Raw genomic sequence first — 57479 nt, 5'->3', positions numbered from 1 at the left:
CGCGGGCGTTGATCATCCGGGCGCCGCCCTCGGGGGTCTTGGACCAGGACGGCACGAGTCCCCACCGGAGCTTGCGCAGCTGGCGAACCGGGCGCGGGGAGTCCGCGTCTTTCAGGGGGCGGTCGAGCACGGCGAGGACCTCTTTGGTGGGGGCCACGTTGTAGTCCGGCCCCAGGGTCTCCTCGGGCTCCCATTTCTCGATCCCGAACGTTCCGGCGAGGTCCTCGGGCCTACGACTGGCTGCATACCGTCCGCACATACGTGCCACACTGCCAGACTCCGCATCCACCCAGGGAGCCACTCGGACATATGAAGGACCTCGCCGCCACCGCGTTCCCCGACCTCTGGGACCGGCTCACCGGCACCCAGCCCGACCCCGATCTGTGGGTGGTGCTCGCCACCCTGGCCGCCGCGCTGGTGGTGGTCGTGCCGCATCCGCCGTGGCGGGTGGCGCGCAACGCGATCACCATCGCGCACGAGGGCGGCCACGGGCTGATCGCCCTGCTCACCGGCCGGCAGCTCACCGGCATCCGGCTGCACTCCGACACCAGCGGGCTCACCGTGAGCCGGGGCAAACCGCACGGGCTCGGCATGATCCTCACCGCGGCCGCGGGCTACACCGCCCCCTCGCTGCTCGGCCTCGGCGGCGCCGCGCTGCTCGCCGCGGGCCGCATCACGCTGCTGCTGTGGGCGGCCACGGCCCTGCTGTCGGTGATGCTGGTGATGATCCGCAACGCGTACGGCGTGCTGACCGTGGTGCTCGCGGGCGGGGCGTTCGTGCTGGTGTCGTGGCTCACGGGACCGCAGGTGCAGGCGGCGTTCGCGTACGCGGTGGTGTGGTTCCTGCTGTTCGGGGGCGTACGGCCGCCGTTCGAGCTCCAGCGCAAGCGGCGGCGGGGAGAGGCCGGGGACTCGGACGCGGACCAGCTTTCGCGGCTGACGCACGTCCCGGCGGCCCTGTGGCTGTTCCTGTTCCACGCCGTGTCGCTGTGCTCGCTGATCGGCGGCGGGCGCTGGCTGCTGGAGGTCTGAGGCCGCTCGCCGCGGGGATCCGGGGCCGCGCGGTCCGGCCGGGGCGGCGGCTGCGGGCAGGTTGCGGCCCCGCCCTCCTTATAAAGTGGGCCCATGGCCCCGAACACCGCCTCCTCCGCCCTCTGGCCCGCCCCGCACGCGAGCGGCGCCGTCGACGCCACCGTCCATGTGCCGGGGTCCAAGTCGGTCACCAACCGCGCCCTGGTGCTGGCCGCCCTCGCCTCCGAGCCCGGCTGGCTGCGCCGCCCGCTGCGCTCCCGGGACACCCTGCTGATGGCGGGCGCGCTGCGCGCGATGGGCGTGGAGATCGAGGAAGGCGTCGGGCCCGACGGCACCGGCGAGGCGTGGCGGGTGCTGCCGACCGGGCTGCACGGCCCGACCACGGTGGACGTCGGCAACGCGGGCACCGTGATGCGGTTCCTGCCGCCGGTCGCCGCGCTGGCCGACGGTCCCGTCCGGTTCGACGGTGACCCGCGGTCGTACGAACGTCCCCTGGGCGGTGTGATCGACGCGCTGCGCCGGCTCGGCGCGCGGATCGACGACGACGGCCGGGGCGCGCTGCCGCTGACCGTGCACGGCGGCGGGGCGCTGGACGGCGGACCGGTGTCGATCGACGCGTCGTCCTCCTCGCAGTTCGTCTCCGCGCTGCTCCTGTCGGGCCCCCGCTTCAACCAGGGCGTCGAGGTCCGGCACACCGGCGCCACCCTGCCCTCCCTGCCGCACATCCGGATGACGGTGGACATGCTGCGCGCGGTCGGCGCCCAGGTGGACACCCCGGAGTCGGGCGGCGAGCCGAACGTGTGGCGGGTGACGCCGGGCGCGCTGCTCGGCCGGGACCTGACGATCGAGCCGGACCTGTCCAACGCGCAGCCGTTCCTGGCGGCGGCCCTGGTGACCGGCGGCAAGGTGCTGGTCCCGGACTGGCCGGAGCGCACCACGCAGCCGGGCGACCGGCTGCGGGAGATCTTCACCGAGATGGGCGGCTCCTGCGAACTCACCGAGTTCGGGCTGGTGTTCACCGGTTCCGGCGCCATCCACGGCGTCGACGTGGACCTCGGTGACGTCGGCGAGCTGACCCCCGGCATCGCGGCCGTCGCCGCGCTCGCCGACTCCCCCTCGACGCTGCGGGGCGTGGCCCATCTGCGGCTGCACGAGACGGACCGGCTGGCCGCGCTCACCAAGGAGATCAACGAACTCGGCGGTGACGTCACGGAGACGGCCGACGGTCTGCACATCCGCCCGCGCGCACTGCGCGGCGGCACCTTCCACACCTACGAGGACCACCGCATGGCCACCGCCGGCGCGATCATCGGCCTGGCGGTCGAGGGCGTACGCATCGAGAACATCGCGACGACGGCGAAGACCCTGCCGGACTTCCCCGAGCTGTGGACCGGGATGCTCGGGCAGTAGGGACACGCCATGCGCCGCTACGGCAAGCACACCGACGAGGACGACATCCGCAGCCGCCCCAACCGCAAGGGCAACCGGCCGCGGACGAACATCCGGCCCAAGCACGAGGACGCGGCCGAGGGGCTGGTCCTCACCGTGGACCGGGGGCGGCTGACCTGTCTGGTCGAGGACCGGATCGTGATGGCCATGAAGGCGCGGGAGCTGGGCCGCAAGGCCGCGGTGGTCGGGGACCGGGTGGCGCTGGTCGGCGACCTGTCCGGCATGAAGGACACGCTCGCGCGGATCGTGCGGATCGAGAAGCGGACATCGGTACTGCGGCGCACGGCGGACGACGACGATCCGTACGAGCGCGTGGTGGTCGCCAACGCCGACCAACTGGCGATCGTCACGGCCCTCGCCGACCCCGAACCCCGACCCCGGCTGATCGACCGCTGCCTGGTCGCGGCCTACGACGGCGGACTCGAACCCCTGCTGGTGATGACCAAGTCGGACCTGGCCCCGCCGGACAAACTCCTGGAGCTGTACGGCCACCTGGACATCCCCTACGTGGTCACCAGCCGCGAGGAACTGGCGCGCGGGGACGCGGCGGACCGGGTGCGGGAGCTGCTGGGCGGGCGGATCACCGCGTTCGTGGGCCACTCCGGCGTGGGCAAGACGACGCTGGTGAACGCGCTGGTCCCGGAGGAACGGCGGCGTACGACGGGACACGTCAACGCGGTGACGGGGCGCGGCCGGCACACCACCACGTCGGCGCTGGCGCTGCCGCTCGCGGACGCCGACGGCTGGGTGGTCGACACGCCGGGCGTCCGGTCCTTCGGGCTGGCCCACATCGATCCGTCCCGCGTCATCAACGCCTTCCCGGACCTGGAGCCGGGCACGGCGGACTGCCCGCGCGCGTGCAGCCACGACGAGCCGGACTGCGCGCTGGACGCGTGGGTGGCGGCGGGGCACGCGGACCCGGCCCGGCTGTACTCGCTGCGGCGGCTGCTGGCGACGCGGGAGCGCACGGAAGGCGACTGACCTTCGCGTTGTCCGCCCGGCCGCGGTGTGGCGCGTGCATAATCACACCGGGCCGGAGATCCGGATCAACGGGAGGACAGCGCATGGCGTGGCTGCTGGTCATCGTGGCCGGAATGCTGGAGACCGGCTTCGCCGTGTGCCTCAAGCTGTCCCACGGCTTCACCCGGCTGTGGCCGACCATCGCCTTCGCCGCGTTCGCCCTCGGCAGCTTCGGCCTGCTGACCCTCTCCCTGCGCAAACTCGACGTCGGCCCCGCCTACGCCGTCTGGACCGGCATCGGCGCGACCGGCACGGCGATCTACGGCATGATCTTCCTGGGTGACGTGGTCTCCATCCTGAAGCTCGTCTCCATCAGCTTCGTGATCGTCGGGATCATCGGGTTGCAGCTGTCGGGCTCGGCGCGGTAGGCCCGTCACAGCACCGGCCGCGGTCTCGGGAAGTGGCAGGCCGCGCCGTCTCCCTCGAACTCCGGGACCTCGTGGGCGCAGCGTTCCTGGTCGGCCGGCGGCAGGTCGGCGTACAGGGGGCAGCGAGGGCGGAAGCGGCAGCCGTCGTGGCGTCGCGTCGGGCTCGGTGGGTCGCCGAGGAGGAGGATCCGGGTGCGCCGGCGGTCCTGTTCGAGGGCGGGGTCCGGTATCGGGACGGCCGACAGCAGGGCCTGGGTGTAGGGGTGGCGGGGGTGGGTGAGGACCTGGGAGACCGGGCCGGCCTCGACCGTGCGGCCCAGGTACATCACGCTCACCCGGTCCGCGATGTTCCGGACGACCGCGAGGTCGTGGGAGACGAAGAGGTAGGCCAGGCCCAGCTGCCGCTTGAGTTCCCCGAGGAGGTCGAGGATGTCCGCCTGGACGGAGACGTCGAGGGCGGAGACGGGCTCGTCGAGGACCAGGAGTTCCGGCGCGACGGACAGCGCCCGGGCGATGGCGATCCGCTGGCGCTGGCCGCCGGAGAACTCGTGGGGGAAGCGGTCGGCGTGGGCGGGTTCGAGACCGACGCGGCTCAGCAGCTCCGGGACCCGGCGGGACACCGCCTCCCGGTCGGCGCCCTGCGTCCGCAGCGGTTCCGCGATGATGTCGCCGACCGGCATCCGGGGGTCGAGCGACGCCATCGGGTCCTGGAAGACGATCTGGATCCGCCGCCGCAGCCCCTTGGTCTCCGCCTTGGTGAGCGCGCCCAGCCGCTGCCCGAACAGCTCCACCGAGCCCCCCTCCGGCGGCGCCAGTTCGAGCAGTTCGAAGAGGGTGGTCGACTTTCCCGACCCCGACTCGCCGACCAGCGCGAGCGTCTCGCCGCGCCGGATGTCGAGGTCCACCCCGTCCACGGCGTACACGGTGCCGACGCGGCGCCTGACGAGCGCGCCGGCCTGGACGGGAAAGGTGCGCGTGAGGCCGCGCACCGTCAACACCGGTTCACCGCCGACCGGTCGGGGCTCAAGCGGCGTGTCGATGCGCGGCACCGCCGCGAGCAGTTGCCGCGTGTACGGCTCCTGGGGTGCCCCGAACACCTCCCGCACCCCGCCCTGTTCGACCAGCCTCCCGTCCCGCATGACCGCGACCCGGTCCGCCATCCCCGCGATCACCCCGAGGTCGTGGCTGACCAGCAGCACCGCCGCCCCGGTCTCCCGCTGCGCCGTGCGCAGGACGTCGAGGATCTGGGCCTGGATGGTCACGTCGAGCGCGGTGGTGGGCTCGTCGGCGAGGATCACGTCGGGGTCGTTCGCCATCGCCATGGCGATCATCGCGCGCTGGCGCATCCCGCCGGAGAACTCGTGCGGGAAGGCCCGCGCGCGCAGGGCGGGTTCGGGGATGCCGACGAGCCCGAGCAGTTCCACCGCCCGCTCCCGTGCCCGCTCCCGCGAGACGTCCCGGTGGGCCCGTACCGCCTCCGCGATCTGGTCGCCGATCCGGTACACGGGCGTGAACGCGGACAGCGGATCCTGGAACACCATCGCGACGCGCCCGCCCCGGATCCGCGTCAGCTCACGCTCGCCCGCGCCGAGGAGTTCGGCACCGTCGAGTCGTACCGAACCCCGCACGGTCGCGTTGCCGGGCAGCAGTCCCAGCACCGCGAGCGCGGTCGCCGACTTCCCGGAGCCCGACTCGCCGACCAGGCCGAGGACTTCACCCCGCTCCAGCGTCAGGCTCACGTCCCGCACGGCCGCGCTGCCGTCGAATTCGACGTCCAGACCGCGCACTTCGAGCAGCGGACTCACCGCCGACCCCCTTTCGACGTCGGGTCGAGCGCGTCCCGCAGCCCGTCGCCGACGAGGTTGACCGCGAGCACGAACACGACGAGCAGCCCGGCGGCGAAGAAGAACATCCAGGGATAGGTGATCGCCGCCCCCGTGCCGTCCGCGATCAGCGTCCCCAGCGACACGTCCGGCGGCTGCACCCCGAAGCCGAAGTACGACAGTGCGGTCTCGCTCATCACCGCGCCGCCGACCTGGATGGTCGCGTCGATGATGAGGAAGGAGGCGACGTTGGGCAGCACATGCCGCCAGATGATCCGGAAGGGGCCGACGCCCGCGTACCGGGCGGCACGCACGAAGGCCTGTTCCTTCAGGGAGAGGGTCATGGACCGCACGACCCGTGCCGTGATCATCCAGCCGAAGACCGCGAGCAGTCCGACGAACGCCACCCAGCCGCCGGACCGCAGCCGGGGCGAGACGATCGCGATGACCAGGAAGGACGGGAAGACGAGGAGCAGGTCGACCAGGAACATCAGCACCCGGTCCAGCCAGCCGCCGAAGTATCCCGCGCAGGCCCCCACGAGCGAGGCGAGCCCGGTGGCCAGCACGGCCACCAGCGTCCCGATGACCAGGGACTTCTGGAGTCCGCGGACGGTCTGCGCGAAGACGTCCTGGCCGATGCGGTTGGTGCCCCACCAGTGGTCGGGACCGGGTGCGGCACGCAGCGCGCCGTAGTCGATGTGGTCGTAGGACCAGGGCGTCAGGTACGGCCCGGCGAACGCGAGCAGGAAGAGCAGCAGCAGGGCGACGGCTCCGGCGAGCGCCGACCGGTCGCGCAGGAAGCGGCGCAGGACGAGCGCGGCGCGCCCGCTCGGCGCGGCGGCGACCGCCGCGGGGGATCCCGGGAACTCGGGAGTCCCAGAGGGCTCGGGGGTCTCAGGAGTCTCGGTGACGGCCGTCATGACGCCTGCCGGATGCGCGGGTCGAGGGCCGCGTGCAGCAGGTCCGCGAGGAAGCCGGACAGCAGCACCGCGACGGCGGCGAAGACGTTGACGGCGACCACCGAGTTCACGTCGTTCTTGCCGATGGAGTCGATGAACCACTCGCCCATGCCGTGCCAGCCGAAGATCGTCTCGGTGAAGGTGGCGCCGGTGAACAGGGCGAGGAAGCCGTAGGAGAAGTACGTCGACATGGGGATGAGCGCGGTGCGCAGCCCGTGCCGCAGCAGTACGGCCCGGCGGCCGAGCCCCTTGGCGCGGGCGGTGCGCAGATAGTCGGAGCCGAGCACGTCGAGCATGGTGCTGCGCTGATAGCGGCTGTAGCTCGCGATGGCGAACAGGGCGACGGAGACGGTCGGCAGCAGCAGGTGCACCGAGCGGTCCTTCAGGACGGTCCAGAACCCGCCCCCGAGCCCCGCGCTCCTCTCGCCGGTGAACTGGATGAGATCGGTCCCCGTGCTCTGGTTGAACCAGATCGCCCCGGTCTTCAGCAGGATCGCCAGCAGGAACACCGGCGTGGACAGCAGCGCGAAGGAGACGACGGTGGCCGCGCGGTCGCTGAGCCGGTACTGCCGCACGGCCGTATACGCACCGACGAGGACACCGCTCACCGTGCCGAAGACGGTGCCCGCGAGCAGCAGCCGCAGACTGACCCCGATCCGCCGCCCGAACTCGGCGTCGACCGGGGTGCCGTCGATGGTCTCGCCGAGGTCGCCGTGCAGGAAGGCCCGATCGGCCCAGTGCAGGAAGCGTCGCGGCAGCGGCTGGTGGTCGTTGACGCCCAGCGCGGTGAGGTGATGGTCCACGGCGGCCGGGGACAGCGGTGGCTGCCGGCCCGCGTAGTAGGCGCGGGGGTCGAGCGCCAGGGAGGCCAGCAGGTACGACAGGCAGACGGCGACCAGCAGCAGGACGGCGTGGTAGCCGAGCCGTTTGGCCAGGTAGAGGGGCACGCCCTCATGGTCCAGTCCTCTTGTTGCAGAATTATGAAGAGAACATGTCAGCAATCCCGGAGGTCTCCCCTGCCCCACCAGCGGCGTTCTACGTTCGGCGCGTCTCCTGTCGACCTCACAAAGGACACCGACATGCGCCCCACCCCCGCCGCAGCCTGGATCGCCGCCGCTGCGGCCACCGCGCTCCTGATCACCGGCTGCGGCTCCTCGGACCGAGACGGTACGTCCAAGAAGGCGGCGGCGCCCAAGGTCGACGGCCAGGACATCGGCGCGCGCCCGCTCGCCGACCTGCGCCAGGGCGGCACGCTGCGGGTGGCGATCGACCAGTGGATCACGCAGTACAACATCAACGACGTCGACGGCCAGCAGGGCGACGCCCAGGACATCATCAAAGCCGTCATGCCCGACCTGTTCGACGCCGACGCCCAGGGCACGCCCCACCTCAACCCGGACTTCCTGATCTCCGCGAAGGTGGTCTCCACCAGCCCGCAGGTGATCGAGTACGACCTGAACCCCAAGGCCAGATGGTCCGACGGCAAGCCGCTGAGCTGGCGCGACTTCCGCACCCAGTGGCAGGCGCTGAACGGCGCGGACCAGGCGTACGAGGCCGCCGACCCCAGTGGCTACGACCAGATCGCCGACGTCGGACAGGCCGGCGCGCACGGGGTGAAGGTGACCTTCAAGTCGCCGTACGCCGACTGGCAGCGGCTGTTCGACCCGCTGTACCCGGCGGAGTACTACGACAGCCCGGCGAAGTTCACCAAGAGCTGGGCGGAGAAGGTGCCGGTCTCCGGTAACGCCTTCAAGGTCGGGAGCTACGACAAGACGGCGCAGACCATCACGCTCGTGCCGGACCCCAAGTGGTGGGGCCGCAAGCCCAAGCTGGACTCGGTCATCTACCGCGTCCTGGACACCTCCGCGCGTCCCGACGCGTATCTCAACAAGGAGATCGACTACACCGCCGCGCTGCTGCCGGAGGTCTACAAGCGGCTGGTCAAGGCGCCGGACACGGACATCCGGCGGGGCGCGCGCTGGGACGAGGTGCACATCACGCTCAACGGCGGCCGCGGCCCGCTGAAGGATCTGCGGGTCCGGCAGGCGGTCCAGCACGCCGTGGACCGCCAGGGCATCGACCAGGCGTTCGCCAAGGACCTCTCCTTCCAGCTGCGGCCGCTCGACAACCACTTCTTCATGCCCAACCAGCAGGGCTACAAGGACACGTCGGGCGGGTACGCCGACTACGACACGGCCGCGGCGAAGAAACTGCTGGACGCGGCGGGCTGGAAGGACGGCGGCGCGGGCAAGCCGCGCACCAAGGGCGGCAGGCAGCTCACCCTCGACTACATCCTCAGCGCCGGCAGCAGCTCCGCCCAGGTCGACCAGGCGGAACTGGTGCAGCAGCAGCTCGCGCAGGTCGGGATCAAGGTCGAGCTGAAGAAGGTCCCGGCCAACGACTACTTCAACCAGTTCGTGAACCGCGGCAACTTCGACCTCACCAGCTTCCGGAACGTCGACGCCGTCTACGCGTCCATGCTCACCCCCGTGTTCGTCCAGCCCAAGGGCGCAAACCTCTTCCAGAACTTCGGCTCCGTCGGCTCGCCGAAGATCGACGCTCTGCTGAAGCAGGCCGGCGAAACCACCGACCACGCCAAGGCGGCGGAGCTCTACAACCAGGCCGACACCGAGATCTGGCGCCTGGCCCACTCCATCGAGCTGTACCAGCGCCCGGAGATCGTCGCCGTCCGCTCGGGGCTGGCGAACTTCGGGGCGGAGGGACTCGCGGACGTCGACTACACCAAGGTGGGCTGGCTGAAGAAGTGACGACGACCGGGGGCGCGGGGGCGGACGCGTAGGTCAGACCGTCGGGCGCGGGGCCAGTGCCCGGACCAGTTCGGCGACCCCGCCCCGCCCCGGTGGTGCCGCGACGCAGGAGAGGGCGAGGCGGACGACCAGCTCGCAGGAGCGGGCGAGTTCGACCGTGGCGGCGGGGCCGGTGCCGGGTCCGGACAGCGCGGTGACGGCACGGTCGCGGACCATCCGCACGAGGTCCGGGGGCGAGGGGAGCGGCTTCTCCGCGCGGCGCTGTGCCGGTACCGGGGAGGCGGAGGCACGCGGTGGTGCGGGCAGCCGCTCGCTCCAGCAGCCGGTGAGCAACGCCCGTACCAGCGCGTTGTCCCGGGCCGCGGTCGCGGTCCACTCGGCGATGGCGGTGAGCCGCTCCCAGGTGCCGCCGCCCGCGGCGAGGGCGCGCTCCACGCCGGCGAGGTAGCCGTCGGCCTCCCGCCGCACCAGGGCCCGCGCGAGGCCGTCCTTGCCGCCGAACTCGTTGTACAGGGTCTGCCGGGACACGCCCGCCGCGGCGGCCACTTCCACCATCCGCACCGCCGACCACGGCCGGCGCGCCAGCGCCGCGAACGCGGCGTCCAGCAAGGATTCCCGGGCCGCAGCCATCGTCGCCTCCCTGGGGTGAACGGCGTTCCGCCCAGGTTTGACGGACTTTCGGATGACGTCAAGGGGGCGTTCGCGGAAGAGCGGAAGGCCGCGTGCCGCGTGCGGGCGCGCGGTGGCCGCGCGCGGTTCCCCGCGCCCCTCGCGGATCACCGCGGACGCCGCGCCCGGCACCCGCCCCCGGTGGCTCCCGTGACCGCCCAGCCGATAGCGTGACGTACATGCCGGACTACCTCGACGACCTCCGCCTCGCCCACGTCCTCGCGGACGCGGCCGACGCCGCCACCATGGAGCGCTTCAAGGCGCTGGACCTGAAGGTGGAGACGAAGCCGGACATGACCCCGGTGAGCGAAGCGGACAAGGCGGCCGAGGAACTCATCCGCGGCCAGCTCCAGCGCGCCCGCCCGAGAGACGCGGTCCTCGGCGAGGAGTACGGCATCGAGGGCACCGGCCCCCGCCGCTGGGTGATCGACCCGATCGACGGCACCAAGAACTACGTGCGCGGCGTCCCCGTCTGGGCCACCCTGATCTCCCTGATGGAGGCGGGCGAGGGCGGCTACCACCCCGTCGTGGGCGTCGTCTCCGCCCCCGCCCTCGGCCGCCGCTGGTGGGCCGCGCGGGGGCACGGCGCCTTCACCGGGCGCAACCTGACCTCCGCGAGCCGTGTCCACGTCTCCGGCGTCAACACCCTCGCGGACGCCTCCTTCGCCTACTCGTCCCTCTCCGGCTGGGAGGAGCAGGACCGCCTCGACGGCTTCCTCGACCTCACCCGCCAGGTGTGGCGCACCCGCGCGTACGGCGACTTCTGGCCGTACATGATGGTCGCCGAGGGCTCCGTGGACATCTGCGCGGAGCCGGAGCTGTCGCTGTGGGACATGGCCGCCACCGCCATCGTCGTCACCGAGGCCGGCGGCACCTTCACCGGCCTCGACGGCCGCCCGGGACCGCACAGCGGCAACGCGGCGGCCTCCAACGGCCTGCTGCACGACGAGTTGCTGGGGTATCTCAACCGGCGCCAGTGAGACACGGGGGGCGTGTGCCCGCCCCCCGGCGGACCGCGTGCGCCCTCTTGTTGACCCGGCCTTGACCTGAGACGCTGAAGTCACCCCCACTTGTGAATTTGTGAATCCGGGGACAAGGTTCCCGGATCCCCAGGAGGTGGCCCCATCCATGCTGGTCCGCGACGCCATGAGCACGGTGATCCTCACCCTCGGCCCCACGCACACGCTCCGTGAAGCAGCCACTCTGATGTCGGCCCGGCGCGTCGGCGCCGCCGTGATCCTCGATCCGGACGCCGGCGGCATCGGCATCCTCACGGAGCGCGACATCCTGAACTCCGTCGGCCTCGGCCAGAACCCGGACACCGAGCGCGCCCATGCCCACACCACCACCGCGGTCGTCTTCGCCGCGCCGACCTGGACGCTGGAGGAGGCCGCCCGCGCCATGACGCACGGCGGCTTCCGGCATCTGATCGTCCTCGACCGGGGCGAGGTCGCCGGGATCGTCTCGGTCCGCGACCTCATCCGCTGCTGGTCCCCCGCCCGCGAGCCCGCCGCGCTGGCCCGAGCGGGCTCCTGAACGCGACGGGCGGGCCGGACCCCGCACATCCGGGGATCCGGCCCGCCCGGCCGCACGGGTGCGGGCGCCGCCTCAGCCGCGCAGGGCGCGCACCGCCGCCTCCAGCCGCTTGCCGAAGTCGGCGTCTGCGGCCGCGAAGTTGCCGATCGCGCGTTCGACGATGTCGTCGCGCGAGACCTGGGAGATCGATCCGGCCAGGTTGGCGATCAGCCGCTCCCTCTCCTGCTCCGACATCAGCCGGTAGAGGTTGCCGGCCTGCACGAAGTCGTCGTCCTCGGCGTGCCGCGGGGTCGGGTGGTCGCCGGTGCCGGCGGTGAAGCCGGCGTACGGCTCCCACAGCGCCCGGCCGGTCTGCGCGGGGCCGCCGAAGCTGTTGGGCTCGTAGTTCCTGGCGCCGTCGTGCCGGCCGTCGTAGAGGAAGCCGTCACGGGAGTTGGTGCGCGCCTCGGTGGCGTGCGGGCGGTTGACCGGGAGCTGGGCGGCGTTGATGCCGACCCGGTAGCGGTGCGCGTCGCCGTACGCGAAGAGCCGGCCCTGGAGCATCTTGTCCGGCGAGGGGCCGATGCCCGGCACGAAGTGCGCGGGGCTGAAGATCGACTGCTCGACCTCGGCGAAGACGTTGCGCGGGTTGCGGTTCAGCTCCAGCCTGCCGATCTCGATGACCGGATAGTCCGCGTGCGGCCACACCTTGGTCAGGTCGAACGGGTTGAAGCGGTACGTCGCCGCGTCCTGCGCCGGCATGATCTGCACGCCCACGGTCCAGCTCGGGAAGTCGCCCCGCTCGATCGCCTCGCGCAGGTCGCGCTGGTGGGAGTCGGGGTCCCGGCCCGCGAGGACGGCCGCGTCCGCGGCGGTGAGGTTCTCGATCCCCTGGTCGGTCTTGAAGTGGTACTTGACCCAGAAGACCTCGCCGGCCTCGTTGGCCCACTGATAGGTGTGCGAGCCGAAGCCGTCCATGTGCCGGTACGACGCCGGGATGCCGCGGTCGCCGAACAGCCAGGTCACCTGGTGGGTCGCCTCCGGCGACAGCCCCCAGAAGTCCCACACGTTGTCGGCCTCCTGGCTGCCCGTGTAGGGATCGCGCTTCTGGGTGTGGATGAAGTCGGGGAACTTGATCGCGTCCCGGATGAAGAAGACCGGGGTGTTGTTGCCGACGAGGTCGTAGTTGCCCTCCTCGGTGTAGAACTTCACCGCGAAACCGCGCGGGTCACGGACCGCGTCCGCCGCGCCGAGGTTCCCGGCCACCGTCGAGAACCGCAGGAAGACCTCGGTCTCCTTGCCGGCCTCGGAGAGGAAGGCGGCCCTGGTGTACGGCGTGACGTCCGCGGTGACCGTGAAGGTGCCGTAGGCGCCGGCGCCGCGCGCGTGCACGACCCGCTCCGGGATGCGCTCGCGGTTGAAGTGGGCCAGCTTCTCCAGCAGCAGCTGGTCCTGGACCAGCACCGGGCCGCCGACGCCCGCCGTCTCGCTGTTCTGGTTGTCGGCGACCGGAGCACCGGCCTCCGTAGTGAGCGGTCCCTGCGTCACGTGCGCCTCCTGCGTCTACGCCGGCCAATCCTGTCTCTTGGCCAAAGCCGTTCCCGATCCTACATTGGACTAAGTCCAAGTCAAGCAAGGCTCCAATCTCACACTTATTCCCGTCCTGGTCCCCCTTGCTGTTAGGCTGGTGGCCATGAGCGACCTTCTGGAACGGCTGCGTGGACGCGGATGGCGGATGACCGCGCAGCGACGCGTGGTGGCCGAGGTCCTCGACGGCGAGCACGTCCATCTGACAGCCGACGAGGTCCACGCACGGGCTGTCGTGAAGCTGCCGGAGATCTCCCGGGCGACCGTCTACAACACGCTGGGCGAGCTGGTCACACTCGGCGAGGTGCTGGAAGTCTCGACGGACAAGCGCGCCAAGCGGTACGACCCGAACGCACACCGGCCGCACCACCACCTGGTCTGCGCCCGCTGCGGCGCGATCCGCGACGTGCATCCCACGGGCAACCCGCTGGCCGACCTCCCCGACACCGAGCGCTTCGGCTTCACCGTGTCGGACGTCGAGGTGACCTACCGGGGCCTGTGCCCGGAGTGCGCGGGCGCGTGACACCAGCGGTCACGGAGTGAACGAGGGGGCGCATGCCCCCTCTTTCGTTTTCCGCGCCCCGCGCGGCTGCTCGCACACGACGACACATGACGACACATGACGGCATACGACTGAGGGCCGGAACCCATTTCTGGATTCCGGCCCTCGGCCTTCAGTAGCGGGGACAGGATTTGAACCTGCGACCTCTGGGTTATGAGCCCAGCGAGCTACCGAGCTGCTCCACCCCGCGTCGGTGAATATGACACTACGCGAGGGGAGCCGACGGAAGCAAATCCATTCGGGGCCGAGTGACCAGGGCCACTCACGCGGACAGTTCCTCCCGCAACGCGTCGCGCAGCCGGCCCGCCCGCTCGGTGACCTCCGCGGGCCCCAGCTCCGCCGCACGCGTCGCCCAGCGCTGGCCCTCGGCCAGCTCGCCGCGCCGGGCGCAGACGAGGGCCAGGCGAAGGGCCGCACGGCCGTGACCGTCGTCCGCCGCCCGCGTCCACCACACCACGGCCTCCGGCTCGCTCCCCTCGCGGGCCAGCAGCAGCCCCAGGTTGAACGCCCCGTTGCGCGACCCCGCCTCCGCCGCCGCCCGGTACCACCGCGCCGCCTCGACCACGTCGCCCCGCGCGGAGGCGAGCATGCCGACCCGCACCTGTGCCCGGCGGTGCCCCTGCTGCGCCGCCCGCTCGTACCACTCCTCGCACTCGGCCTTCTCGTGCGGGCACTCCCCCAGCTCGTGCGCGGGCCGGGGCGGCCGGCGGGCGTCCAGCAGGGCGGCCAGCCGGTATGCCGCCTCCGCACTGCCGCCCCCCGCCGCGCACCGCAGATGCCGCTCCGCCGCCTGCTCGTCACGCTCGCGCAGCCGCGCGATGCCGACCTGGAGCGCGGCCTCGGTGTGCCCGGCGGAGGCCGCCCGCTCGTACCAGCGCAGCGCCATCGCCTCCTCGCCGCGCCCGGCGTACAGGATGCCGAGGTTGAACGCCGCGTCCACGCTCCCCGCCTCGGCCGCCTTGGAGAACCACGGCTCCGCGCCGGAGGTGTCGCCGACCTGGAGCAACAGGATGGCCAGCGCGTTCGCGGCCTCCCGGTGACCGGCGTACGCGGCGCGCCGGTACCACTGCTCGGCCTGCGCGGTGCGCCCCTGCTCGGCGCAGAGCAGCCCGAGGTTGTACGCGCCGTTGTCGTCCCCCGCCTCCAGCGCCGCGCGGTACCACCGCTCGGCGGTCTGCGTCTCGCCCCGCTCGGCGTGCAGCGCGCCGAGCGCGTTGGCCGCGTTGCCGTCGCCCTCCTGGGCGGCGCGCAGCCACCACACGGCCGCGCTCTCGGTGTCCCCGGCGTCGCGCAGCAGGAAGCCGAGGGCGCAGGCGGCACGCGGTTCGCCGTCCTTGGCGGAGGTCAGATACCAGCGCCCGGCCTCCTTCAGCTCGCCGCGCTGCTCCAGGATCGCCCCGAGGTGCAGCGCGGCCCGCCGGTGCCCGCGCGCGGCGGCCTGCCGGTACCACTGCTCGGCCTCCGCGACAGCGTTGTCACCCCCGCTCTCGCCCCTGTCCTCGGCGTCGCGGTCGAGCGCACGCGCTATCCGGTAGGCGGCCTCCCGGTGCCCGCGCTCGGCGGCGAGCCGCATCCAGTGGCCGGCCGTCGCGTCCCCGCGGTGCTCCAGCAGGTCGGCGAGGGCGTAGGCGCCGAGGACATGGCCCTGCTCGGCGGACTGGCGCAGCCAGTACTCGGCGGCGGGTTCGTCGCCGCGTTCGCGGTGGTGGCGGCCGAGCGCGTGCGCGGCGGCGGCGGAACCCGCGACGGCGGCGATCCGCCACCACCCGGCGGCCTCGTCGGCGTACCCCCGCTGGTGCAGCAGCACGCCCAGGTTGTTGGCGGCGGCCCGGTCACCGGCCGCGGTGGCGGCCCGCAGATGGGTCTCGGCCCCGTCAAGGTCGCCGCGGCGCAGCAGCATGGCGCCGAGGACGCTGGCGGCCTCCGCATCGCCGGCGCGTGCGGCGAGCGCGAGGCGCACCTCGTCGGCGGCGTCCGCCATGTCGCCCACCTCGTCGCGGGCCGGCCCCTCACCGAAAGTCTGTACAAATCGCCCTGACTCGAACAGAGTTGCCTTGTCCCCCATAACGTCCATCGTCGCACCACCCGCAACCTGGGTACACCCGGTATACCCCACCCCGTGAGGTCACTTCAGCGTTTTGTCGACATGCCCACAGGACGACAAGTCAAACACACGGTGCCCGACTCCTCACGGCGGCGCGACGGCGACTCCTCCCCCAACTTCAGTTCGCACACCACGAGTTCGCACACCACGAAGGCCCGGATCCTTTAAGGATCCGGGCCTTCGACTTCAGTAGCGGGGACAGGATTTGAACCTGCGACCTCTGGGTTATGAGCCCAGCGAGCTACCGAGCTGCTCCACCCCGCGCCGTTGTGAGCCAACCGTATCACGACGCGGGGCGGGCGTGATCAGCCTTTGTCCTTCGGCTGCTTCCCGGCCCTCTGGGCCCGCTCCAGCGCCGCCTTGAGATCCTTCTGCGCCTTCGCGTACGCGCCCCAGTCGGGGCCGTCGGGCTGCTTCAGCGCCCGCTGCCCCGCGTCGAAGGCCTTCTGGGCGTCGGCCAGGTCCTGCTGGACGGTCGGGTCGCTCGCCGCGGGCGGGGCCTTGGCGCCGCCGGCCGGCGGGGCGGCCGCGGCGGAGTCGGTGCCGAAGATCTTGTCCAGCGCCTCGCCGAGGGTGTTCTCGAACGCCGGCGGCCGGTCCCCGTAGGTGACCAGCACCTTGCGCTGCAACGGGTACTTCAGTCCCCCGCCGCGTACGTAGACCGGCTCCACGTAGAGCAGTCCGCCGTCCAGCGGCACGGTCAGCAGATTGCCGTACTCCACCGCCGAGTCGCCGCCCTTGAGGAGCTTGATCGCGGCGGCGATGTCCTGTTCGGAGTTGAACTGGCTCTGGACCTGCTTGGGCCCGTCGACCGTCGTGCTGGTCGGCAGTTTCAGGATCCTGATCTTGCCGTAATCGCTGCTGTCCGCCTCGGAGTCGACCGACATGAAGGCGCTGAGGTTGTCCCGGCCGGTCGGCGTGAACGTCGTCGACAGCGAGAACGCCTGCCGGGTCTGGTCGGGCATCTTCATGCTCAGGTAGTACGGCGGCACCGCGTCACCCGACTTGTTGGTCGGGTCGTCGGGCACCTGCCACACCTCGCTGCCGGTGAGGAAGGTCTGCGGGTCCGTCACGTGGTAGCGGGTGAGCAGCTCGCGCTGGACCTTGAACAGGTCCTGGGGATAGCGGAGATGGGACAGCAGCTGCGGGGAGATCGCGCTCTTGGGCAGCACCGTGCCGGGAAACGCCTTCATCCAGGTCTTCAGCACCGGGTCCTGGGCGTCCCACTGGTACAGCTTGACCTCGCCGGTGTACGCGTCGACGGTCGCCTTCACCGAGTTGCGGATGTAGTTGACCTGGTTCTGCGGGGCCACCACGCTGCGGTTGTCACTGCCGGCGGTCAGCGAGTCGGCCGTGGTGTCGCCGAGGGTCGTACGGGAGGAGTACGGGTAGCCGTTCGACGTCGTGTAGCCGTCGACGATCCACTGTATGCGGCCCTTGACGACGGCCGGGTAGGCGTCGCCGTCGATGGTCAGCCAGGGGGCGACCGCCTCGACGCGCTCCTTGGGCGTGCGGTTGTACAGGATCCGCGAGCCCTTGCCGATCGCGCCCGAGTACAGGATCTGCGGCTCGTTGAACGCCATCGCGTACGCGGCCCGGTTGAGCGGGTTGTCGAGGTTCACCCCGCTCTTGCCGGCGTAGCTGGTGGTCACCTCGCCGTTGTTGTCGGTGGGGTGGTCGATCTCCCGCTGGGGGCCGCCGACGATGGAGTAGGTGGTGGTCTTCTCGCCGTAGTACACCCGCTGCTCGTAGGTGCCCAGGTCGCCCTTGGAGGGCAGGTCGTACTCGCTGAAGACGGGCTGGCCGTCGTCGGCCTCGGTGCCCTTGGCGGCGACCACGCCGTAGCCGTGCGTGTAGCGGAAGTGGTCGTTGATCCAGTTGTGCTTGGGGACGCCCTTCAGGTTCAGCTCGCGCAGGCCTATGACGGTGTCCTGGGTGCCGCCGTCCGCGGTGGGGTAGCGGTCGACGTCCAGGTTGGCCGGGAAGCCGTAGTAGTCCTTCATCTCCTGCGCCTGCTCGAACGTGGGCGAGACGATGTTGGGATCCATGATCCGGATGCTCGCCGCGTCGTTCGCGTCCGCGCGCAGCCTGGCCTGGTCCGAGGCGCCGGCCTTGCTGCCGTACTTGGCCTTGCCGTCGTACTTGGTGACCTCGGTGTCGTCGATGCCGTACGCCTCGCGGGTCGCCGTGAGGTTCTTCTGGACGTACGGGGCTTCCTTGGCCTGCTCGTTGGGCTCGACCTGGAACTTCTGCACGATCGCCGGGTAGAGCCCGCCGATCAGGATCGCCGACAGGACCATCAGGCCGAAGCCGATGACGGGCAGCTGCCAGGTGCGCCGCCACAGGGTGGCGAAGAACAGCAGCGCGCAGATGACGGCGATGCAGAACAGGATCGTCTTGGCCGGCAGATAGGCGTTGGCGTCGACATAGCGCAGGCCGGTCCAGTTGCCGGTCGCCTTGAAGTCGCTGGACTTCACCGCCAGGCCGTACCGGTCGAGCCAGTAGGCGACCGCCTTGAGGGCGACGAACAGGCCGAGCAGCACCGACAGGTGCCCGGTCGCGGCGGCGGTCGCGCGCGCTCCGGGGCTGGTCAGGCGCAGCCCGCCGTACAGGTAGTGCGTGAAGGCGGCGGCGATCAGGCTCAGGATCACGGTGGCGAAGCCGAAGGCCAGCAGGAACCGGAACCAGGGCAGGTCGAAGGCGTAGAAGGAGATGTCGAGGTGGAACTGGGGGTCCTTCTGGTGGAAGGAGACTCCGTCGACCCACATCAGCCAGGTACGCCACTGGCCGGCCGCGGCGGCGCCCGCGATCAGCCCGGTCAGGGCGCTGACACCGAGCAGCAGCCAGGTCTTGTACGGCGCGAGGCCCATCCGGTAGCGGTCCAGGCTCTGCTGCTCCATGGACATGGCGCTCAGCGGGGGCCGCAGCCGGTGCGCGAGCCAGATGTTGAGGCCGACCACGAACGCCGCCAGCAGACCGAAGACGAGGAACAGCCCGATCTTGGTCAACAGTGTGGTGGTGAACACGGACGAGTAGTGCACCGACCGGTACCACAGCCAGTTCGTCCAGAAGCCGGCGAACATGCTGAACGTCATGCCGAGGACGGCGAGCACGCCCAGCGTCAGGAGCAGGACCCTCACCCGCCGCGACGGGCGGCCCGCCCCCGTCCGTGGCCCCGCAGGGCCTTGGCCGCGGTCCGGCATCTGGAAAGCCAAGTTGCGCCCCTCGAAGTTCGCTCTCGATCCCTCGGGCCCCCGTGCTCCGCGGGCCCCGGTGGCCCCCCGTGATCGCGGGCCGACACATATGCAACTTACTCAGCCCCTGCTCGGTTCCCGATTCCGGCGGGGAACGAGGCAGGATTGTGACCATGTCCAACACTCCCATGGCAGCGAGCCCGCTCACCCGGGCCGTACTCGAGATCGACGAGTACGCCTCCGGCCTCGGCTGGGACCAGCCCGCTCGCCTCTTCGCCCTCGTCGACACCGCCCGGCTGCGCAGCCAGGAACCCGCGCTCGCGGCCCAGCTCGGCCTTGAGGACGAGTCCGAGACCACCGGTCTCACCCCGATCGAGCAGGACGAGATCCCGTCCGGCAACCCGCTCGACGAGTTCCTCGCCACCATCGCCTGGCCGGACGCGGTGGCCGGCTGCGCGCTCACCGTGGAGCGGCTGATGCTGCCGCCGTCCGCCGAGGCCCAGGTCCCGAAGAACCTCAGCGAGGCCAAGCTGGCCAAGTGGGTGGCGGACCACCCCGAGCGCCAGGAGGTCCGGATGACGGTGGCGGTGCTGCGCGACGGCGCCCGTGAGTCGGCGCTGCGGCTGCGCGAGAAGGACTCCCCGACGGAGGTCCTGACCGGCCCCGACCTGGTCCCGGGCCTCGCGGAGGCCCTGACGGCGACGTTCGCCGACTGATCTTCGTCACGGGGCGGGGCGCCCGCTGCCGGGGGCGCCCCTCGGCCGAGCGGGCGCCCCCGGCCCTGTCACGTGGGCGTCAGCCCTTGGCGGCGCACTTCGGCAGTGCCGCGGTGTTCCCGCTCCGGATGTCCTGGAGCGCGTTCAGCGCGTCCTTGATCGTCTTCACCTTGACCAGGGTGAGCCCGCCCGGCTTGTCCGCGGCGGCCTCCGCGCAGTTGTCGGCGGGCGTCAGGAAGTACTGGGCGCCCTTGCCGCGCGCGCCGACGGTCTTCATGTCGACCCCGCCGATCGGCCCGACCGTGCCGTCGTCGTCGATGGTGCCGGTGCCGGCCACGAACTTGCCGCCGGTCAGGCTGCCCGGGGTGAGCTTGTCGTAGATGCCGAGCGCGAACATCAGGCCGGCGCTGGGCCCGCCGACGTCCGCGAGCTTGATGTCGATGGTGAACGGAAACGTGTGATCGGTCCCGGGCGATATCCCGACGATGGCCCGCTTGGGCCCGCTGTCGTCGGAGGCGACCGTGGTGATCGTGACGTCTCGCGTCTTCGTGGCCGTCTTGTGCGCCTTCTCGGCGGCGGCCTGGTCCTTGGCGGGCACGACGGTGAAGACCGTCTTCTGGCCCGCCTTGTGCTTGGTGACGAAGGTGGCGACGTCGGAGGGCTGCTTGACGGCGTGGCCGTCGACCGCCTTGATCACGTCGCCCGCGTGCAGCCTGCCCTCGGCCGGGGAGTCCTTGACCACGGCGGACACGATCACCCGGGAGCTCACCGGGATGCCCAGCTGCTTCAGGGCGGCGACCTTGGCGCTCTCCTGGGACTGGCTGAACTCCTCGGCGTTCTGCTGGGAGGACTCCTGCTCCGTCGTCCCCTTCGGGTAGAGCGTGTCGTGCGGCACGACCTTGCCGTCGCGCGACAGCCACCCGTAGACGGCCTCCACGAGGTTCATCCGGAAGTCGACGCCGGTCACCCGGACCGTGGTCATGTTCAGGTGGCCGTCGGTCGGATACGTCCTGCGCCCGGAGATCTGCAGCACCGGCTCGCCCTGGTGGTCCCCGAGCGTGTTCACGGTCGGGCCGGGGGACATCTCCGCGTACGGCACGGGGATGAGCACTCCGGCGCACAGGAGCGCGATCAGCATCAGGGTGGAGGCGAGCATCGTCGCGGTGCGGCGTGGCATTCCTCGACAGTACGTGACGCCCCTGTCAGCGCACCGTCAGGGGCACCCTCGTCAGGCCCCGTCCGCGCCCGTGTGGGACCGCTCCATCGCCTCGCGGAACCGGGCGTATCCGTCCAGCTCGGGCCCGTCGCTGCGCGCTTTGCGCGTCCGGTTGGCCCAACTGCCCCACAGCCCGCCGCCGACCGCACCCATAAGCGGAATCAGCAGCCAGACAAGCGCGCCCATGCCGACCTCCCAACTCCGTGAGCGTCCGCAACTGACTGATCAGCAGATTAACCATCCGCACTGACAACGCTCACGTGCGGGGGGCGGTTACGCAACCGGACGGCCCAGTGGGCCGGGAGTGACCGCTTCGGCGCAGCGGGCGCGGGGCACCGGACGGATCAGCAGGCGCCGACCCATTCCTCGGTGCCGTCCGAGAACTTCTGGTGCTTCCAGATCGGCACCTCGTGCTTGAGGTCGTCGATCAGCTTGCGGCAGGCGTCGAAGGCCTCCGCACGGTGCGGGCACGCCACGGCGACGACCACGGCGATGTCCCCCACGCCCAGGTCGCCGACCCGGTGCACGGCCGCCAGGGCCCGCACCGGATAGTCCGCGACGACCTTGTCGGCGATCCGCCGCATCTCGGCCTCGGCGCTGGGATGGCAGGAGTACCCGAGCGCGTCCACGTCGGCACCCCCGTCGTGATTGCGCACGGTCCCCACGAACAGCGCGATCCCCCCGGCCGCCGCGTCCCCGACCGCCTGGAACACCTCGTCCACCGACAGCGCGCTCTCCCGCACCGCGATCAGCTTCACGGGGTCCTGCGCGGCCCGTTCCCCTGGGTGCTCGCTCATCTCAGCCATGAGCCCATCGTGCCGCACACGCGGGACTGCGTGGAACACGAGGCCCGTCCGGCACGGACGTGTCCTGGAGACCTGTACCGGCGAGTCCTACCGCCGGCGCGCCTTCCGGGCCCGCCGTACCACCGCCGCCGCGCCCAGCAACGCCACCGTCGCCCCCGCCGCGCCCGCCGCCGTCGCGTCCTTGCGGCCGAGCCGCCGGCCCGCCACCGTGTGCCGCCCGGCGACCTCCTCCAGCAGTTCCGCGAGGACCTCCTCGTTCGTCCACCGCGCCCGCCAGCCCGCGTCGTGCAGCCGGCTCCCGCTGACCACCCACGGGTACATCGTGTAGGCCAGGTCCCCCGCCGGGGACGGCGTGAGCCCGATCCGGTGCAGCCGTGCCGCCGCGCCCAGCGCGACCGCCGACGGCAGCTCCATCCGCCGGATCCCGCTGAGCTGCTCGACCTCCTCCTGCTCCAGCCACCCGTCACAGCCGACGGCCAGCTCCCCTTCGACCTTCTCCAGGACGGCGTACTCCAGGGCCCCGCACAGGTCCTCGACGTGGCAGAACTGCCACGCGGGCCGCGACCCGGCCACGACAAGCAGCCGCGGCGACTCGAAGTACCTGGTCAGCGCGGTGTCCGTGCCGCCGACGAGCAGGGCGGGCCGGACGACGGTGACGTTCAGACCGGGGTGTGCGCGGGGGGCGCGCCGCGCGAGGCGCTCGATCTCCAGGAGGTCCCCGACACCGGTCGCCTCGGCCGTCGCCCGCAGCTCGGCGTCCTCCGACAGCGGCAGCTCGTTGTCCGGCAGGGCGCCGTAGACCATCGCGGAGGTGCACAGCACCACCCGGTGCACGCCGGCCGCCGCCGCGGCGGTCAGCACGGTCTGCGTCCCCCGGACGTTGTAAGCGGTCCGCGCGGCCGCGTCGCTGCCGAGATCCAGGTCGAGCGCGAGGTGGACGACCACGTCGGCGCCGCGCAGTTTGTCCGCGATAGCCGGATCGCGGACGTCCAGAATGTGCCACTGTGCGTCTTCGCACTCCCCGCGCCGCTCGTCGATCGCGACGACCCGCCGGATCTCCTCCGACGCGGCGAGCCGCGCCGTGAGCAGGGCTCCGACCCCGGTCGCGGCGCCGGTGACCGCGACGACGGGCCCGCGCACGGCGGGTTCGCGCCCGGCGGACGGGGCTGAGTGGTTTCGCGCTGCGCGAACCTGCGGATCTGGGGAACTCACCCGGCATCTCCAGCGGTTGTCTTCTGTACGGGCGTGAGTGACGCGCACGTACGAGGTGCATCCATCCTGCCGCAGGGCTTCCGCGGGCGGAGCATCGAGGCCCGATCGGGGTCCGGGTGTCTACGCTGGGTGGTGTTGTCGGGCAGCCGCGCCGCCGGAGAAGACCGGTGGCCTTACCAGCCGAGGAATCCCGTGAGTGACACCCCATTCGGTTTCGGCCTTCCGCCGGAGGAGCCGGAAGACGGCGACGAGGGCAAGAAGAAGGACCAGCAGAGCGGTGGTGGGCAGGGACCGGCCAATCCGTTCGGTTTCGGCGGTATGCCCGGGGCCGGGGGCTTTGGCGGCCCCGGCGCCGACAATCCGCTCGCTGCCATGTTCGGTTCGCTGAACCCCACCGACCTTGGTGCCGCGTTCCAGCAGCTCGGCCAGATGCTCTCCTACGAGGGCGGCCCGGTGAACTGGGACATGGCCAAGCAGATCGCCCGCCAGACGGTCGCCCAGGGCACCGCGGACGGCTCCAAGGACGCCAGCGTCGGCCCGGCCGAGCGCCGGGCCGTGGAGGAGGCCGTGCGCCTGGCCGATCTGTGGCTGGACGACGCGACGTCCCTGCCGTCGGGCTCCGCCTCGGCGGTCGCCTGGTCGCGCGCGGAGTGGGTCGAGGCGACCCTGCCCGCCTGGCAGGAACTGGTCGACCCGGTCGCCGAGCGGGTCGGCGCGGCCATGGGCGATGTGCTGCCGGAGGAGATGCAGGCCATGGCGGGCCCGCTGATCGGCATGATGCGCTCCATGGGCGGCGCCATGTTCGGCACCCAGATCGGGCAGGCCGTCGGCGTGCTCGCGGGCGAGGTCGTCGGCTCCACGGACATCGGCCTGCCGCTCGGCCCGGCCCGCAAGGCCGCGCTGCTGCCGGCCAACGTGGAGGCGTTCGGCAAGGACCTGGGCGTGCCGCTGGAGGAGGTCCGGCTCTACCTGGCCCTGCGCGAGGCCGCCCACCAGCGCCTGTTCGCGCACGTGCCGTGGCTGCGCTCGCACCTGTTCGGCGCGGTCGACGGCTATGCGCGCGGCATCAAGGTCGACACCGCCAAGCTGGAGGACGTGGTCGGCCAGTTCGACCCGCAGAATCCCGAGCAGTTGCAGGACGCGCTCCAGCAGGGCATGTTCCAGCCCGAGGACACCCCCGAGCAGAAGGCCGCCCTGGCGCGCCTGGAGACCGCTCTGGCGCTCGTGGAGGGCTGGGTGGACGCGGTGGTCCACGCGGCCGCCAAGCCCCGTCTGTCGTCCGCCGACGCCCTGCGCGAGACCCTGCGCCGGCGCCGCGCCACCGGCGGCCCGGCGGAGCAGACGTTCGCCACGCTGATCGGCCTGGAGCTGCGTCCCCGCCGGCTGCGCGACGCCTCCCGGCTGTGGGCCTCGCTCGCCGACGCGCGCGGTGTCGACGGCCGGGACGCCCTGTGGCACCACCCGGACATGCTGCCGACCGCGACCGACCTGGACGACCCGGACGGCTTCGTGCACCGCGAGCAGCTGGACTTCTCCGAGCTGGACAAGATGCTCGGCGAGGCCGCGAACGGCTCCGCCGAGGAAGACGACGACAAGGAGTGAGCCTGCACAACGACGCGGTCCGGGTGCTGGAGGGGTACGGCAGCCAGGGTGATCTGCGCCAGACCTATCTGGATCACCTGGCCGGGCATCCCGACGGTATGTGGCGGGACTGCGCCGACGGGCACATCACGGCCAGCGCTCTGGTGATCGAGCCGGAGACCGGGCGGGTGCTGCTCACGCTCCACCGGAAGCTGCGCATGTGGCTCCAGATGGGCGGCCACTGTGAGCAGGGCGACACCACGCTCGCGGGAGCGGCCCTGCGCGAGGCCACGGAGGAGTCGGGCATCACCACGCTGCGGCTGCTCGAAACCGGTCCGGTGCGCCTGGACCGCCATCACACGCCCTGTGCCTGGCATCTGGACGTGCAGTACGCCGCCGTGGCCCCGCCCGGTGCCGTCGAGGCGATCAGCGACGAGTCCCTGGAGCTGCGCTGGTTCGCCTACGACGAGGTGGCGGGCGTGGCCGACGGGTCGGTCGTACGGCTGCTGGACGCGGCCCGCGCGAGGCTGTGAGGCGGTGCGGGGCGGCCGCCATGGCCGTCGCCCCGCGCCGCTGCCGCAGACGGTCAGCTCCAGACGTTGCCCTGGTTCGCGCCGCGCGCTCCCTGCTGGCCCATGCCGAACTGAGCGGCGAGGCCCTGGCCGATCACCGCGTTCTGCGGCGGCAGCAGCTCGCTGGGCTGGACCAGCGCGAACCCGGAGCCCATGAAGCTCAGCTCCCAGCCCTCGCCGGTGTTGCCGCGCCGGCGCCACACCCCGGAGGAGTGCGTCTGGGCCTGCATCTGCACCCGCAGCCCGGTCGACCAGGCCACGATCGCGTCGGCGTCGCAGTTGACGTACCGGTCCGGGGTGACCTGCATGAGCAGCGGCGACCCGGAGGTCATCAGGGCGACCCGGCCGCGCCCGGTGATGTTCAGCTGGTACTTCCCGGAGCCGGAGATGCCGTAGAGGCTGTCGACGGCGATGACCTCGTGGTGCAGCGAGGAGTCCATGGCGAGGACGTAGGAGCTGTCGACGGTCAGCCCCTCCTGTTCCACGTCCATGATGTGCACGTGCTGGGAGAGGTTGGCGAAGTAGACCGTGCCCTGGCCGTGGCAGCGCATCAGGTCCAGGCCCTCGCCGGTGTGGGCACGCGCGCGCCGCTGGTTGCTGCCGCGGTGCTCGGCGTCGAACTCGACCAGGCCCTGGTAGGCGACCATGGTGCCCTTGCGGGCGAGGACGTCGTCGTGGCCCTCCAGGACGACGCGCAGCAGCTGCGGGTTCTGCAGGCTCCAGCGTTCCTGTGTCTGGTTGTCGTTGTACGCGAAAATCGGGCTCTGCATGGCGTGTTGACTCCCCCTCAGCCCCGGAACCGCAGGCGGTCGGTGCTGTCCTCGCTGGGCTGGACGACGACGATGCCCTGTCCGGAGAAGGCCATCTGGTAGGCCTCGCCGCTGCCCCGGCCGATCAGCGACTGCGCCTTGAAGCTGCGCTTGCCCTTGACCTTGAGGTTCGGCGACCAGGCGACGAGCGCGTCCGGGTCGACGTACGTCTCGTCCTCGCCGCCGCCGCAGTCCACGACGATCGGCGTGCCCCGGGAGGTCAGCGCGACCCAGCCCTGCCCGGAGATGCGCGTGTTCCACAGGCCCTGCCCGGCGAACTTCGCGAGCCCCTTGACCCGTTCCACGCCCCAGTTCAGGTGGGCGTCGAAGGCGAGCAGGTTGGTGGCGTTGACGGAGATGCCGTCGCCGCCGAGGTTGATCACGACGACGTTCGCGCCGTAGTCGGCGAGATAGAGCAGCCCGTCCCCGGAGCACTTCATCAGCGGGGCACCCTCGCCGGTGATCCAGTCGCGGGCGACCTGGCGGACGGCCGGCGGGTTGGGCTCGTACTGGACGAAGCCCTCGTAGGCGACCATCGAGCCCACGCGCGCGAAGAGGTCGTTGCCGGTCTGCATGGCGACCTTCAGCATGTGGTGCCCGTGGTTCTCCATGCGGGCGGTGACGGGTGCGGGAGCGAAGCCCGCGAGCGGCTGGTTCATGACGGGCTCCCTCAGACCTCGTACGGCTGGACGACGATGAAGTTGCCGGGCGCGCCCCGGAACTGGAGGTTGACGCTCTCGCCGGTGTCGCCGGGGTAGGCGTTGCGGCGCATGCGGACCTGGCTGGAGACGATCACCTGGGACGCCGCCGACCAGGCCACCACCGCGTTGCAGTCGGCGAAGGTGGTCGGGGTGACCGGCAGCACCACGGGTGTGCCGTGCGTCTTGACGACGATGGTGCCGGTGCCCTGGAACTGCATGGTGAACAGCGCGCCGCCCGGGATGCCGTGGCCCTCGATGCGGCGGACCTCGTACTGGAGGCCCTCGTCGAAGGCGAGCACGTTCTCGGCGGACACGCAGATCGCGTCGCCCTGGAGTTCGATCGGGTGCAGGTTGGTGGCGTTCTCCGCGAGGAACACCTGGCCCTGGCCGGTGCAGCGCATCAGCTGCATCTCCTGGCCGGTGGCGTTGCCGACGATGCGTCCGGCGAAACCGGCGCCCTTGTAGCCGAAATCGACCTTGCCCTGGTAGAGCACCATGCTGCCCTGTCTGGCCAGCACCGGCTGCCCGCCGACGCCGAGGTCGACCCGCATGAGCTTCTTGTTCTGCTGCGTCCAGCGCTGCCCGGTGGGCGTCTCCTTGAACCCCTGCAGCGCGGCGCCCACGCCGGCACCGCCCTGCGGGGCGCCCTGGGGCACGCCGTAGGAGGCGGTCTGCTGACCGGGGACCTGACCGTAGCCCGGGGGCAGCGGCGCGGCGGGCTGACCGCCGTACGACGGCTGCTGCGGGGGCCGGCCGTAGGGCGCGGGGGCCGGGGCGGGCGGCGGGACGGCGCCCGGCGGCCCGGCGGGCGGGGCCAGGGGCGCGATGACCGTCGGCGCGACATGCACGTTCGGCGCGACGGGGGGCGGGGTCTGGCCGGGGGGCGTGAAGCCCGGCGGGGGCGTGGCGCCCGGCGGGGTGAAGCCCTGCGGGGGCGTGGGGCCGGCCGGCGGGGCGTAGCCCTGGCCGGGGGCGGGCTGGGGGGCCGCGGGGGCGGGTGCCGGGGCCGGTGCGGGGGCCGTCGGGGCGGCGAAGGCGGGCGGGGCGGCGGCCTGGGCGGGCGGCGCGAAACCGGGGACGGCGCCGGGCTGCGGCGGTGGCTGCGGGGCGGCGGGCGCCTCCTCCTCCATCACCTCGCCGCCGAAGTTCTTCAGCAGTGCCTCCAGTCCGCCGTCGAAGCCCTGTCCGACCGCGGCGAACCGCCAGGCGTCCTTGAAGTAGATGTCGCCGAGCATGACGGCCCGCTCGGTGGAGAACTCCGCGCCGGTGAAGGAGTACCGGGCGACCTCCTCGCCGCCCGCGACGATCCGCAGGTATCCGGGGGCGACCTGCGACATCTGCCCGGCGCCGTCGATGGTCGCGGTGAAGGACAGCTTGCGGATCTGCGCCGGGATCCGGTCGAGCGTGACCCGGAACGACTCCGTGTCGCCCGCCTGGGCACCGAGCAGTTGGAGGGACTCCTCCGGCGACTTCGGCTGGTTGAAGAAGATGAAGTACCGGTCGTCCGACAGCCGTTCGTCGGCGTCCAGGCCGAAACAGCTGATGTCGAAGGTCAGTCCGGGTCCGGTGATCTGCACGCCTACGTACAGATCGGTGCCCGCCGTGAGGTCACTGATCCTGGCCTTGTGGCCGCGCTGGAATTCCCTGGTCATGCGATGCGACCGTCCCCCATCCCGAGATATGACTGCGTCGCGCCAGGCTAACGGCTGCGACCGACAACCTCTCCCGCCGGTCCTCGTCGGTACAGACCCGGTACAGAACCGATTCCGGCCACATACACGGGGCCGCGCGCGGACAACGCACGCGCGGGCAGGGGGCGCTCGCGGGGAGGGGTCACTCGCCGCGCGCGCCGGGCACGTGCGGCAGCCGTGCCGCGGCGACCACGCCCTCGAGGTAGCCGCGGGCCCGCTCGGTGCGCGGGTAGGCATCCAGCAGCCGCCAGAAGTCGGGGCCGTGACCGGGCACCAGGAGATGGGCCAGCTCGTGGCAGAGGACGTAGTCGATGACGTACTCGGGCATGCCCTGGAGCCGGTGCGAGAGGCGGATGCTGCCCTCGGCCGGGGTGCACGAGCCCCAGCGGGTGTTCTGGTTGGTGACCCAGCGCACGGAAGCCGGGCGGGCGCGGCCGTCGAAGTACAGCGCCGACAACCGCTCGGCGCGCTCGGCCAGGTCGGCGTCGCCGAGCGCCCGCCGGCTCTCCTGGGCGGCGAGTTTGTCGAGCATGACGGTCACCCAGCGTTGCTCCTCCGCCTTGGACATCCGGGCGGGGATCAGTACGACAGTGCGATCGCCCTCGCGGTACGCGGAGACCGTCCGGCGGCGACGGGCACTCCTGCGGACCTCGATCGCGCTCGTCGCGCCGCGCTCTGTCTTTCCGGCGCGGTGCTGCAGTGGGTCGGCGGACACGCCCCGACGTTACCCGCTGGGCGTGGGCAAAGTCCCGGCTCCCGGACGGTTCGGTACGGATCCCCCACCGTGCGTTTGATTTGTACGACCGCCCCGTATATCCGAAATGAACCGTTTCGCGCACCGCGGCTCCCTCATCCCGACTGTCGCACCAGCCGGTTCATATGAAGAACACCCCTCACCTGTGGATAACTTTCCGCACCTCGCGGGCCGGGCGGGCATGCTGGCAGGCGTCGGTGGAACACGACCAATTCCACTGGTGTCCCGACAGCTACGCGGATACACGGTTATGGGGGCCTGTCATGCATCCGATGGTGAAGCCCGCGCTGCGGCGCGGCTGGCGTGATCTCGGCACGGTGCAGTTCGGGATGACTCCCGCGCACGCGCTGACACTGGGTCCGCTGGACGCCGCCACGAGCGGCCTCCTGGACCTGCTCAACGGCACCAGAGGACTGCCGCTGCTGCGCGCGGAGGGCCGTCGGCTGAAGCTGCCGGACGGCCGGGTCGACGCGCTGGTGGACCGGCTGGCCCGCGCGGGCCTCGTCGACGACGCGCGCGGCGGCGGACCGGCCGCGGACGCGCTGCGCAGGAAGACGGAGGTGCTCCGGCGGCTGCGCCCCGACCTCGCCTCGCTCTCCCTGACCACGCCGGAGCCGGGCGGCGCGCTCGCCCGGCTCGCCGCCCGCCGCGCGCTGCGGGTCCGGGTGCACGGCGCGGGACGGGTGGGTGCCGTGGTGGCGGCGGTGCTGTCGGGCGCGGGCGTCGGCGAGGTGGAGGTGCGTGACGAGGGGCGGGTGCGGCCGTCGGACGTGGCGCCGGGCGGGCTGCCGGCCGAGTCGGTCGGCGAACGCCGGGAGACGGCGGCATCAGCGGCCGTCCGCCGAGCCGCCCCGGACCGCCCGCCCCGGCACGCCCACTCCCCCGGGTCCGGCGCCCGGGACCCCGGACTCTCCCTGGTGATCCTGGCGCCCCGGGACGACGTGGCCGTGCACGCCCCGGATCCGCGCGCCGCGGAGCCCCTGCTGGCCTCGGGCATCCCGCATCTGTACGCGGGTGTGGTGGAGGGCACAGGCGTCGTCGGCCCGCTGGTGCTGCCCGGCGAGACGGCGTGCGCCGGCTGTCTGCACGAGACCCGCACGGACCGGGATCCGGCCTGGCCCCGGCTGCTCGCCCAGTGGCGCTCCGGCGGGAGGTCCCGCCAGGTCGGGGCCTGTGACCTGGCCCTTTCCACGACGGTCGCCGGACTGGCCGCGGCTCACGCCCTGGCCTACCTGGACGGCGCGTCGCCCTCCGGCGCGGGAACCCGCTGGGAGGCGTCCCTGCCCGGTCTGAACTGGCATTCCCGCCCGGTCTGGCCGCATCCGGCCTGCCGCTGCGGTGCTGCCGAACGGGCGGGTGACGAAGCCGAGCGGGAACACTCCTCAACCCGCGGCCGGTCACGCGCGACAATGGCGGTGCAACGGCCGTCGACGGAGCGGGCACGCGACGCGGGCGCGGCACGGCCGACAGGGACTTGGAGGGCGCATGTCTGATCTTCCCCGGAAGGCGGTCACCCGGACCGCCAAGCTCGCCGCGCTCCCGCTCGGCTTCGCCGGCCGGGCGACCTGGGGGCTGGGCAAGCGGATCGTGGGCGAGTCCGCGGAGATCGTCGGCAGAGAGCTGCAACAGCGCACGGCGGAGCAGCTCTTCAAGGTGCTCGGCGAGCTGAAGGGCGGGGCCATGAAGTTCGGGCAGGCGCTGTCCGTCTTCGAGTCCGCGCTGCCCGAGGAGGTCGCCGGGCCCTATCGGGCAGCCCTGACCAAGCTCCAGGAGGCGGCACCGCCGATGCCGACCCGCACGGTGCACGCGGTGCTGACGGAGCGGCTCGGGCCGGACTGGCGGGAACTGTTCGAGGAGTTCGAGGACAAGCCCGCGGCCGCGGCCTCGATCGGCCAGGTGCACCGGGCGGTGTGGCACGACGGCCGCGAGGTGGCGGTCAAGGTGCAGTACCCGGGCGCGGGCGAGGCCCTGCTGTCCGACCTCATCCAACTGGGCCGGTTCGCCCGGTTGTTGGGGCCGCTCATCCCGGGCGTCGACATAAAGCCGCTGATCGCGGAGCTGCGGGACCGGGTCTCGGAGGAGCTGGACTACGGGCTGGAGGCCGCCGCCCAGACGGCGCACGCGGAGGAGTTCGCGGGCGATCCGGACGTGGTGGTCCCGGCGGTGGTGCACCAGTGCGAGCAGGTGCTGGTGACGGAGTGGATGGACGGCGTCCCGTTGTCGGAGATCATCGCCGACGGCACCCCGGAGCAGCGGAACCGGGCCGGCCAGTTGCTCGCCCGTTTCCTGTTCTCGGGCCCGGCCCGCACCGGGCTGCTGCACGCCGACCCGCACCCGGGAAACTTCCGGCTGCTGCCCGGCGGCCCGGACGGCGAGGACGACTGGCGGCTCGGGGTCCTGGACTTCGGCACCGTCGACCGGCTTCCCGGGGGGCTGCCGACGCCGATCGGGATCTCCCTGCGGATGACGCTGGACGGCGACGCGGAGACGGTCTACGAGCTGCTCTGCGAGGAGGGGTTCGTCAAGGAGTCCATAGAGCTGGATCCCGACGCGGTCCTCGACTACCTGCTGCCGATCATCGAGCCGGCCCGCGTGGACGCGTTCACCTTCACCCGCTCCTGGATGCGCAGCCAGGCCGCCCGCATCGCCGACCCCCGCTCCCCCGCCTACCAGCTGGGCAAGCAGCTCAACCTCCCCCCTGCCTACCTCCTCATCCACCGGGTCACCCTCAGCACCATCGGCGTCCTGTGCCAACTGGGCGCCACGGTCCGCCTCCGCGAAGAACTGGAGTCCTGGCTGCCGGGCTTCCTCCTCACGGAGGAACTGGCGGAGACGGAGGAGCTGGAGGAGACGGAGGCGGAAGAGGCCGGGGAGACGGAAGCACTGGAGGAGGAACTCGCCGGGGAGCCCGTGCCGGAGGGGTGACCCGGGCAGCCTGAAAAAGCCCAGGCCACGGGGCCGTGCCTCGTGCTCCAATGGGGAATGACATCGTTCTGGACCGGCAAACGGGTACGGCTGCGCGGCATCGAGCCCGACGACTGGATGGCGTTCATGCGCCTCGCCACGGACGAGGAGGGTCTGGGCGACCTGCTGCGGCCACCCCGTTCGGCCGAGGGGTACCGGGTCTGGGCGAAGGAGCAGGCCGTCGTCCAGGCCGAGGGTGACTGCTTCCAGCTGGTGGTGGAGGCGGCCGACACGGGGCAGGTCGTCGGTGCCGTCGGTGCGTACCAGGCCGATCCGCGCGCGGGGTGGTTCGAGTACGGCGTCACGATCGGCGCCGGCCAACGGCGCAGGGGTTACGCGGCCGAGGCGACGACGCTGTTGCTGGGCTACATGTTCGACGAGCGGCGCTACCACAAGTGCCAGGCGCGCGTCTTCGCCCACAACCTGCCGTCGCTGGCGCTACAGCGCCGGCTCGGCTTCGTAGAGGAGGGACGCCTTCGCGATCACGTGTTCCATGGCGGCCGACACCACGATCTCCTGCTGATGGGGATGCTCGCCGAGGAGTTCGCCCAGTCGCGGGAGCAGGGCGGGGGGTGAGGGCCCGGCAGGTGGAGGTGGGTCACCACCAGGGCGAGTCCAGGCGGCCCTCGATGGCGCGGAGGTTGTCGCGGGAGCAGGCGGCACAGAAGTAGCGCGGAGTGCCGTCCTCCACGGAGCAGGTCCAGGTGGCGGGGTGGGGGGCGGGGGCGGGGACACCGCAGCGGGCGCACACGAGGGGGAGCCGGCGCTCCGTGGAGCCGGAGCCGTCCTGATCGCTTCCTGGGGGAAGACTCGTCACCCGGTGACGATAACTCCGGGACCCGTGGGCGGCACGCGGAACGCACCGCGGGGGCCGGTCCGTTCGGCCGGACCGGCCCCCGCGGGGTGTCACCACACCTCTCGGATGCCCCCTGTCGGGGAGGCACCCTTCTTCTCAGGTGTGGTCTTACTGCATGACCGCCATGGCGAGCGCGCGACGGGCGCGCCGTGAGGCGCGTTCGGCGCGGCGCTGCATCCGCTGGGCGACGGCCAGGCGGGTGGCCTGGCGTTCCCGGTGGGCGTCGTGCAGGCGGTCGTGCATATGCGCACGGGCCAGGGCTTCTTGCATGAGTTGCATCTCACGGGTCCTGTTCTGGCGGGCTTCGGTGGCGCCGGAGGTGGTGGAGTCTGGAGTCGCGGAGCCTGCGGGCTCGCTGGTGGACGGCTTCATCGGGGCCTGCTTCTTGGGGTCGTGCGTGAGGGGACGGTCGATTGTTCCTGGGGTGTTCATGCCGTGACCGGGTTCTTCCGCGGGCGGCCACGCGGCCGCTTCCGGGCGACGACGACCCCCTGGACGAACAGCTCGCCACCCCAGACGCCCCAGGGCTCGCGCCGCTCCTTCGCCCCGGCGAGGCAGGCCTCCATCAGGGGGCAGGTGCGGCAGAGGGACTTGGCGTACTCCACGTCCGTGGGCGACTCGGCGAAGAAGACCTCCGGGTCGTAGGAGCGGCACGGGACGGGCACGCCGAGGTTCTCGATGGCGTCGTCGAGCGCGGTGAGCGGGATCAAGGTGGAGTCCTCCGAGAGGCCGGGCGGGGGGATCGTTTGCGAAGGCGGTACGGACGGGGCGTGCGCTTCGAGTTGCACGGGTGGTCTTCCTCGTCTGGTCGTCCGGCCGGTTGACCGGGTGTCGGCTGGTACCGGGTTCTTTTCTTGTCCCGAGGCCCCTTCGCGTCGTCCTTCCCGTTCGGGAAAAACCGAAGGGCCGCGGATCCCGGATGGGGTTCCGCGGCCCTGAAGGCGCCGGCCTGATCGGATCAGGCTGGATAACTCCAGGGTTTTGGCCCGCGGAAGGCCCACATCTGGTGGTGCTGCGTCGTCTGCTTCCGGAATCCGGCACCAGTCGCCGTAAAGGCATAGGCCTGTGCCTGTGCCTCTACCGCTTCCAGTGCCTTGGTCGGTCGCTCATTGCGCTCATCACGGACGGGAAGGCCCGCGAGAGACAGGGAGGACGCCGGGCGCGCGGCACGAATGCCGGACAGACCGGTGCCCCGGTCGGAGGCGCCGAGCAGGCACAGGGAGACGGTCGAGCGATCGGTCAGTTTGGCCGTGCCGATGTTGCTGATGTTGATGCTGATCACTGGACTCGCCTCCTCTCGGCGTCTCGGGGACCGGTGAACCGATCCGTTTCGTATGTGCAAGTACATCACGGAGGGCGGGCCTTGGAGAAGGCCGCGGCTTCCGTGCCTAGAACCTATGGGGATTCCCGGCGCGTGCGCAAACTATTTTTCCGACGAGTTCGCATCAATCCGCCGGGATCCCGCCATCAATCTCCTGACCTGCGCAGATGGCCAGCACATCGGCCCCGTAGCTGCGCAGCTTGCGGCTGAGGACGCCGGGGATGCGGGAGAGTTCGGCGGGGCTGTCCGGACGGGCCTCGGCGATGGCCATCAGGGTGCGGTCGGTGAAGACGCAGAAGTCCGGCTGCCCGCTGTCGGCGGCCTGGACGGCGCGCCACTCGCGCAGCCGCTCGTAGAGCCCCTCGTCCATGTCGGAGGGGCAGTCCTCGCAGCGCATCAGCTTCATCTCGCCGGCGTCGGTGAGGGTGCGGCCGCAGACCCGGCAGCGGGCCGGGCTGCGCTGGGTGCGCCGGGGCACGGCGGCGGTGTCCCCGCCGCGGATGCCGCGCTCGACGCCGCCGACGGCCCCGGCGCTTCGGCCGGCCGTGGGGGTGGTGCCGGGGCGCAGTCCGTCGAGGAAGCGGCTCGGCCTGCGGTTGTGGCGGCCGCCGGGCGAGCGGGAGAGGGACCAGGAGACATGGAGGCGTTCGCGCGCGCGGGTGACGCCTACGTAGAGGAGGCGGCGTTCCTCCTCTATCTGCGCGTCGGTCCTGGCGTAGGTGATGGGCAGCATGCCCTCGGCGATGCCCACCAGGAAGACGGTGTCCCATTCCAGGCCCTTGGCCGCGTGCAGGGAGGCGAGGGTGACGCCCTGGACGGTGGGGGCGTGCTGGGCGCCCGCCCGCTCGTCCAGCTCCGCGACGAAGTCGGCGAGGGTGGCGCCGGGGCGGGCGGCGGCGAGGTCCTGGGCGAGGTTGGCCAGCGCGGCGAGGGACTCCCAGCGCTCTCTGACGGCGCCGGAACCGGCCGGGGGCCGGGTGGTCCAGCCCTCGCCGGACAGCACGGCACGCACCTGGGAGGGCAGGTCCACGACGTCGTCCAGCAGGGAGTCGTTGCCCCCGAAGCGGGCGGCGCCGCGCAGGGCGAGGCCGGCCTTGCGCACCTCGGGCCGGTCGAAGAAGCGCTCGGCGCCGCGCAACTGGTAGGGGACGCCGGCGTCGGCGAGTGCCTGCTCGTAGGTCTCGGACTGGGAGTTGGTGCGGAACAGGACGGCGATCTCGGCGGGCGGCACGCCGGCGTCGATCAGCTCGCGGATGCGGCGGGCGGCGCCCTCGGCCTCGGCGGGCTCGTCGGTGTACTCGGTGTAGCCGGGTTCGGGGCCGGAGGGGCGCTGGGAGACGAGTTCCAGCCGGTGGTCCGCGGCGCGGCCGCGGGCCTGGGCGAGCAGGCCATTGGCGAGGCGGACGACCTGGGGGGTGGAGCGGTAGTCGCGGACGAGCTTGACGACGGTGGCGCCCGGGTACCGGGTGCGGAAGTCGAGCAGGTGGTCGGGCGTTGCTCCGGTGAACGAGTAGATGGTCTGGCTGGCGTCGCCGACGACGCACAGGTCGTCGCGGTCGCCGAGCCACAGCTCCAGCAGCCGCTGCTGGAGGGGGCTGACGTCCTGGTACTCGTCCACCACGAAGTGCTGGTACTGGGCGCGGACCTGTTCGGCGATGTCCTGGCGGTCCTGGAGGACGGCGACGGTGAGCAGCAGGACATCCTCGAAGTCGATCACCCCGCGGTCGCGTTTGAGGTCCTCGTAGGCCGCGTACAGATGGGCGATCTCGGTGGGATCGCGAGGGGCCTCGCGGCCGGCCTTCGCGGCCGCGTACGGATAGTCGGCGGGAATGGTCTGGGTGACCTTGCACCATTCGATCTCGCCGGTGACGTCGCGCAGCTCGCCGCGGTCGAGCCGGGTGCCGAGGGCGGCGGCCGCGTCGGCGACGAGCTGGACCTTGCGGTCGACCAGCCGGGGCAGGCTGCCGCCGACGGCTTTCGGCCAGAAGTACTGGAGCTGGCGCAGGGCGGCGGAGTGGAAGGTGCGGGCCTGGACGCCCTGGGCGCCGAGCTGGCGGAGCCGGCCGCGCATCTCGCCCGCGGCGCGGTTGGTGAAGGTGACGGCGAGCACGCTGGCGGGCTGGAGGATGCCGGCCCGCACCCCGTAGGCGATGCGGTGGGTGATCGCCCGGGTCTTGCCGGTGCCCGCGCCGGCCAGCACGCACACCGGGCCGCGCAGGGCGGTGGCCACCTCGCGCTGCTCGGGGTCGAGCCCTTCGAGCACCGCGTCGGCCGAGTCCGGGACGTCCGGTACCTGCGGGAAGAGGGTGGAGTGCGTTGCTGCTGTCACACAGCCATGCTGCCAGGTCGCCCGGGACGGCCGCGGCGGTTGTCCACAGGCGGGACCTCATAGTCGTACTAATGCGGCAGGCGTCACAGCGCGAGGTGCGGCAGGCGTCACGGCGCAAGGGGCGAACCGGGCGCATACCCCCGGTGGGAATGGCGGGGCGCTCGTGCGCGTTCCCCTCTCACAGGATCTTTCCGAGTTGCCTGAGGAGCGCGAGAGACATGCAGGGCACTGTGACGATGTACAGCACGACTTGGTGCGGCTACTGCCGTCGGCTGAAGAGCCAGATGGAGCGGGAGGGCATCGGCTACACCGAGATCAACATCGAGCAGGACCCCGAGTCCGCGGCCTTCGTGGAGAAGGCGAACGGCGGAAACCAGACGGTCCCGACCGTGCTCTTCGCGGACGGCACCACGATGACGAACCCGTCGCTGGCGCAGGTCAAGCAGAAGCTCGCGGCGTGACGCTCCGCGGTCTTCCGCGGTGACACGACAGGGCGGCCCCCGCAGTTCGGGGGCCGCCCTGCCGCGTCATGGCGCGGCGTGACGGGAGTCTCAGACGAAGCTCCGGGTCGGCAGCGGCTTGCCGTACCACATCTCGATCAGGCGGGCGGCGATGGAGATCCCGTAGGGCGGCAGCACCGTGCCGGACTCGAAGGCGTCGTGCAGTTCCTGGCGGGAGAACCAGCGGGCCTCGGAGATCTCGTCGCCGTCGACCTGGATCTCGGTGGAGGTGGCGCGGGCCATGAAGCCGAGCATCAGGCTGGACGGGAAGGGCCAGGGCTGGCTCGCCACGTACTCCACGCCGCCGATGGTGACGCCGACCTCCTCGGCGACCTCGCGGCGCACCGCGTGCTCGATGGACTCGCCGGGCTCCACGAAACCGGCGAGCGTGGAGAAGCGGCCCTCGGGCCAGTGGACCTGGCGGCCGAGCAGGATCCGGTCGTCCGCGTCGGTCACGGCCATGATCACGGCGGGGTCGGTGCGCGGGTAGTGCTCGGCGCCGCAGGCCTGGCAGCGGCGGATGTGGCCGGCCGCGGCGATCACGGTCCGCTCGCCGCAGCGGGAGCAGAAGCGGTGGGTGCGCTGCCAGTTCTCCAGGCCGACCGCGTGCACCATGAGCGCGGTGTCGCGCGGGGACAGCAGCAGGCCCGCCTCGCGCAGGCCCGCCGGGCGCGCGGACTGGTCCATGCGGCCGGGCAGCGCGTCCTTCTGGAGCGCGAAGTAGGCCACGCCGTCCTCGTCGATGCCGAGGAAGTAGCGGTGTGCCTCGGTGAGCGGGGCCTCGAAGGAGGGGCTCATGACGATTTCGGTGCGGCCGTCGGCCGTCTCGTCGATGAGTACCTGGCCGCCGGAGACCACGAAGGAGCGGGTCGAGGGGTGGCTCCACGCCGCCGCGAGCCAGGCCTCGTCCAGCCGGTGGTGGGCGGCGCGGTCGATGCCGCAGGGGGCGGTCAGCGAGATGGGTCGGTCGGCGGTGTCGTCGGTCCAGGTGGTCACGGGTGCTTCCAACTCCCCCAGTACGGCGGTTCGGTTCGGCAGGCGGTTCGGGCGGCGTACGACACGGCGTACGCCGGGGCGCACCAGGTCGGGCGCGGGCGGGCGGTGTCTCCAGTGTGCCTCGCGCCCGGGGCGCCCTTCCGCACGGTGCGGCTGGTCAGGGCATGGGCCGCCAGTTCGCGGCCAGGTCGGCCCACAGGTAGGCGCTGGTCTCCACGCCCTTGAGGAGGAGGTCCAGCTCGACCTTCTCGTCGGGCGCGTGCCAGCCGTCGGAGGGGACGGAGATGCCCAGGAAGAGCACGGGGGCGCCGAGGACCTCCTGGAGGTCGGCGGCGGGCCCGGAGCCGCCCTCACGGGTGAAGCGGACCGGGCCCTCGAAGGCGCGGCCCATGGCCCGGGCCACGGACTGGAGGGCCGGGTGGTCGAGCGGGGTCAGGCAGGGGCGGGTGGCCGAGCCGAAGTCGATCTCGCAGCGGATCCCGGCGGGCACCTGCTCGGCGGCCCAGGCGCGGACGGCCTTCTCGACGTGGTCGGGGTCCTGGCCCGCGACCAGCCGGAAGGACAGCTTCACCACGGCGGAGGACGGGATGATCGTCTTGCTGCCGGGGCCCTGGTAGCCGCCGCCGATGCCGTTGACCTCGGCGGTCGGGCGGGCCCAGATGCGCTCCAGGGTGGTGTGCCCGGCCTCGCCGTGGGTCGCGCGGGACTTGGCGGTGCGCAGCCAGCGCTCCTCGTCGAAGGGCAGCTCGGCGAACAGCTCGCGCTCGCGGTCGGTCAGCTCCACGACGCCGTCGTAGAAGCCGGGGACGGCCACGTGCCCCCGCTCGTCGTGCAGGGCGGCGACCAGGCGGGCGACGGCGGTGGCCGGGTTGGGCACGGCGCCGCCGAAGGACCCGGAGTGGATGTCCTGGTCGGGGCCGTGCAGCCGGATCTCGCACTCGGCCAGGCCGCGCATGCCGGTGCACACGGTCGGGGTGTCCTCGGCCCACATGCCGGTGTCGGAGACGATCACGGCATCGGCGGCGAGGTGCTCGGTGCGCTCCTGGACCAAGGCCCGGAAGTGCGGGGAGCCGGACTCCTCCTCGCCCTCGATCAGCAGCTTCAGGTTGACGGCGGGGGCGGTGCGGCCGGTGGCGGCGAGGTGGGCGCGGACGCCGAGGGTGTGGAAGAAGACCTGGCCCTTGTCGTCGGCGGCGCCGCGCGCGTACAGGCGGTTGCCGCGGACGACGGGCTCGAAGGGCTCGCTGTTCCAGCCGTCCTCGCGGGCGGCGGGCTGCACGTCGTGGTGGCCGTAGACCAGCACGGTCGGCGCCTCGGGGTCGCCGGAGGGCCACTCGGCGAAGACGGCGGGGGCGCCCTCGGTGGGCCAGACCTCGACGGTGGTGAAACCGGTCTCCGTCAGCTTGGCGGCGAGCCAGTCGGCGCTGCGCCGCACGTCGGGCGCGTGGTCGGGCTGGGCCGACACGGAGGGGATGCGCAGCCACGCGGTGAGGTCGTCGAGGAAGGCGGCGCGGTGCTGCTGGATGTACGTGCGGACGGCGCTGTCCGGGGTCTGGCTCATGCTTACGAGCCTATCGGCCCCCGACCCCGTCCTCGGCGGGCGGTTCGTCACACTCGGGGGGCGCGCCGGGCCGCACCGGCGTCCTCGTCGCCGCCCGCACCGGCGTCCTCGCCGTCGCCCGCACCGGCGTCCTCGCCGTCGCCCGCACCGGCGTCGCCGCCGAGCAGCCGCTCCAGCGCGGCCCGGCCGGGCAGGTCCGCCGGGCGTACGGCCTCCCCGGTGCGCACGTACAGGAACGTGGCGGTGACCTGCTGGAGCGGGACGCCCTGCTGTTCGGCCCAGGCCAGCCGGTACACGGCGAGCTGGAGCGGGTCGGCGGTGTGCTCGCGGCCGGTCTTCCAGTCCACGATCTCGTACGTCGCCGTCGTGCCCTCGCCCTCCCGGTAGACGGCGTCGATCCGGCCGCGCACGACCCGTCCGGCGAGGACGAGCTGGACCGGCTCCTCGACGCGGTACGGCGTGCGCCGGGCGTATTCGGTGCGTTCGAAGGCCTCCTTGAGCGCCTCCAGGTCCTGCTCGTCGGCGATCTCGGCGTCGCCGCCGGGCAGCTCGTCGGGTTCCAGCAGGGGCAGTTCCAGTTCCTCGTAGCGCGACTCCACCCAGGCGTGGAAGCGGGTGCCCCGGCGCGCGGCCGGCTGCGGGGGGCGCGGCATGGGGCGCGCGAGTTCCTGCGCGAGCCCGTCCGGGTCCTCGGCCAGCCGCAGGAGCTGGGTCGCGGTCAGGGTCGCGGGCAGGGGCACGTCCGTGACGGCACGGCGGGCGAGCAGCAGTTCCGCGGCGAGCGCGTCCAGATCGCGGTCCCAGGAGGCGATCAGGCGGGACTCCTCGGGGGTGAGGACGGGGTGGGGGTCCGGCTCGGCGGGGGCGGCGGCCTGGTGGGGGATGGCGGGGGCGCCGGCGTGCGGATCCTCGTCGGGGCCGCCGTAGGGCCCGGCGTACGGCGTCGGTTCGTCGTACGCCTCGTCGTAGGGCGGCTCGTCGTACGGCGGCTCCTCCGGTGGCACCGGCCAGTCCGGGTCCTCGAAGGCGGCCGGGTCGGCGGGGGCGGCGGCCGGAGCGGCGTCGGTCAGGGTGTCGAGGTGGGCGAGGACCGTCTCGGCGGCCGCGCGGCGCCGGGCGAACGCGTCGGCGTCCAGGGGCAGCGGCCAGGCCAGGTCGGTGTCGGGCGCCCGCAGGGCCGGGTTCTCCGCGTCGTCGGCTGGTTCCTCGGCCCAGGCCTCGATCTCGCCGTGCCCGGCGGCGCAGTGTTCGTACAGGGCCCGGAGGAAGTCGGAGGGGCCGCGCTTCTTCTTCTGGCTGGGGCCCCACCAGTGGCCGGAGCCGAGCAGGAGCGAGCGGGGGCGGGTGAAGGTGACGTAGCCGAGGCGGAGTTCCTCGGTGTGCTGGTGCTCCTTCATGGCCTCGTGGAAGGCCTTCATGCCGCGCGCGTCCCAGCCGTCGACGTCGGGCAGGGTGGCGGCGTCGCCGCGCAGGGCGTGCGGCAGCACCTTGGCCTGCGCGGTCCACTTGTCGCGGCCCTGGGCGCTGGGGAAGGTGCCGGTGACGAGTCCCGGCACGGCCACGACGTCCCACTCCAGGCCCTTGGACTTGTGCGCGGTGAGCACCTTGACGGTGTTCTCGCCGCCGGGCAGGGCGTTGTCCAGCCCCTTCTCGTACTGGGCGGCGGTGCGCAGGAAGCCCAGGAAGGCAAGCAGGGTGGCCTCGCCGTCGCTCGCGGCGAAGGAGGCGGCGACGTCGAGGAAGTTGGCGAGGGTCTCACGGCGGCGTGCGGCCAGGGCGCCCGGGGACGCCGACAGCTCCACCTCCAGGCCGGTGACGGCGAGGACGCGGTGCAGGACGTCCATCAGCGGGTCGGACAGCGCGCGGCGCAGGTCGCGCAGCTCGGCGGCGAGGCGGGCGAAGCGCACGCGGGCGTCCGGGGAGAAGGGCAGCCCGTCCTCGTCCCCGCCGTGGGCGTCCAGGAAGGTGTCCAGGGCGTCGGCGAGCGATATCACCTCGGCCGGGTCGGTGCCCTCGACGGCGGCGGCGAGCCGGCGGTCCGGGTCGTCGGTGTCGCCGTCGCGCGCGTGGGCGACCAGCAGGCGGGCGCGGCGGCCGAGGAGGGCGAGGTCGCGGGGGCCGATGCGCCAGCGGGGCCCGGTCAGCAGCCGGACCAGGCTCGCGTTGGCGCCGGGGTCCTGGAGGACCTCGCAGACGGCAACCAGGTCGGCGACCTCGGGCAGGTGCAGCAGCCCGGACAGGCCGACCACCTCGACGGGGACGTCGCGGGCGACGAGCGCGCCCTGGATCGCGGCGAAGTCGGCGGCGGTACGGCACAGGACGGCGATCTCGCCGGGTGCGGTGCCGGTCCGCACGAGGTGGGCGACGGAGTCGGCGAGCCAGTCCAGTTCCTCGGCGTGGGTGGGCAGCAGGGCGCAGCGGACGCTGCCGTCGCGCTCGGCGCCGGGGGCCGGGCGCAGGGCCTCGACGCCCTCGTGCATGGCGCGCAGGGGGGCGGCGAGGCCGTTGGCGAGGTCGAGGAGGCGGCCGCCGCTGCGGCGGTTCTCGCTGAGCGCATGGCGGGTGGCGGGGCTGCCGTCGGCGTGCCGGAAGTGGTCGGGGAAGTCGTCCAGGTTGGCGACGGAGGCACCGCGCCAGCCGTAGATGGCCTGGCAGGGGTCGCCCACGGCGGTCACCGGGTGGCCGGTGCCGGCGCCGAACAGGCCGGCGAGCAGGACGCGCTGGGCGACGGAGGTGTCCTGGTACTCGTCCAGGAGGACCACCCGGAACTCCTCGCGCAGCAGGCGGCCCACCTCGGGCAGCGCGGCGAGGCGGGCGGACAGGGCGATCTGGTCGCCGAAGTCGAGCAGGTCGCGTTCGCGTTTGGCGGTCCGGTACCGCTGGACCAGCTCGGCGAGTTCGCGGCGACCGCCGGCCGTCTCGGGGACCTTGCGCAGATCGGCGTTGCTGAGCCTGGCGCCTTCGAGGGTGGTCAGCAGCTCCGCGTCCCAGGCGCGCAGCCGCTCCGGTTCCACCAGGTGCTCGGCGAGTTCGGAGTCGAGGGCGAGCAGGTCGCTGACGAGGTCGGCGAAGGAGCGGGTGAGCGCCGGGTAGGGGCCGGGGGCCTCGCGCAGCACGCGGGCGGCGAGCTGGTAGCGGGTGGCGTCGGCGAGGAGGCGGGAGGCGGGCTCCAGGCCGATGCGCAGGCCGTGGTCGGTGAGGAGGCGGCCGGCGAAGGAGTGGTACGTGGAGATGACCGGCTCGCCGGGCGGGTCGTCCGGGTCGATGGTGTCGGGGTCGGTGACGCCCGCCTTGACGAGCGCCTTGCGGACGCGTTCGGACAGCTCGCCCGCGGCCTTGTTGGTGAAGGTCAGGCCGAGGACCTGCTCGGGGGCGACCTGGCCGGTGCCGGCCAGCCAGACCACGCGGGCCGCCATCACCGTGGTCTTGCCCGAACCGGCTCCGGCCACGATCACCTGCGGGGCGGGCGGCGCGGTGATGCAGGCCGTCTGCTCCGGGGTGAAGGGGATGCCGAGGAGCTCCTTGAGCTGTTCGGGATCGGTGAGGTGGGCGGCCATGTCCGAAAAGGCTAGCGGGGGGTACTGACACTCCGGTGCGCCACTGTCCGCGCCGGAGGGAGAAGCGCAGGTCAGGCGCGGGTGGCGTGCGGTACGTCACTCCACCACGTGCCGCCCCTCCGGCCGTGCGCTGCACGAGGCGCGGAAGGCGCAGTGGGCGCAGTGCTGCCCGGCGCTCGGGCTGAACCGCTCGTCCAGGACCTTTCCGGCGGCGGTGGCCAGCAGCTCGCCGACCCACTCCCCCGACAGCGGCTCCTGGGTCTGCACCTTGGGCAGGGTCTCGCCGCCGTCGCGCCCCGCGGCGCCCTGTCTCAGGTGCACCAGTTCGGCGCCGCCGGGCTCGGGGCGGGCGCCGTCGAAGGCGGTGTCGACGGCGCCCTCGCGGACGGCGAGCTGGTAGACGGCGAGCTGGGGGTGGCGGGCCACCTCGCGCGCGGTGGGCGCCTGTTTGCCGGTCTTGAAGTCGACCACGTAGGCGCGGCCCTCGGCGTCCGTCTCGACCCGGTCCATCTGGCCGCGGATGCGGACCTGGTAGTCGCCCGCCTCCAGGGTGACGTCGAAGTCCTGCTCGCTGGCGACGGAGGTACGGGCGGACCGGTTCAGGACGTGCCAGTTGAGAAAGCGTTCGAGCGCCGCGCGGGCGTTGTCCTTCTCCTGGCGGGACTTCCAGGGCGCGTCGAAGGCGAGCGCGTTCCACACCGAGTCCAGGCGCTCCATGAGGACGTCCAGGTCGGCGGGGGTACGGCCGGAGGCGACCTCGTCGGCGAGGACGTGCACGACGTTGCCGAAGCCCTGGGCGGTGGTGGCGGGCGCGTCGGCCTTCACCTCGCGGCCCAGGAACCACTGGAGGGCGCAGGTGTTGGCGAGCTGGTCGAGGGCGCTGCCGGACAGGACGACGGGCTGGTCGCGGTGGCGCAGCGGCACCTTGCTCTCGGTCGGCTCGAACATGCCCCACCAGCGGGAGGGGTGCGCGGCCGGTACGAGGGGGCGGTCGTCCTCGTCGGTGAGCGCGGCGAGCCGGGCCAGGCGGCGGGCGGCGGCCTCGCGCAGGGCGGCGGAGGCGGCCGGGTCGACGGTGGTGGCGCGCAGCTCGGCCACCAGCGCGGCGACGGACAGCGGGCGGCGGGGGCGGCCGCCGACGTCCTTCGGCTCGACGCCCAGCTCGGTCAGGAACCGGGAGGGCTGGTCGCCGTCCTCGGCGGGTGCCCGCACGGCGGTGACGACCAGGCGGTCGCGCGCGCGGGTGGCGGCGGCGTAGAACAGGCGGCGCTCCTCGGCGAGCAGCGCGCCCGGGGTGAGCGGTTCGGCGAGTCCGTCGCGGCCGATGCGGTCGGCCTCCAGGAGCGAGCCGCGGCGTCTGAGGTCCGGCCACAGGCCCTCCTGGACGCCGGCCACGACGACCAGGCGCCACTCCAGGCCCTTGGCGCGGTGCGCGGTCATCAGGCGGACGGCGTCGGGCCGTACCGCGCGGCGGGTCAGGGTGTCGGCGGCGATGTCCTCGGCCTCGATCTCGGCCAGGAAGTTCAGGGCGCCGCGGCCGCCGGTGCGCTCCTCGGCGCGCGCCGCGGTGGCGAACAGGGCGCAGACGGCGTCCAGGTCCCGGTCGGCGTTGCGGCCCGCCGCGCCCCCGCGCCGGGCGGCCCGCTCCAGCCGGCCGGGCCAGGTCGTGCCGTTCCACAGGGCCCACAGCGCCTCCTCGGCCGTGCCCCCGTCCGCGAGGCGCTCGCGGGCGGTACGCAGCAGCGCGCCGAGTCGCTGGGCGCCGCGGGCGTACGCCGGGTCGTGCACCGCCAGCCGCTCGGGCTCGGCGAGCGCCCGCGTGAGCAGCTCGTCCGAGGGCGGCGGCAGCGTGTTGCCCCCGGCCCGCTCCTCCTCCCGCAGCGCCCGCCCCAGCCGGCGCAGGTCGGCGGCGTCCATGCCGGCGAGCGGCGAGGCGAGCAGGGTGAGCGCGGTCTCGGTGTCGAGCCAGCTCGGCTCTTCCGCCTGGTCGGGGGCGTCCGGTGCCCGTTCCTCCCGGCTCCGTGCCTCCGCCGTCGCCACCGCTCGCAGGGCGGTCAGCAGGGGGGCCACCGCGGGTTCGTGGCGCAGGGGGAGGTCGTCGCCGTCGATGTCCAGCGGGACGCCGGCCGCGGTCAGCGCGCGGCGCAGGGTCGGCAGGGAGCGGGCGCCGGCGCGGACCAGGACGGCCATCTCGCGCCAGGGCAGGCCGTCCTCCAGGTGGGCGCGGCGCAGGATGTCCGCGATGTTGTCCAGTTCGGTGCCGGGGGTCGGGTACGTGTAGACCTCGGCCCGGCCGCCGTCCCGTGCCGCGGCCGGCTCCCGGTGGGCGCGCACCTTGTCGGCGGGCAGCCGGGTCAGCGGCATGCGCTGGGTGATCCGGCGGGTCGCGGCCAGCAGGACCGCGCCGGAGCGGCGGTTGGTGCGCAGCACCTGGACGGGCGCCGGGCCGCCGCCGGGGCGCGGGAAGGTCTCCGGGAAGTCGAGGATGCCGTTCACGTCGGCGCCCCGGAAGGTGTAGATCGACTGGTCGGGGTCGCCGAGCGCGACCAGGGTGCGGCCGCCGCCGGCCAGCGCGCGCAGCAGCCGTACCTGGGCGGGGTCGGTGTCCTGGTACTCGTCGACGTACACGGCGTCGTACCGCGCGGCGAGCTGGGCGGCGACCTCGGGGCGGCCGGCGAGCAGGACCGCGCGGTGCACCAGCTCGGCGTAGTCGACCACGCCCTGGAGGTCGAGCACGTCGAGGTACTCGGCGAGGAAGGCGGCGGCCGCGCGCCAGTCGGGGCGGCCGATGCGGCGGGCGAAGGCGTCCAGGGCGCCGGGGGCGAGGCCCAGCTCGCGGCTGCGGGCGAGGACGGCGCGGACCTCGTCGGCGAAGCCGCGCGTGGTCAGGCAGGCGCGCAGTTCGTCCGGCCAGCGCACATGGGTCAGTCCCAGCCGCTCCAGCTCGGGCTGCCCGGCCAGCAGCTCGCGGACGGTGACGTCCTGCTCGGGGCCGGACAGCAGGCGCAGCGGCTCGACGAACAGGCCCGTGTCCTGGTGGGCGCGGACCAGGGCGTAGCTGTACGAGTGGAACGTGGTCGCCCGGGGGGCGCGGGCCGCGCCGATGCGCAGGGCCATCCGGTCGCGCAGGTCGACGGCGGCCCGGCGGCTGAACGTGAGCACCAGGATGCGCTCGGGGTCGGCGCCCCGGGCGATCCGCGCGGCCACCGACTCGACCAGGGTGGTCGTCTTGCCGGTGCCGGGTCCCGCGAGCACGAGCAGGGGGCCGGAGCGGTGGTCAACCACGGCGCGCTGGGCGGCGTCCAGAAGAGGAGGAGCCGGTCGGGACGGCGGGGTGCGGACCAGCCGGTAAGCGCCATGGCTCCCCCGCCGCGCCTCGGGGCGCGGCGGGTGTCCGGTGGTGGAGGAGGAGCTCACGTGGTCGGCCGGTCCTGGTGGTCGTACTGCTGGTGGCGCGGGCGGACGGGCGGTCACGCGCGCGGGGCGGGGAGCCCCGGGTGAGGGACGCACGGGCCGCCGGCGCGATACCGCCGGCTATCGAACGTACGGCATCCCGCGGACGTCCCCGGCATCACCCGTACGGACTACAGGTTGCCGCCGCCCCCCTCCGATGGCGGAAGCTGTCAGGTGTGACCCGCGTCCGCACCGCCGTCCCACCGGGCCCGCCGCATGTCGAGCCGCGGCAGGTGACCCTCGGCACTCCGGCCCGCCTCGCGCAGCGGGGTGCCCTCGGCGCGGTAGTGCGCGAGCGCGCGCAGCTCGTGCCCCGGCAGCAGCGTCCCGTCGGCCCGTACGACGCGCCACCAGGGCACGGCGCCGCCGTAGAGGGACATCACCCGGCCGACCTGGCGGGGGCCGCCCTCCTCCAGCCACTCGGCGACGTCGCCGTACGTCATGACCCGCCCCGGCGGGACCAGCTCGGCGACCTGGAGGACCCGTTCCGCGTACTCGGGCAGGTCGTCCGGGTGCCTCTCGCCGGGTTCCGCGCCGGGGCTCTGCTCGCTCATTCGCCCCATCCTGCCGCACCCCGCCGACATCGCGGGGCGTGGCGGAGCAACGGCCCCTCTCGCCCCCGGGCGGTGCTTGGGGCAGACTGTGCGACCGCACATCCGCACCCTGGCGCCCGCGTGTGTCGGCGGGGCATGCCACCATCGTGCGGGCGGTGACCGGTGATACGAGACCAAGAAGAGATCATGAAGCAGCAGGGCGTGCACCCCGAGGGCGGGTCGGGCACCCCTGGCGCCGGCGCACGCCCGAAGACCGGCCGCAGGGGCACGGGCGACGAGGACGCCCACCGGGATCCGCGCCGCGCGGAGCCGGAAAGTGCCGAGGCGGAACGCACCGAGGGGGCGCACATCCCGCAGAACCCGCCGGCTGACCGGAGCGGCTCCGGAGGCGACGAGGACCCGCACGCGGACCCGGGCGCCGATCACCCGGACCCGGTGGAGGGCGACGAGCCGCTGCTCCCCGCCCGGGTGCACCGGCCCTCGGACCTGATGCGGCTGCTGGTCGGCCTGCTCGCCATCGTGGTGCTGCTCGCCGTCGCCGCGTTCGCGCACGGCACCACCTCCGGCCTCGAACAGGACATCAACAAGGGCACCGGACAGGCCCCCGACCTGCTGATCAGGTTCGCGGGGCTGGCGTCCAGCATCGCGATCCTGCTGGTCCCGGTCGCCTTCGCGATCGAACGGCTGATCAAGCGGGACGGGCTGCGCATCGCCGACGGCGTCCTCGCCGCCGTCCTCGCGCACGGAGTGACGCTCGCCACCGACCTGTGGGTCGCGCGGGCCGCCCCGGGCTCGATCCAGGACGCCCTGACCCAGCCCTCGCCGGTCGACGTCCACGCCCTGACCGACCCGGTGCACGGCTATCTGGCGCCCGTCATCGCCTACATGACGGCCGTCGGCATGTCCCGCAGACCGCGCTGGCGCGCGGTGCTGTGGATCGTGCTGCTGCTCGACGCGTTCTCGATGCTGGTCACCGGCTACACCACCGCCTTCTCCATCGTGCTGACGGTGCTGATCGGCTGGTCGGTGGCGTACGGCACGCTGTACGCGGTCGGCTCCCCCAACGTCCGCCCCACCGGCCAGACCCTGATGGCGGGCCTGCGGCACGTGGGCTTCCGCCCGGTCGGCGCGGCCCGCGAGGAGGCCGTGGAGAGCGAGAACGGCGACCGGGGCCGGCGCTACTTCGTCACCCTGGAGGACGGCCCGCAGCTCGACGTCACGGTCGTGGACCGGGAACAGCAGGCCCAGGGCTTCTTCTACCGCGCGTGGCGCAACCTCACCCTGCGCGGCTTCGCCACCCGCTCCAGCCTCCAGTCGCTGCGCCAGGCCCTGGAGCAGGAGGCGCTGCTGGCCTACGCGGCGATCGCGGCGGGCGCCAACGCGCCGAAGCTGATCGCCACCTCGGAGCTGGGCCCGGACGCGGTGATGCTGGTCTACGAGCACACCGGCGGGCGCAGGCTGGACGCGCTGGCCGACGAGGAGATCACCGACGAGCTGCTGCGCAGCGCCTGGTCGCAGGTGCGCGCCCTGCAGTCGCGGCGCATCGCGCACCGCAGGCTGGCCGGGGACGCGATCCTGGTGGGCCGGTCCGGCGAGGTGATCCTGACCGAGCTGCGCGGCGGCGAGATCGCGGCCGGTGAGCTGCTGCTGCGCATGGACGTGGCCCAGTTGCTGACCACGCTGGGCCTGAGGGTCGGCGCCGAGCGCGCGGTGGCCTCGGCGGTCGAGGTGCTCGGGCCCGACGCGGTGGCCGACTGCCTGCCGATGCTCCAGCCGATCGCCCTCACCCGTTCCACCCGCAACACGCTGCGCCGGCTCGGCCGTGAGCGCGCCCAGCGGGAGCGGGAGGCGGTCCTGGAGGCGTCCCGGCAGGCCAAGCTGGCCCGGCTGCGGGAGGCGGCGGAGGCGAACGGGACGACGCTGGCCGAGGGCGCCGACACCGACGAGCGGCTCGGTGAACTCGACAAGCTCGACAAGTCGGACAAGAAGGTCGTACGGGCGGAACAGCGGGCCGAGCGGCGGGCGATCGACGAGGCCATAGAGGAGGCCCGCGAGGAGGACCTGCTCACCCAGATCCGGCACCAGGTGCTGCGGATCCGGCCGCAGGCCCCGGTGCAGCCGGCCCGCCTGGAGCGGGTGCGGCCGCGCACGCTGATCAGCTTCATCGCCGGTGCGATCGGCGCCTACTTCCTGCTGACGCAGCTCACCCACATCCAGTTCGGCACGCTGTTCTCGCAGGCCCAGTGGGGCTGGGTGATCGCGGCGGCGCTGTTCTCGGCACTGAGCTACGTGGCCGCGGCGATGTCGCTGCTGGGCTTCGTGCCGGAGCGGGTGCCGTTCCCGCGGACGGTGGCGGCGCAGGTCGCCGGGTCCTTCGTGAAGATCGTGGCGCCCGCGGCGGTCGGTGGGGTGGCGCTGAACACGCGCTTCCTCCAGCGCGCGGGCGTGCGCCCGGGGCTCGCGGTGGCGAGCGTCGGCGCCTCTCAGTTGTTCGGGCTCGGCTGCCACATCCTGATGCTGCTGTCCTTCGGCTATCTGACCGGCACCGAGAAGACGCCGTCGCTGTCGCCGTCCCGGACCGTCATCGCGGGTCTGCTGACCGTCGCGGTGCTGGTGCTGGTGGTGACCTCGGTGCCGTTCCTGCGGAAGTTCGTGGTCACGCGGGTCAGGTCGCTGTTCGCCGGTGTCGTGCCGCGCATGCTCGATGTGCTCCAGCGGCCGCAGAAGCTCGTCACCGGCATCGGCGGCATGCTGCTGCTGACGGCCTGCAACGTGATGTGCCTCGACGCCGCGGTGCGGGCCTTCGGCCACGGCATGACCTCGCTGAGCATCGCCAGCGTCGCGGTCGTCTTCCTCGCGGGCAACGCGCTCGGCTCCGCCGCGCCCACCCCCGGTGGCGTGGGCGCGATCGAGGCAAGCCTCACCCTCGGCCTGATCGCCTTCGGTCTGCCGAAGGAGGTCGCGGCCCCGGCGGTGCTGCTGTTCCGGCTGATGACGCTGTGGCTGCCGGTGCTGCCGGGCTGGCTGGCGTTCAACCACCTGACCCGTAGGGGCTCGCTGTAGGAGGGCGGCCGTAAGTCCTCGTCCCCGTCCCTCGTACGGCCCGTGCCCCGCGCGGCCCGGCGCGCGGGCCCGCAGGATGGGGTCATGGCCTCTCACTCCCGGCTGCGCGCCGCCGCTCTGCCCTGGCCTCGTGCCACCGCCCTGACGACGGCCGCCGTGCTGCTGGCCGCCCTGCTGGCCGGTTGCGGCGACGACGACGCGGGTATCGGCGCCACCGCGTCCCTCACGACGCAGACGCTGGACTGGGCGGCCTGCCCGGCACCGGACGAGGCGGAGGGCGGCGGGAGCGCGCCGTCCCCGCTGCCGAACGGCACCACCTGGGAGTGCGCCACCATGCGGGCGCCCCTGGACTGGAACAAGCCGCAGGGGTCCACCATCGGCATCTCCCTGATCCGGGCCAGGGCCAGCGGGCCCGCGAGCGAGCGGATCGGCTCGCTGATCTTCAATTTCGGCGGCCCCGGCGGCAGCGGCGTCACCACGCTGCCCGCGTTCGCCCAGGACTACGCGGCCCTGCGCACCCGCTACGACCTGGTCAGCTTCGATCCGCGCGGGGTCGGCCGCAGCGCGCCGGTGAGGTGCAAGACCGACGCCCAGCTCGACACGTTCTTCCAGCAGGACGCGACCCCCGACAACAGCGCCGAGCGCGCCCAACTCGTCCAGCGCACCCAGAACTTCAACGCGGGCTGCGAGCGGAAGTCCGGGCAGGTGCTGCCGCATGTGCGCACCACCGACGCGGCCCGTGACATCGACCTGATGCGGCGGGTGCTCGGCGACGCCAAGCTGCACTACTTCGGCATCTCCTACGGCACCCAGCTCGGCGGCGTCTACGCCCACCTGTTCCCCACACACGTCGGCCGGGCCGTGTTCGACGGGGTGGTGGACCCCACCCAGAACCCCGAGGAGAGCGCGCTCGGCCAGGCGAAGGGCTTCCAGCTGGCGCTCGGCAACTTCGCCGAGGACTGCGTCTCCAAGCCGGAGGGCTGCCCGATCGGGGACACCCGGCAGGACGTCGAGAACCGCATCGCGAAACTCCTCGCCGACCTGGACAGCAAGCCCATCCCGGGGATCGCCCCGCGCCGGCTCACCCAGACCGCGGCCACCAACGGCATCGCGCAGTCCCTGTACTCCAAGGACTTCTGGGAGTACCTCACCGAGGGCCTTGAGCAGGCGTACGACGGTGACGGCAAGGTCCTGATGGTGCTGTCCGACGCGATGAACGGCCGTAACGAGAACGGCCGGTACAGCAACCTCACCGAGGCGAACGCGGCGATCAACTGCGCCGACGAGAAGCCCCGTTACACCGTCGCCGACGTCCAGCGCGCCCTTCCCGGATTCCGCGCCGCCTCGCCGCTGTTCGGGAACTTCCTCGCCTGGGGCATGATCGGCTGCACCGACTGGCCCGTCCCCGGCGCCGCCTACCACCCCGACGTCAGCGCCCCCGGCTCGGCGCCGATCCTGGTCATCGGCAACACCGGGGACCCGGCCACCCCGTACGAGGGCGCCCGGCGCATGGCGGAGGCCCTCGGCAAGGGCGTCGGCGTCCGGCTGACGTTCAAGGGCCAGGGACACGGCGCCTACGACAGCAAGGACAAGTGCGTGCAGAGCACGGTGAACGCGTACCTGCTGAACGGGAAGATCCCGAAGAGCGGCGCGGTCTGCGGCTGACCACCACCGAAGAACGAAGAAGCCCACGGCGCCTGAGCGGACTCAGGGGCCGTGGGCTTCCACCAGCACGTCGGTCAGTAGACCGGCTTCTCCGGCTCGATCTGGTTGACCCAGCCGATGACGCCGCCGCCGACATGGACGGCGTCGGCGAAGCCCGCGGACTTCAGGACCGCGAGGACTTCCGCACTGCGGACACCCGTCTTGCAATGCAAGACGATCTTCTTGTCCTGGGGCATCGACTCCAGAGCGGTGCCCATGAGGAACTCGTTCTTCGGGATCAGCTTGGCGCCCGGGATGGAGACGATCTCGTACTCGTTCGGCTCGCGGACGTCGATGATCTCGATGTTCTCGCCGTCGTCGATCCACTCCTTGAGCTGCTTGGGAGTGATCGTGGAGTCGACGGCCGCCGCCTGGGCCTCCTCGGAGACGACGCCGCAGAAGGCCTCGTAGTCGATGAGCTCGGTGACGGTCGGGTTCTCGCCGCAGACCGCGCAGTTCGGGTCCTTGCGGATCTTGACCTGGCGGTACTGCATCTCCAGGGCGTCGTAGATCATCAGGCGGCCGACCAGCGGGTCGCCGATGCCCGCGAGGAGCTTGATGGCCTCGTTGACCTGGATGGAGCCGATCGACGCGCACAGCACGCCGAGCACGCCGCCCTCGGCGCAGGAGGGGACCATGCCCGGGGGCGGGGGCTCCGGGTAGAGGCAGCGGTAGCAGGGGCCGTGCTCGGACCAGAAGACCGAGGCCTGGCCGTCGAAGCGGTAGATCGAACCCCAGATGTACGGCTTGTTCAGCAGCACACAGGCGTCGTTGACCAGGTAGCGGGTGGCGAAGTTGTCCGTGCCGTCCACGATCAGGTCGTACTGGCTGAAGATGTCCATCACGTTCTCGGCTTCGAGCCGCTCTTCGTGAAGGACCACGTTCACGTAAGGGTTGATGCCCTTGACGGTGTCACGGGCGGACTCGGCCTTGGAGCGGCCGATGTCGGACTGGCTGTGGATGATCTGGCGCTGCAGGTTCGACTCGTCGACCTCGTCGAACTCCACGATGCCGAGCGTGCCGACGCCCGCCGCGGCCAGGTACATCAGCGCGGGCGAGCCCAGGCCACCGGCGCCCACACACAGCACCTTGGCGTTCTTCAGCCGCTTCTGCCCGTCCATGCCCACATCGGGGATGATCAGGTGGCGGGAGTACCTGCGGACCTCGTCTACGGTGAGCTCGGAAGCCGGCTCGACCAGGGGTGGCAGCGACACGGGGACTCCGTTGGTCGGTCAATCACTACGTTTGTTCTTCTCGTAACACTGCCACGGCCTTCTTCATTCCGAGACTCCCGTTCCGAGGCGCGAGACGATTCCGTCCCAGCAGCCGGGCAGTCCGGTCAGATGCGGCATGCCGCCTCCATCCAGATGTCGGCCAGCGACTCTTCGAGGTTGATGCGCGGCCGCCAGCCGAGCCGGTCGCGCGCGGTGCGCACATCGGCCTGCTGCCAGCTACCGCAGCCGTCCGGGTAGGGGAAGGCCGCCGGGGCCGGGTGCTCCGCCTCGGCCCGGGGGTGGCCGAGGCCGCCGCGCAGCGCGCCGGGCGGGGCGTCCAGTTCGTGCAGCGCGCCGCCGTAACCGGCGACGCGGGCGAGGATGCCGGCGGCGTCCCGGAGGCGTACGGCACGCCCCGAGCCGATGTTGATCACGCCCTGCGCGGCGGAGAGCGAGGCGGCGTGCACGGCGCGGGCGACGTCGCGTACGTCCACGAAGTCGCGCTGCACGCCGAGTCCGGCGAGCTTCAGCTCCCCGTCGCCCGACTGCATCGCGCGGCGCATCGCCTCCGCGAGCCGGCCGAGCGGGGAGCCGGCCGGGGTGGCGGGTCCGGCGGGCGAGAAGACGCGCAGCACCACGGCGTCCAGGCCTGAGCCGAGGACGAGTTCGGTGGCGGCGAGCTTGCTGACGCCGTACGGGCCGCCGGGCCGCGGCACGGCGTCCTCGGCCGTGGACGAACCGGCCTGGCTGGGCCCGTACTCCGCACCGCACCCGATCTGCACGAGCCGCGCACCGCACCCGCTGCGCCGCAGCGCCTCGCACACGGTGGCCACGGCGACGGTGTTGTGCCGGGTCAGCTCCCGGGCACCGCCGCGGGTGGCGCCGGCGCAGTTGATCACGACCCCGGGGTGCACCGCCCCGAGGAACCGGGTGAGCGCACCCGGGCTGCCGGCGGCGAGGTCGAACCGGACGTCCGCGTCGTCGCCCCGCCCGAGCGCGGTGAGCTGGACGGCGGGGTCGGCGAGCAGCCGCTCGGCGACGAACCGGCCGAGGTATCCGTTGGCTCCGATCAGCAGGACCCTCATCGGGCGGCTCCGTGGGTGAGAGGTTCGGCTCCCTGGTGGGAGGTGGACATCGGGAGGTCTCCTTCGACGGGGTGGTGCCGGTGACTCAGGGGGGCGCTCACTCGGGCGCTCCGGTGGGTGCGTGGGCCGAGGCACGGGTGAGGGTGCGGCCGGCGTGCAGCAGCAGGACCAGGGCGGCGGTGCCGCAGGCGAGGGCCGGTACGGCGGGCTCGCCCAGGGTGTCCACGAGGGTCCGGACCGGCATCGCCAGGAGACCGCAGTGGGGCAGCCGCCCGGCGAGGGGCAGGGCGAGGGACATCGCCTCCGCGGTCGCGGCGGCGCCGAGGACGAGGGCGGGGGCGCGCCGGTGCCGGTGGACGGTGAGCAGACGCGCGAGCAGGAGGAGGGCGCCGAGGGTGAGCGCCTGTGGGCAGGCCGCGGGTTCGCCGAGGATCCTGCCGCACAGCAGGAGCAGCGCGGCGAGCGCGCCGAGGAACAGGGCGAAGGTGCCGGCCAGCAGCGGTCGCGCCGCGGCCGTGAAGTCGCCGAGCCCCCGGCTGCCGGCGAGCCTGCGCCGGGCACCGGTGGTGAGGAGGTGCGCGCACCAGGCCGCCGGGGCGAGGGCCAGGGTGAGGGCCAGCGCGGGTGCGGTGGCCGTGGGCCAGGCGCCGCCCGGGCTGCCGTCGGGCAGCGCGTCGGGGCCGCCGGTGAGCACGTCGTGCAGCAGTCCGTCGCCGAACACCGCGTAGCCGAGCAGCCAGAGGGTCCACAGGCGGGGGCCGCACGGCCCGGCGAGGGGCGCGCGCGGGCGGGCCGGTCCGGCGAGGGGCCCGGTGCGCAGTGCCGCGCGGGTCGCGAGGGCCAGGGCGAGGACGCCGACGACGGCCACGAGCAGGCGCGGCCGCCCCTGGGCGAGCCGCAGTCCGGCCACGGTGGCCGCGCCGACGGCACCGGGCAGCAGGCCCGACAGGACCCATCCGGCGCGGACCCGGGGCAGGGGCAGGGCCGGCTTCGGGTGCGGCCGGGGCTCACCGGCACGCGGCACGCGGGCGTACAGCTCCTCGGCGAGCGAGAAGACGTCCCGGTGCCGGAACCGCGCCGCCGTCCGGTCGGTGATGCCCCGCGCTTCCAGCCCGGCGGCGATCTCCAGGGGGTCGACGGCCCGCTCGCACAGCTCGCGGTGCCGGTGCAGCAACGCCTTGACGGGGTCCCCGGCCCCGCGCCGGGTTACGGCTGGTACGGCCTCATGTCCGGGTCCGGCGACGGCGGGCCCGGCGTCCCACGCCGCACCGCGCGCCGCCTCGGCGGCCGCCCCGGTCGGCGTCGGTTCCGCCCGCTCCCCCGCCGCCGTGCCCCACGGCGGCGCCCCGCTCGGCGTTCTCGGTGTGTCGGTCATCGGGCCGGCTCCGTGGCGGGCAGGGCCCAGGTGGGGGTGGCGGGCCAGTGGGCGGGGACCTGGGATTCGGCGGGCGCGGCGAAGGGCAGCGGCGCGCCGGACGCGTCGAGGACGTCGCGGCGGACCGGGCAGTGGGAGACGATCTCCAGGTAGATGCCGTGGAAGGCGGCGACGTTCTGCTCCACGGTGAACAGCTCCAGCGCTCGGGCGCGCGCGGCGGCACCGAGGCGCACACGGCGCTCGGGGTCGCGCAGCAGCGCCACGCACGCCTCGGCGAGCGCCCGCGGATTGCGCGGGGGCACGACGAGTCCCGTACCGCCGATCACCTCGACCACCGCCCCGGCGTCCGTCGAGACGGTCGCCCGGCCGCAGAACATGGCCTCGATCAGCCCGGTCGGGAACCCCTCCACGACGCTGGACAGCACGACGACGGCACCGGAGGCGTAGACGTCGGGCGCCGCCGGGGCCTCGGGGCTGCCGAGTTCCTCGAAGGAGACCGGGTTGGAGCCGACCGCGTGCGCGCCCTCCGCCTCGTCCGGGAAGAGCTGGGCCGCCAGCGCCCGGCAGTGGCCGAGGTACGCCGCCCCCTCGGGTCCGCCCGGCGCGCCGACGACGCGCAGCCGGGCCCCGGGCTCCCGCCTGCGCACCTCGGCGAAGGCGTGCAGCAGGGAGACCAGGTCCTTGGCGGGTTCGATCCGCCCGACCCAGACCAGGGTGTGCGGGTCCGCGCGGTCCGGGGACTCGCCGGCCTCGGCGAAGCCGTCGGCCGCCATGCCCGGGTAGACGGTGCGGATCCGGGCCCGGTCGGCGCCGCACCGCTCCTGCCAGCGCCGGGCGTGCGCGTTGCCCGGGGTGAGGATCTCGGCGCGGCGGTAGATCTCGGTGGCGAGCCGCCCGTGGAAGGCGGCGAGCAGGGCGCGTACGGCGGGCGCGGCGGCGTCGGGCCCGCGGTCCAGGTAGTGGGAGCGCAGGTGGACGCCGTACTCGGTGACCAGCAGCGGCACCCCGTGGAAGTGCCGGGCGAGCAGCCCGGGGAGGGCGGCGGGGCCTCCGGACGTCGCGTGGCAGAGGTCGGCCGCGCCGAGCGCGTCGTCGCCGTACCAGTCGAGGGAGAGGGGGCGCAGGGCGCGTTCGAGGTGACCGGTGACGGTGAGCAGGTCGGCCACGCGCGCCTCGCGCGCCGTGCGCGGCGCTCCGGGCGCGCGACAGGCGCGTTCCAGGGTGAGTACGGCGCTGTCGGAGCGCAGTGCCGCGCCGAGCCCGCCCTCGTCGCGGGCGAGTTCGGCGAGTCCGTACAGCGCGCCGGCGAAACGGTCCGCCACCGCGCCGGGGGCGCCGCCGTCCGCCGCCGTGCACACCGCGCCGGCCAGCTCGCCGTAGTGCTCGGTGAAGCGCCGGCGCGCGCGCCGCCCGTAGGCGACCGCTGCGCCGCCGGCCTCCGCCGTCCACAGCGGTGCCGTACGGACCCGGGTCACCTGCGGCGGGAGCGGGAGCAGGCCCTGTTCCTCCTGGCGCCTGCTGCGGCTGAGTGCGTAGAGGTCGAACTCGTGCCGCCCGAGACCGCGCACCAGCCGGTCGCACCAGAGGCCGGCGTCACCGCTCACATACGGATAGCCACCGTCGGTCAGCAGTCCTGTGCGCACGTGTGCACCCCCGATCTTCCTTCTGGTCGGCCGCCGTCGGTCCCGGCGGCTCGCAGCGGGACGAAGGTAAGCGGACAAGCGGGTGGCGCGACGGACGGTTGCCAGGACCTGCGCGTCCGTGTCCGGACCTGCGCCGATGCCGACCGTCGGGATCTGGAGCGAACGCGTCACCTCGGCCGCCAGCTCCGCCGGCACC

The 57479-nt window shown here is 72.9% G+C and carries 47 protein-coding genes and 2 tRNA genes (1 of these 49 running past the window's edge); 17 read left to right on the top strand and 32 right to left on the bottom strand.

Annotated elements, in window-relative coordinates; genetic code table 11:
• Positions 1-259, bottom strand: the 5' end (the start) of a protein-coding gene (locus AB0927_RS20475; protein WP_366669066.1) for an SOS response-associated peptidase. 557 nt of this gene lie to the left of the window's left edge; the window shows 259 of its 816 coding nt (coding positions 1-259); it begins with the start codon at positions 257-259; its stop codon lies off the left edge, out of view.
• A 50-nt stretch (positions 260-309) separates the two neighbouring features.
• Here AB0927_RS20475 and AB0927_RS20470 point away from each other — a divergent pair, with 50 nt between their 5' ends.
• From AB0927_RS20470 to AB0927_RS20455, 4 genes are all read left to right on the top strand, one after another.
• Positions 310-1032, top strand: a complete 723-nt coding sequence (locus AB0927_RS20470) for a M50 family metallopeptidase (protein ID WP_366669065.1) — start codon at positions 310-312, stop codon at positions 1030-1032.
• A gap of 93 nt (positions 1033-1125) precedes the next feature.
• Positions 1126-2442: a 3-phosphoshikimate 1-carboxyvinyltransferase gene (gene aroA, locus AB0927_RS20465; protein WP_366669064.1), complete on the top strand. Its 1317-nt coding sequence runs from the start codon at positions 1126-1128 to the stop codon at positions 2440-2442.
• Between the two features lie 9 nt (positions 2443-2451).
• Positions 2452-3462, top strand: coding sequence for a ribosome small subunit-dependent GTPase A (gene rsgA, locus AB0927_RS20460; protein ID WP_366669063.1), 1011 nt, complete (start codon positions 2452-2454; stop codon positions 3460-3462).
• Between the two features lie 83 nt (positions 3463-3545).
• A complete protein-coding gene (locus AB0927_RS20455; protein WP_366669061.1) occupies positions 3546-3869 on the top strand; it encodes a multidrug efflux SMR transporter in 324 nt (107 codons plus the stop codon).
• Positions 3870-3874: 5 nt separating this feature from the next.
• Here AB0927_RS20455 and AB0927_RS20450 read toward each other — a convergent pair whose 3' ends face one another.
• The 3 genes from AB0927_RS20450 to AB0927_RS20440 are packed head-to-tail and all read right to left on the bottom strand — an operon-like array spanning position 3875 to position 7598.
• Positions 3875-5674: an ABC transporter ATP-binding protein gene (locus AB0927_RS20450; protein WP_366669060.1), complete on the bottom strand. Its 1800-nt coding sequence runs from the start codon at positions 5672-5674 to the stop codon at positions 3875-3877.
• Positions 5671-6612 carry an ABC transporter permease gene (locus tag AB0927_RS20445; RefSeq protein ID WP_366669059.1) on the bottom strand — a complete coding sequence of 314 codons (942 nt, stop codon included), beginning with the start codon at positions 6610-6612 and terminating at the stop codon, positions 5671-5673. Before AB0927_RS20445 ends, AB0927_RS20450 begins: the two co-directional genes overlap by 4 nt.
• Positions 6609-7598, bottom strand: a complete 990-nt coding sequence (locus tag AB0927_RS20440) for an ABC transporter permease (RefSeq protein ID WP_366669058.1) — start codon at positions 7596-7598, stop codon at positions 6609-6611. The genes AB0927_RS20445 and AB0927_RS20440 overlap by 4 nt, the downstream gene beginning before the upstream one ends.
• A gap of 132 nt (positions 7599-7730) precedes the next feature.
• On the opposite strand from AB0927_RS20440, the gene AB0927_RS20435 reads away from it, so the two are divergent.
• Positions 7731-9419, top strand: coding sequence for an ABC transporter family substrate-binding protein (locus AB0927_RS20435; RefSeq protein ID WP_366669057.1), 1689 nt, complete (start codon positions 7731-7733; stop codon positions 9417-9419).
• Between the two features lie 33 nt (positions 9420-9452).
• On the opposite strand, the gene AB0927_RS20430 is transcribed toward AB0927_RS20435, so the two are convergent.
• Positions 9453-10049: a TetR/AcrR family transcriptional regulator gene (locus AB0927_RS20430; protein WP_366669056.1), complete on the bottom strand. Its 597-nt coding sequence runs from the start codon at positions 10047-10049 to the stop codon at positions 9453-9455.
• Positions 10050-10267: 218 nt separating this feature from the next.
• On the opposite strand from AB0927_RS20430, the gene hisN reads away from it, so the two are divergent.
• Together hisN and AB0927_RS20420 are read left to right on the top strand one after the other, a co-directional pair.
• A complete protein-coding gene (gene hisN / locus AB0927_RS20425) occupies positions 10268-11068 on the top strand; it encodes a histidinol-phosphatase (RefSeq protein ID WP_366669055.1) in 801 nt (266 codons plus the stop codon).
• A gap of 148 nt (positions 11069-11216) precedes the next feature.
• Positions 11217-11624 (top strand): CBS domain-containing protein, encoded by a 408-nt coding sequence (locus AB0927_RS20420; protein ID WP_366669054.1) that lies wholly within the window; start codon positions 11217-11219, stop codon positions 11622-11624.
• Positions 11625-11696: 72 nt separating this feature from the next.
• On the opposite strand, the gene AB0927_RS20415 is transcribed toward AB0927_RS20420, so the two are convergent.
• A complete protein-coding gene (locus AB0927_RS20415) occupies positions 11697-13151 on the bottom strand; it encodes a catalase (protein ID WP_366669053.1) in 1455 nt (484 codons plus the stop codon).
• Positions 13152-13296: 145 nt separating this feature from the next.
• Here AB0927_RS20415 and AB0927_RS20410 point away from each other — a divergent pair, with 145 nt between their 5' ends.
• On the top strand, positions 13297-13713 hold the full coding sequence (locus AB0927_RS20410) for a Fur family transcriptional regulator (RefSeq protein WP_366669052.1): 417 nt from the start codon (positions 13297-13299) through the stop codon (positions 13711-13713).
• A gap of 155 nt (positions 13714-13868) precedes the next feature.
• On the opposite strand, the gene AB0927_RS20405 is transcribed toward AB0927_RS20410, so the two are convergent.
• From AB0927_RS20405 to AB0927_RS20390, 4 genes are all read right to left on the bottom strand, one after another.
• Positions 13869-13942, bottom strand: a tRNA-Met gene (locus AB0927_RS20405).
• 72 nt (positions 13943-14014) lie between these two features.
• Positions 14015-15826 carry a tetratricopeptide repeat protein gene (locus tag AB0927_RS20400; RefSeq protein WP_366669051.1) on the bottom strand — a complete coding sequence of 604 codons (1812 nt, stop codon included), beginning with the start codon at positions 15824-15826 and terminating at the stop codon, positions 14015-14017.
• A gap of 220 nt (positions 15827-16046) precedes the next feature.
• A tRNA-Met gene (locus tag AB0927_RS20395) sits at positions 16047-16120 on the bottom strand.
• Positions 16121-16161: 41 nt separating this feature from the next.
• Positions 16162-19059, bottom strand: a complete 2898-nt coding sequence (locus AB0927_RS20390) for a UPF0182 family protein (protein ID WP_366669141.1) — start codon at positions 19057-19059, stop codon at positions 16162-16164.
• Positions 19060-19223: 164 nt separating this feature from the next.
• Here AB0927_RS20390 and AB0927_RS20385 point away from each other — a divergent pair, with 164 nt between their 5' ends.
• Entirely contained in the window at positions 19224-19766 is a 543-nt protein-coding gene (locus tag AB0927_RS20385; protein ID WP_366669050.1) for a PPA1309 family protein, read from the top strand.
• Positions 19767-19845: 79 nt separating this feature from the next.
• On the opposite strand, the gene AB0927_RS20380 is transcribed toward AB0927_RS20385, so the two are convergent.
• From AB0927_RS20380 to AB0927_RS20365, 4 genes are all read right to left on the bottom strand, one after another.
• Positions 19846-20943 (bottom strand): PDZ domain-containing protein, encoded by a 1098-nt coding sequence (locus AB0927_RS20380; protein ID WP_366669049.1) that lies wholly within the window; start codon positions 20941-20943, stop codon positions 19846-19848.
• A 51-nt stretch (positions 20944-20994) separates the two neighbouring features.
• Positions 20995-21168 (bottom strand): hypothetical protein, encoded by a 174-nt coding sequence (locus AB0927_RS20375; RefSeq protein ID WP_366669047.1) that lies wholly within the window; start codon positions 21166-21168, stop codon positions 20995-20997.
• A 158-nt stretch (positions 21169-21326) separates the two neighbouring features.
• A complete protein-coding gene (locus tag AB0927_RS20370; protein ID WP_366669046.1) occupies positions 21327-21788 on the bottom strand; it encodes a molybdenum cofactor biosynthesis protein MoaE in 462 nt (153 codons plus the stop codon).
• Positions 21789-21875: 87 nt separating this feature from the next.
• Positions 21876-23000, bottom strand: a complete 1125-nt coding sequence (locus AB0927_RS20365) for an SDR family oxidoreductase (RefSeq protein WP_366669045.1) — start codon at positions 22998-23000, stop codon at positions 21876-21878.
• A gap of 192 nt (positions 23001-23192) precedes the next feature.
• Here AB0927_RS20365 and AB0927_RS20360 point away from each other — a divergent pair, with 192 nt between their 5' ends.
• Positions 23193-24602 carry a zinc-dependent metalloprotease gene (locus tag AB0927_RS20360; protein ID WP_366669044.1) on the top strand — a complete coding sequence of 470 codons (1410 nt, stop codon included), beginning with the start codon at positions 23193-23195 and terminating at the stop codon, positions 24600-24602.
• Positions 24599-25114, top strand: coding sequence for an NUDIX hydrolase (locus tag AB0927_RS20355; RefSeq protein WP_366669043.1), 516 nt, complete (start codon positions 24599-24601; stop codon positions 25112-25114). Before AB0927_RS20360 ends, AB0927_RS20355 begins: the two co-directional genes overlap by 4 nt.
• Positions 25115-25167: 53 nt before the next feature.
• Here AB0927_RS20355 and AB0927_RS20350 read toward each other — a convergent pair whose 3' ends face one another.
• The 4 genes from AB0927_RS20350 to AB0927_RS20335 form a co-directional block, all read right to left on the bottom strand.
• Positions 25168-25923 carry an AIM24 family protein gene (locus AB0927_RS20350; RefSeq protein WP_366669042.1) on the bottom strand — a complete coding sequence of 252 codons (756 nt, stop codon included), beginning with the start codon at positions 25921-25923 and terminating at the stop codon, positions 25168-25170.
• Positions 25924-25940: 17 nt separating this feature from the next.
• The gene (locus tag AB0927_RS20345) at positions 25941-26621 is read right to left on the bottom strand and encodes an AIM24 family protein (RefSeq protein ID WP_366669041.1); all 681 of its coding nucleotides are present in this window, start codon (positions 26619-26621) and stop codon (positions 25941-25943) included.
• Positions 26622-26632: 11 nt separating this feature from the next.
• Positions 26633-28315, bottom strand: coding sequence for a TerD family protein (locus AB0927_RS20340; protein WP_366669040.1), 1683 nt, complete (start codon positions 28313-28315; stop codon positions 26633-26635).
• 181 nt (positions 28316-28496) lie between these two features.
• Positions 28497-29069 carry a M48 family metallopeptidase gene (locus tag AB0927_RS20335; RefSeq protein WP_366669039.1) on the bottom strand — a complete coding sequence of 191 codons (573 nt, stop codon included), beginning with the start codon at positions 29067-29069 and terminating at the stop codon, positions 28497-28499.
• A 302-nt stretch (positions 29070-29371) separates the two neighbouring features.
• Here AB0927_RS20335 and AB0927_RS20330 point away from each other — a divergent pair, with 302 nt between their 5' ends.
• Genes AB0927_RS20330 through AB0927_RS20320 form a run of 3 tightly spaced genes read left to right on the top strand, consistent with a single transcriptional unit; the run spans position 29372 to position 32648 of the window.
• Positions 29372-30601, top strand: coding sequence for a TOMM precursor leader peptide-binding protein (locus tag AB0927_RS20330; RefSeq protein ID WP_366669038.1), 1230 nt, complete (start codon positions 29372-29374; stop codon positions 30599-30601).
• Positions 30594-32033, top strand: a complete 1440-nt coding sequence (locus tag AB0927_RS20325; protein WP_366669037.1) for an AarF/ABC1/UbiB kinase family protein — start codon at positions 30594-30596, stop codon at positions 32031-32033. The genes AB0927_RS20330 and AB0927_RS20325 overlap by 8 nt, the downstream gene beginning before the upstream one ends.
• Before the next feature lie 57 nt (positions 32034-32090).
• Positions 32091-32648: a GNAT family protein gene (locus AB0927_RS20320; RefSeq protein ID WP_366669036.1), complete on the top strand. Its 558-nt coding sequence runs from the start codon at positions 32091-32093 to the stop codon at positions 32646-32648.
• Positions 32649-32670: 22 nt separating this feature from the next.
• Here AB0927_RS20320 and AB0927_RS20315 read toward each other — a convergent pair whose 3' ends face one another.
• From AB0927_RS20315 to AB0927_RS20295, 5 genes are all read right to left on the bottom strand, one after another.
• The gene (locus AB0927_RS20315; protein ID WP_366669035.1) at positions 32671-32889 is read right to left on the bottom strand and encodes a hypothetical protein; all 219 of its coding nucleotides are present in this window, start codon (positions 32887-32889) and stop codon (positions 32671-32673) included.
• A 147-nt stretch (positions 32890-33036) separates the two neighbouring features.
• Positions 33037-33360, bottom strand: coding sequence for a hypothetical protein (locus AB0927_RS20310; RefSeq protein ID WP_366669034.1), 324 nt, complete (start codon positions 33358-33360; stop codon positions 33037-33039).
• Positions 33357-33716: a WhiB family transcriptional regulator gene (locus tag AB0927_RS20305; protein WP_366669033.1), complete on the bottom strand. Its 360-nt coding sequence runs from the start codon at positions 33714-33716 to the stop codon at positions 33357-33359. The genes AB0927_RS20310 and AB0927_RS20305 overlap by 4 nt, the downstream gene beginning before the upstream one ends.
• Before the next feature lie 170 nt (positions 33717-33886).
• On the bottom strand, positions 33887-34210 hold the full coding sequence (locus AB0927_RS20300; protein ID WP_366669032.1) for a hypothetical protein: 324 nt from the start codon (positions 34208-34210) through the stop codon (positions 33887-33889).
• A gap of 163 nt (positions 34211-34373) precedes the next feature.
• On the bottom strand, positions 34374-36578 hold the full coding sequence (locus AB0927_RS20295; RefSeq protein ID WP_366669031.1) for an ATP-dependent DNA helicase UvrD2: 2205 nt from the start codon (positions 36576-36578) through the stop codon (positions 34374-34376).
• A gap of 218 nt (positions 36579-36796) precedes the next feature.
• On the opposite strand from AB0927_RS20295, the gene AB0927_RS20290 reads away from it, so the two are divergent.
• A complete protein-coding gene (locus tag AB0927_RS20290) occupies positions 36797-37039 on the top strand; it encodes a mycoredoxin (protein WP_366669030.1) in 243 nt (80 codons plus the stop codon).
• A 90-nt stretch (positions 37040-37129) separates the two neighbouring features.
• Here AB0927_RS20290 and nudC read toward each other — a convergent pair whose 3' ends face one another.
• The 5 genes from nudC to AB0927_RS20265 form a co-directional block, all read right to left on the bottom strand.
• Positions 37130-38074: an NAD(+) diphosphatase gene (gene nudC, locus AB0927_RS20285; RefSeq protein WP_366669029.1), complete on the bottom strand. Its 945-nt coding sequence runs from the start codon at positions 38072-38074 to the stop codon at positions 37130-37132.
• A gap of 157 nt (positions 38075-38231) precedes the next feature.
• Entirely contained in the window at positions 38232-39635 is a 1404-nt protein-coding gene (locus AB0927_RS20280; RefSeq protein ID WP_366669028.1) for a dipeptidase, read from the bottom strand.
• 47 nt (positions 39636-39682) lie between these two features.
• On the bottom strand, positions 39683-43192 hold the full coding sequence (locus AB0927_RS20275; protein WP_366669027.1) for an ATP-dependent DNA helicase: 3510 nt from the start codon (positions 43190-43192) through the stop codon (positions 39683-39685).
• A gap of 96 nt (positions 43193-43288) precedes the next feature.
• Entirely contained in the window at positions 43289-46609 is a 3321-nt protein-coding gene (locus AB0927_RS20270; RefSeq protein ID WP_366669026.1) for an ATP-dependent DNA helicase, read from the bottom strand.
• 206 nt (positions 46610-46815) lie between these two features.
• Complete coding sequence (locus tag AB0927_RS20265; RefSeq protein WP_366669025.1) at positions 46816-47199, bottom strand: MGMT family protein; 384 nt, start codon at positions 47197-47199, stop codon at positions 46816-46818.
• Positions 47200-47385: 186 nt separating this feature from the next.
• Between AB0927_RS20265 and AB0927_RS20260 the strand changes: the two genes are divergently transcribed.
• Entirely contained in the window at positions 47386-50262 is a 2877-nt protein-coding gene (locus AB0927_RS20260; protein ID WP_366669024.1) for a lysylphosphatidylglycerol synthase domain-containing protein, read from the top strand.
• An 84-nt stretch (positions 50263-50346) separates the two neighbouring features.
• On the top strand, positions 50347-51927 hold the full coding sequence (locus AB0927_RS20255; RefSeq protein WP_366669023.1) for an alpha/beta hydrolase: 1581 nt from the start codon (positions 50347-50349) through the stop codon (positions 51925-51927).
• 74 nt (positions 51928-52001) lie between these two features.
• On the opposite strand, the gene moeZ is transcribed toward AB0927_RS20255, so the two are convergent.
• The 4 genes from moeZ to AB0927_RS20235 form a co-directional block, all read right to left on the bottom strand.
• Positions 52002-53180: an adenylyltransferase/sulfurtransferase MoeZ gene (moeZ, locus tag AB0927_RS20250; protein WP_366669022.1), complete on the bottom strand. Its 1179-nt coding sequence runs from the start codon at positions 53178-53180 to the stop codon at positions 52002-52004.
• Between the two features lie 125 nt (positions 53181-53305).
• On the bottom strand, positions 53306-54265 hold the full coding sequence (locus AB0927_RS20245) for an NAD-dependent epimerase/dehydratase family protein (protein ID WP_366669021.1): 960 nt from the start codon (positions 54263-54265) through the stop codon (positions 53306-53308).
• A 97-nt stretch (positions 54266-54362) separates the two neighbouring features.
• Positions 54363-55640 carry a hypothetical protein gene (locus AB0927_RS20240; protein ID WP_366669020.1) on the bottom strand — a complete coding sequence of 426 codons (1278 nt, stop codon included), beginning with the start codon at positions 55638-55640 and terminating at the stop codon, positions 54363-54365.
• Positions 55637-57283, bottom strand: coding sequence for a DUF3492 domain-containing protein (locus AB0927_RS20235; RefSeq protein ID WP_366669140.1), 1647 nt, complete (start codon positions 57281-57283; stop codon positions 55637-55639). The genes AB0927_RS20240 and AB0927_RS20235 overlap by 4 nt, the downstream gene beginning before the upstream one ends.
• Between the last annotated feature and the right edge of the window lie 196 nt (positions 57284-57479).

This window comes from Streptomyces sp. NPDC048106 (assembly GCF_040706415.1).
Classification (GTDB): domain Bacteria; phylum Actinomycetota; class Actinomycetes; order Streptomycetales; family Streptomycetaceae; genus Streptomyces.
This window is presented reverse-complemented; position numbering and strand designations above follow the sequence as displayed.

Coding starts and splice junctions, on each gene's coding strand:
- AB0927_RS20390 (WP_366669141.1), bottom strand. CDS start 19,059: ATGCCGGACCGCGGCCAAGGCCCTGCGGGGCCACGGACGGGGGCGGGC.
- AB0927_RS20255 (WP_366669023.1), top strand. CDS start 50,347: ATGGCCTCTCACTCCCGGCTGCGCGCCGCCGCTCTGCCCTGGCCTCGT.
- AB0927_RS20240 (WP_366669020.1), bottom strand. CDS start 55,640: ATGACCGACACACCGAGAACGCCGAGCGGGGCGCCGCCGTGGGGCACG.
- AB0927_RS20310 (WP_366669034.1), bottom strand. CDS start 33,360: ATGAACACCCCAGGAACAATCGACCGTCCCCTCACGCACGACCCCAAG.
- AB0927_RS20430 (WP_366669056.1), bottom strand. CDS start 10,049: ATGGCTGCGGCCCGGGAATCCTTGCTGGACGCCGCGTTCGCGGCGCTG.
- AB0927_RS20420 (WP_366669054.1), top strand. CDS start 11,217: ATGCTGGTCCGCGACGCCATGAGCACGGTGATCCTCACCCTCGGCCCC.
- AB0927_RS20445 (WP_366669059.1), bottom strand. CDS start 6,612: ATGACGGCCGTCACCGAGACTCCTGAGACCCCCGAGCCCTCTGGGACT.
- AB0927_RS20435 (WP_366669057.1), top strand. CDS start 7,731: ATGCGCCCCACCCCCGCCGCAGCCTGGATCGCCGCCGCTGCGGCCACC.
- AB0927_RS20265 (WP_366669025.1), bottom strand. CDS start 47,199: ATGAGCGAGCAGAGCCCCGGCGCGGAACCCGGCGAGAGGCACCCGGAC.
- AB0927_RS20370 (WP_366669046.1), bottom strand. CDS start 21,788: ATGGCTGAGATGAGCGAGCACCCAGGGGAACGGGCCGCGCAGGACCCC.
- AB0927_RS20375 (WP_366669047.1), bottom strand. CDS start 21,168: ATGGGCGCGCTTGTCTGGCTGCTGATTCCGCTTATGGGTGCGGTCGGC.
- AB0927_RS20330 (WP_366669038.1), top strand. CDS start 29,372: ATGCATCCGATGGTGAAGCCCGCGCTGCGGCGCGGCTGGCGTGATCTC.
- AB0927_RS20470 (WP_366669065.1), top strand. CDS start 310: ATGAAGGACCTCGCCGCCACCGCGTTCCCCGACCTCTGGGACCGGCTC.
- AB0927_RS20320 (WP_366669036.1), top strand. CDS start 32,091: ATGACATCGTTCTGGACCGGCAAACGGGTACGGCTGCGCGGCATCGAG.
- AB0927_RS20245 (WP_366669021.1), bottom strand. CDS start 54,265: ATGAGGGTCCTGCTGATCGGAGCCAACGGATACCTCGGCCGGTTCGTC.
- AB0927_RS20280 (WP_366669028.1), bottom strand. CDS start 39,635: ATGAGCCAGACCCCGGACAGCGCCGTCCGCACGTACATCCAGCAGCAC.
- AB0927_RS20350 (WP_366669042.1), bottom strand. CDS start 25,923: ATGCAGAGCCCGATTTTCGCGTACAACGACAACCAGACACAGGAACGC.
- AB0927_RS20410 (WP_366669052.1), top strand. CDS start 13,297: ATGAGCGACCTTCTGGAACGGCTGCGTGGACGCGGATGGCGGATGACC.
- rsgA (WP_366669063.1), top strand. CDS start 2,452: ATGCGCCGCTACGGCAAGCACACCGACGAGGACGACATCCGCAGCCGC.
- AB0927_RS20385 (WP_366669050.1), top strand. CDS start 19,224: ATGTCCAACACTCCCATGGCAGCGAGCCCGCTCACCCGGGCCGTACTC.
- AB0927_RS20325 (WP_366669037.1), top strand. CDS start 30,594: ATGTCTGATCTTCCCCGGAAGGCGGTCACCCGGACCGCCAAGCTCGCC.
- AB0927_RS20380 (WP_366669049.1), bottom strand. CDS start 20,943: ATGCCACGCCGCACCGCGACGATGCTCGCCTCCACCCTGATGCTGATC.
- AB0927_RS20260 (WP_366669024.1), top strand. CDS start 47,386: ATGAAGCAGCAGGGCGTGCACCCCGAGGGCGGGTCGGGCACCCCTGGC.
- AB0927_RS20400 (WP_366669051.1), bottom strand. CDS start 15,826: ATGGACGTTATGGGGGACAAGGCAACTCTGTTCGAGTCAGGGCGATTT.
- AB0927_RS20275 (WP_366669027.1), bottom strand. CDS start 43,192: ATGGCCGCCCACCTCACCGATCCCGAACAGCTCAAGGAGCTCCTCGGC.
- AB0927_RS20345 (WP_366669041.1), bottom strand. CDS start 26,621: ATGAACCAGCCGCTCGCGGGCTTCGCTCCCGCACCCGTCACCGCCCGC.
- aroA (WP_366669064.1), top strand. CDS start 1,126: ATGGCCCCGAACACCGCCTCCTCCGCCCTCTGGCCCGCCCCGCACGCG.
- hisN (WP_366669055.1), top strand. CDS start 10,268: ATGCCGGACTACCTCGACGACCTCCGCCTCGCCCACGTCCTCGCGGAC.
- AB0927_RS20455 (WP_366669061.1), top strand. CDS start 3,546: ATGGCGTGGCTGCTGGTCATCGTGGCCGGAATGCTGGAGACCGGCTTC.
- AB0927_RS20290 (WP_366669030.1), top strand. CDS start 36,797: ATGCAGGGCACTGTGACGATGTACAGCACGACTTGGTGCGGCTACTGC.
- AB0927_RS20340 (WP_366669040.1), bottom strand. CDS start 28,315: ATGACCAGGGAATTCCAGCGCGGCCACAAGGCCAGGATCAGTGACCTC.